Genomic DNA, 44449 nt, shown 5'->3' on the forward strand with positions numbered 1-44449 from the left:
CCCCAGGGCCTGTCCCGCGGGTCTCGTCCGCGATAGTCGCGACCGAGGGCCCCGGAGACGGCACCGCCGCAACGCCTGAATGCGCCCGGTACGAGGGCGCCGCGGCGGCACCGCCTCCGGGACGCTCGACCGTGACTCTCCTCGAACGGACCCACGGGACACGCCCTAGGCGGACCGGCTCTGCGGGGCCAGCAGTTCGGTGATCGAGTCGAGCGAGATGCCGAGCGCTCCCGCCAGTGCGGCGATCGTGAAGAACGACGGTGTGGGCGCGCGTCCGGTCTCGATCTTGCGCACGGTCTCGGCGGACAACCCGGCGCGGGCCGCGATCTCGACCATGCTCTCCTCGCCGCGGGCGTCCCGGAGCAGCTGACCGAGCCGCCTGCCGCGCTCCCGTTCCAGCGACGTCAGTGGGATGCGCACCATGCCCGCGGATTCTACGCGAAAACCGCAAGCCGGACGGCGTGAGAAAAGTCCGTTGCGAGCACCGGCGAACGAGGCATAGGTTCGAAGTACACAAGAGAGGAGGTGGTCCGAAGTTGTATAGCTACAGGACTCGTGAGGTGGCTGTCCGCTAGGACCGCCTTTGGTGACGCCTAGTCGTAAACCAAGGCAGCCACCCGACCCCCGGACTTCGAGCGCTGGTCCCGCTCGGCCTGCGAGAGCAGGAGTCGTCCGGGGGTTGTCCCGTTTCAGCGCGTTTTCTTCAACGCCTTCAGGTCGGCCACGAACGCGTCGAAAGCTCCGGTGAAGTCCTCGGCCCGCACCACGGCCGACGGGTGCACCGTCACCCCGACCCGGAGCGCTCCGACCCGGGGCACGTCGTGCTCCAGCACCTCGCCGCGGTGCTCGGTCAGCTTGAACGACGGCCCCAGCACCGCCTTCGCCGCCACCGCTCCCAGGCAGACCACGAGCCGCGGCGCGACGACCCGGATCTCCTCCTCGAGCCACGGGAAGCACGCCACCACCTCGCTCCGCCGGGGCGTCTGGTGGATCCTGCGCTTGCCGCGCTCGGTGAACCGGAAGTGCTTCACGGCGTTGGTCAGGTAGGTCTTCGACCGGTCGATCCCCGCCGCCGCCAGCGCCTTGTCGAGCAGTCGCCCCGCCGGACCCACGAACACGTGGCCGTTGGTGTCCTCGCGGTCGCCGGGGCACTCGCCGACCATCATCAGGCGGGCCGGCACGGGGCCCTCGCCGAACACGGTCTGCGTGGCGTCGCGGTGCAGGTCGCAGCCTCGGCAGCCGGCGGCCGCGGAACGCAGAACCGCCCAGTCCTTCCCCGAGGGGACGAACTGGGCGGTGGAAGTGCTCTTACCTGTCCGAGCGGAAGGCATCCTTGACCTTCTCGCCGGCCTGCTTCAAGGCGCCCTTGGCGCGCTCGGCACGGCCCTCGGCCTGCCACTGCTGGTTGTCCGTGGCGTCACCGACAGCTTCCTTGGCGCGGCCCTTGAGCTCTTCTGCCTTGTTGGCGAACTTCTCGTCGGCACCCATGGATCAGGCTCCTTCACTGGCGATCGGCTACGAGGACCGGTTACCCGGCGAGCACGGTCTGAAACAGTTGATAAGGTGATCACTCGCGGTTGAGAACCCAGCCGCAAGCCGATGTGACGGCTTGCTCTGGGTGTGCCCGCCCTTCGCAATGCGCTCCAGAGCAGTCGTCGTCACACCGGCATGCCGCTGTGACCATGACGACCTGAAAGGAGCCGGCGGTGTCGTCCGCGAGAATCACCGCCCTCGAGGCCGAGGTAGCGGGGCTGCGCAAAGCTCTGGTGTCCCGGACTGTCATCGGGCAGGCCTCAGGCCTGATCGCCGCACGCAAACCCTGCACACCCCAGCAGGCTTTCCAGCTGCTGGTCCACATCTCCCAGCACCACAACATCAAGCTGCACGTCGCCGCCGACCGGCTGGTGACGGCGTTCGTGCACGCGCACCTGGGCCGGCCGGTGAATCTGGCCGACCAGGTGCTGTGGGATCACGTCGACGCGACGACCGCGAACGACTCCGGTGAGAGCGACGACGGATTCGCCGAGGAGGTAAGCAGCACGTCGCCCTGAGGCAGCGGGACGGGCGTCGTGCCGAGGTTCACCACCACGCGGGTAGCGCCGCGGTGCAGCACGAAGCACGCCCCGTCCTGCTCCACCACGAACCTGTCCAACCGCGGGTCGGCCAGCTCCGGGCGGGAGCGCCGCAACGCGATCAGGGCGCGGTACGTGTCCAGGACGACCGCGTGATCACCTTCACGGGCCTCCTCCCACCTCAGCCGCGAGTTCTCGACGGTCTGCGGTGACATGGGGTCCGGAACATCCGATTCGCCCCATCCGTGCCGGGAGAACTCCCGGCGCCGGCCGGTCCGGACGGCCTCGGCCAGTCCGGGGTCGGGGAACGAGGCGAAGAACTGCCACGGGGTGGAGGCGGCCCACTCCTCCCCCATGAAGATCATCGGCGTGTACGGGGAGCACAGCACGATCGCCGCCGCGCACACCAGCTTCCCCGTCGAGACCGACGCCGTCAGCCGGTCGCCGGTGGCGCGGTTGCCGATCTGGTCGTGGTTCTGCGTGTAGGCCAGGAAGCGGTGGCCGGGGACCACGGCGGTGTCGACGGGCTTGCCGTGGTGCCTGCCCCGGAACGACGACCAGGTGCCGTCGTGGAAGAACGTCCTCTCCAGCGTCTTGCGCACCGCGTCCGGCGCCGCGAAGTCCTCGTAGTAGCCGGAGGTCTCGCCCGTGAGCGCGACGTGCAGGGCGTGGTGCAGGTCGTCGGACCACTGCGCCTGCAGCCCGTAGCCCCCGCCCTCCCGCGCCGTCACGAGCCTGGCGTCGTTGAGGTCGGACTCGGCGATCAGGCTGAGCGGGCGGCCCAGCCCCGCCGAGAGCGCGTCCACCTCGACGGACATCTGCTCGAGGACGTGCACCGCGCGGTGGTCGGACAGGGCGTGCACGGCGTCGAGCCGCAGCCCGTCCACGTGGAAGTCGCGCAGCCACTGCAGCGCGTTGTCGACGACGTACCGGCGCACCTCGTCCGACCCGGCCCCGTCGAGGTTCAGGCCGGGTCCCCAGTCGTTGCGACCGGCGAAGTACGGCCCGAACTTGTCCAGGTACGCGCCGGACGGCCCGAGGTGGTTGTAGACCACGTCGAGCAGCACGGCGAGCCCTCGGGCGTGGCAGGCGTCGACGAACCGCTTGAACCCGTCCGGCCCGCCGTAGGGCTCGTGCACGGCGCCCCAGAGGACGCCGTCGTAGCCCCAGCCCTCGACGCCGTCGAAGCTGTTGACCGGCATGACCTCGACGAACGTGATGCCGAGGTCGACGAGGTGGTCGAGCTTGCCGATGGCGGCGTCGAACGTGCCCTCGCGGGTGAACGTGCCGATGTGCAGCTCGTAGATCACACCGCCCGGCAGGGCCCGGCCCGTCCAGCCCGCGTCGGACCACTCGAAGTCGTGCCGGTAGACCCGGGAGGCCTCGTGCACGCCGTTCGGCTGCCACAGCGACCGCGGGTCCGGGTACGCCTGGCCGTCGACGACGAACGCGTAGTCCGTCCCCTCGGCGTCGGAGCGCCACCACTCGCCGTCGCGCTTCATCTCGTGGTCGACGCCGTCCACGCGGACCTGCACCGACTCGAGAGCCGGTGCCCAGACCGAGAAACTCACTGATCCCCCCGCACGAGCAGTGCCACCGGATAGCGGTCGAGCAGCGACGCCAGGTCCTGCGCGGCCGGGCGGCCGGTCAGCACGTCCGTCCACCCCCCGCCCCGCCTGCTCGAACCGGGCAGCGGCAGAACCGTGTCCTGCCAGCCCTTCTGCGCCAGCGCCACGGGCAGCCTGGTCGCCACGGTGATCACGTCACCGCGCTCGAACGCCAGCACGTGCTCCGCGGCCGGCCCCTCGGCGTGCAGCGCCCGGTAGCCGCGCAGGCCCCGCTTGCGCACCTGCAACGCCTTGTGCACCACCAGGAGCTTCGCCGCGCCCGACTCGTCGACCTCGGGCAGCCAGCCCGACTCGATGCGCTCGAGCAGCGCGCGCCGCTCGGCGTAGTCGACGGCGCGGCGGTTGTCCGGGTCCACGAGCGAGAAGTCCCAGAGCTCGGTGCCCTGGTAGATGTCCGGCACCCCCGGAGCGGTGAGCTGGACCAGCTTCTGCCCCAGCGAGTTCGACCAGCCGGGCGCCTTGATCCGCTCGGCGAACGTGGCGACCTCGGGCTCGTCGAGCACCTTGGCGGGCCACGCGGCGACCTCGGCGTCGAACTCGGCGTCCCGGTCGACCCAGGAGGTCTTGATCTTCGCTTCCCGCGACGCCTTCTCGAGGTACTGGCCGAGCCGGTCCTCGGTGAGCGGCCACGCGCCGACCACCGACTGCCAGGCGAGCCGGTTGAGCGTCGGCTCGGACAGGCCGTGCCGCTCGCTCATCGCCGACTCGAACGCCAGGTACTCGTCCGGGATCTCCGCGAGGACGGCGAGCCGGGCCCGCACGTCCTCCGACCGCTTGGTGTCGTGCGTCGACAACGCCGTCATGGCCTGCGGTTCACCGGACTCGCGCGTCGCCGCGCGCCGGTGGAACTCCTCCACCGGCAGGCCGAACCTGTCCGGCGAGCCGCCGACCTCGTTGAGCGCCACGAAGTTCGTGTACCGGTAGAACGCGGTGTCCTCGGTGCCCTTCGCGACGACCATGCCGGACGTCTGCTGGATCCGCGTGGCCAGTTCGCCGTGCGGGTCCGCGCGGACCTGCTCGTCCAGCGCGCGCACGGCGGACGACTTGCTCAGCTTCACCGCCGTCTCCCAGTGCGCCGCGCCCTCGGGGAGGTACGAGCGGTACACCGGGAAGTTGACCATCACCTCGGCGACGGCCTGGCAGGCGTCCTCGAACGGCACGCCCTGCACCAGCCGGGCGATCCGGCGGACCTCGGCGACCAGGATCGAGTCGGCCACCTGCTGCCGCGACGAGTGCTCGACGGAGTGGAAGTCGCCGGCGAACGCGTCCGTCGGCGCGATGAACACGCCGCAGATCTCGCGCAACGCGTCGTAGCCGGTCGTGCCGTCGACCGGCCAGCTCTGCGGCAGCGCCTCGTCCGGCCCGAGGATCTTCTCGACCACGAGCCAGCCGTCGAAGTGCTCGCGCAGCCGCCGGAAGTACCCGCCGGGGTCGGCGAGCCCGTCCGGGTGGTCGATGCGCAGTCCCTGCACGCCCCACGACAGCACCTCGCGGTGGGTCGCCTCGAAGACCTCGGGGTCCTCGACGCGGATCGCCGCGAGCTCGGTGATGTCGAAGAACCGGCGGTAGTTGAGCTCGGTGTTGCCGCGCCGCCAGTTCGCCTTGAGGTAGTGCTCGTGCACCTCGTCCTCGGCGTCCTCGCCGAGGACGGGCAGCAGGACCTTGCCCGACGACCAGTCGATGTCGAAGTACCGCGCGTAAGGCGACGCCTGTCCGTTCTCGAGGACGTCCTCCCACCACGGGTTCGGCACGACCATGTGGTTGGGCACGATGTCGACGACCAGGCCGAGACCCAGCTCCGCCAGGCGTTCCTGCAACGCGACCCGCCCGGCGTCGCCACCGAGCTCCGGCCGCGCGCGGGTCGGGTCGACGACGTCGTAGCCGTGCGTCGACCCCTCGCGCGCGTCGAGCATCGGCGAGCCGTACAGCGCGCCGACGCCCAGGCGCGCCAGGTAGTCCGCGACGGCCGTGGCGTCGGCGAAGGTGAACGACGGGGTGAACTGGACGCGGTAGGTGGAGGACGGCGCGCCCATCAGCCCACCCTGCGCAGCACGACGAGCGACCGCGCGGTGAGGTTCAGCGTCTCGCCGGCCGCGACCGGCTTCTCCGAGTCGCCGACCTGACCGGTCGTCGTGTCGACCACGACCGTCCACTCCGGACCGTACTCGGCGTCGGGCAGCGTCACCTCGATGTCCTCGAAGTGGGCGTTGAAGGCCATCAGGAACGAGTCGTCGACGACCCGCATGCCGCGCGAGTCGAGGTCCGGGATGCCCTCACCGTTGAGGAAGATGACGATGCACTTGCCGAAGTCGTCCTCCCAGTTCTGCTCGGTCATCTCCTCACCCGCCGGGGTGAACCACGCGATGTCGCGCAGCTCCTCGCCCTTGCGGATCGGCCGGCCCGCGAAGAAGCGCTTGCGCCGGAACACCGGGTGCGCCTTGCGGAACGCCGTCACCGCGGCGGTGAAGTCGACCAGCTCGGCGTTGGCCTCCACGAGCGACCAGTCGACCCACGAGACCTCGTTGTCCTGGCAGTAGGCGTTGTTGTTGCCGTTCTGCGTGCGGCCGAACTCGTCGCCGTGCAGGATCATCGGCACGCCCTGCGACAGCAGCATGGTCGCCATCAGGTTGCGCCGCTGCCGGGCCCGCAGCGCGAGGACCTCCTCGTTCTCGGTCGGGCCCTCCTCACCGCAGTTCCACGAGCGGTTGTGGCTCTCGCCGTCGCGGTTGTCCTCGCCGTTGGCCTCGTTGTGCTTGTCGTTGTAGGACACGAGGTCGTTCAGCGTGAAGCCGTCGTGCGCCGTCACGAAGTTGATCGACGCGTACGGGCGGCGGCCGTCGTCCTGGTAGAGGTCGGACGAGCCGGTGATGCGCGAGGCGAACTCGCCCATCGTCGCGGGCTCGCCGCGCCAGAAGTCGCGGACGGTGTCGCGGTACTTGCCGTTCCACTCCGTCCACTGAGGCGGGAAGTTGCCGACCTGGTAGCCACCGGGACCGACGTCCCACGGCTCGGCGATCAGCTTCACCTGCGAGACCACCGGGTCCTGCTGCACGACCTCGAAGAAGGTCGCCAGCCGGTCGACGTCGTAGAACTCGCGGGCCAGCGCCGCGGCGAGGTCGAACCGGAAGCCGTCGACGTGCATCTCCGTCACCCAGTAGCGCAGCGAGTCCATGATCAGCTGCAGGGTGTGCGGGCTGCGCACGTTCAGCGAGTTCCCGGTGCCCGTGTAGTCCATGTAGAACTTCGGGTCGTCCTCGACCAGCCGGTAGTACGACTCGTTGTCGATGCCGCGCATCGACAACGTCGGGCCGAGGTGGTTGCCCTCCGCCGTGTGGTTGTAGACGACGTCGAGGATGACCTCGATGCCCGCCTGGTGCAGGGCGCGGACCATGCCCTTGAACTCCTGCACCTGGTTCAGCGGCATGGCCGCGTAGGCGTCGTGCGGGGCGAAGAACCCGATCGTGTTGTAGCCCCAGTAGTTCGACAGGCGCCGCTCCGCGAGCGTGTGGTCGCTGACGAACTGGTGCACCGGCATCAGCTCGACGGCGGTCACGCCGAGCTTGAGCAGGTGGTCGATCATCACCGGGTGCGCGAGGCCCGCGTAGGTGCCGCGCAGCTTCGGCGGGATCTCCGGGTGGTCGATGGTGAGACCGCGGACGTGCGCCTCGTAGATCACGCTTTCGTGGTACGGCGTGCGCGGCGAGCGGTCGTTCGTCCAGTCGAAGAACGGGTTCACCACCACGGACTTCGGCACGAACTCTGCGGAGTCCGCGTCGTTGCGCTCGTCCGGGGAGCCGAACTTGTACCCGTAGAGCGCTTCGTCCCACGCCAGGCCGTTGGAGATGGCCTTGGCGTACGGGTCGATCAGGAGCTTGTTGGGGTTGCAGCGAAGCCCGCGCTCGGGGTCGTGCGGGCCGTGGACGCGGTACCCGTACCGCTGACCGGGTCCGACTCCCAGCAGGTAGCCGTGGTGGACGAAACCGTCCACCTCCGGCAGCCTCACGCGCGTCTCGGTGCCGTCCTCGTCGAAGAGGCAGAGCTCGACGTACTCCGCGACTTCGGAGAACAAAGCGAAATTGGTGCCAACGCCGTCATATCCAGCGCCTAGCGGATAGGGCGTACCAGGCCAGGGTCGCACAATGCTCCTCACACGCAGGTAGCTACCCGCCGACCCTATCCGGCTAACCCGTACCCGGCATCACACCCGTTCGTGCGCCAGGACCAGCTGCCCACGTGCGGCCGTGAGCAAAGTGCGCGCTTCCTGGATCTCGCCGTACTGCAGGTGTTCCCTCGCGGCCTCCGCGCACGCCAGGGCGTACCGCAGGGCCATGTTCCCGTCGTCCACGGGACCCGTGTCCCGCAGCGCGTCACGCAGTGCTTCCTCCGCGTGCCGTGCCCCGTCCACCGGGTCGCCGAGCGCGGCCGGTCTCACCGAGGCGAGGGCCTGCTCGACGGCCAGTTCCAGCACGTCGGTCGATGTCCGCGTGCCCACGGCTGAGCTCATCTCCTACGCCACCTCCAAAACGTTCGTCGTCCGCCGTCGGGTGACGGCCCAACAGTACTCCGCAGGCGTGTGACCTGCCGTTAAGCGGAAGTTTCATCTTCCACGGCCGCGCAGCGGCCTGGTGATCTCGCGGACGCGCGGGAAGAAGTCCTCCAGCACGACCGGCAGCGGGATCCGCCAGTTCGGGTGCTCGTCGATCGTGCCCGGCACGTTGGGCTGCCGGGTTTCCCGCAGAGCGTCCTGAGGGGAGGTCAGGACCAGCGCGCAGGGTGCCTGCGCGAGCAGTTCGTGGGCGCCCTCGACCCGGTCGGCGGCCTGCACGCCCTCCTGGCGCATCAGCTCGTCGAAGTCGGGACCGTCCTGCCCCGCGAAGAACGTCGCGGCGGTCGGCAGGTCGTGGGTCGAGATGCTGGCCATCTGGTTCGGGTTCCACTGCGCGGGAGGGATCAGCGGGTGGCCCTCGGCGTAGTAGTCGCGCTGGAAGTAGAGGACGGCGCTCGTGAGCATGCCGTTCTCCTGCAACGTCTTCGTGACCACCGGCTCGACCGTGCCGAGGTCCTCGCCGACCACGACGGCGCCCGCGCGGTAGGCCTCGAGCGCCAGCACGCCGAGCATCGCGTCGGCGTCGTAGTAGACGTAGGTGCCGCGCGCCGGCGGCTCGCCCGGCGGGATCCACCACAGCCGCCAGAGTCCGGCGACGTGGTCGATCCGGATGCCGTCGGCGTGCTGCAGGACGCTGCGCAGCACCTGCCGGAACGGGCGGTAGCCGGTCTCGGCGAGCCGGTCGGGGCGCCACGGCGGCAGGCCCCAGCCCTGGCCGTCCGCGCTGAACGCGTCGGGCGGGGCGCCGACCGTGACGTCGATGGCGAACGCGTCGGGGTCGGCGAAGGTGTCCGCGCCACCGGGGGCGACGCCGACCGGGAGGTCGTGGATGACGCCGACGGCCATGCCGGCCTCGTGCGCGGCGAGCCGGACGTCCTGCAGCTGGCGGGTGCACAGGTGCTGGACCCAGGCGTGGAACGCGACCCGATCGGGGGACGCCGGCGCGCGGTCCGCGGGCCAGGTCCGCCAGTCGGGGCCGTGCACCTCGGCGAGCGCGCAGTAGGTGGCGAACTTCGCCAGCTCGGCGTCCATCTCGACGTCGCCGCCGGGGAAGAGCAGTTCGAGCGCCTGCCGCTTCGCGTCCCAGATCGCGTCGTAGTCGATCAGGTCCTGGTTCTCCGGCCGCAGGTCGCGGATGAGCTGGCGGGTGCGCGGGCAGGCCTGCAGGAACTCCGCGGTGTCGGTGATGCGCAGGTAGAGGGGGTTCGCGTAGCGGCGGCTGGTCGGCGAGTACGGCGACCGCTCGACGGGGTGCGTGAGGCTCGGCGCCTGCACCGGGTTGACCAGCACGACCCCGGCGTCGAGCTCCAGGCTGCTGCGCCGGGCGATCGTGGCGAGGTCGGCGAAGTCGCCCATCCCCCACGAGTCCTTCGAGCGCGCCGCGTAGAGCTGCAGCATCCAGCCCCACGTCCGCGGCACCTCGGGCAGCGCCTTGGGCGCGACGGCGAGCGTGACGGTCTGGTCCGCCGTGACGATCCGGTGCCAGCCCAGCGGCAGGCTGTCCGGCAGGTGCCGGTCGACCGCGAGCGAGGTGCCGTCCTCCAGCTCGACCGTCGCCGGCCCGTGCAGGTCGTAGGTCTCGTACTCGCGGATCACGATGGTGGGGGGCAGCTTAGCGGCCGCCCTGCGCGCCTGCGCCTCGGCGAGCGCGCGAGCGGCGGCGTCCTCAGTGGACGCGTCCACGCCGAACTGGGCGAGGATCTTCACCACGACGTCGGAATCGACGACCACCTGTTGCTGATCCGCGTTTTCGTACCTCGTGGCCACGCCCCAGGCGTCCGCCAACCGCGCCAGCAAGTCCTCCACAGGTACAAGCTATGTCACAGCTCGGGCAGCATTACCAGAGCAAATGGTCCCTGGTCACCCGATGGGTGCAGGCCGGTCGAGAGCTGAGTTCCGCGTCAATTCGCTCAGACATCCGATGCCTGTTCGGGAATCGCCACGACGGCTTCGACCTCGACGAGATATTCCGGCCCGAACAACGCCGCGACCTGAACCAAGGTGCTCGCGGGGTTGTGGACTTCCCCGAGGGCGGGCCTCAGGATTTCGTCGCGCACGTCGCGAATGGTCTGCACGTCGGACACGTCGAGTACGAACCACGTGAACTTCACGACATCCGACCAGTCCGCGCCAAACCTGGAAATGACGTGATGAAGATTGCTCAACGCCTGCCTGGTCTGCGCGGCGAGGTCGTCCACTCCGACCACGCACCCGCCGGCGTCGACGGCGACCTGTCCGGAGACGAACGCGAGCCTGCCGCTGACCGCCACCGCGTGGGCGTAGCCGGGGGTGTCCGGCAGCGCGGGCAGCTCGGTCAGGCGCTCTTCGGCGGGCATGCGGTCACCCTACGGCCACCGGCCCGCTGGAGTTGCGCACGACCAGTCGCAGCGGGTGCTCGGCCGGTTCGATCAGACCGCCCCTGATCAGCGTGAACAGGTCGGCAACGGCCCGTTCGCCCTGCTCCTTGGCCGCGCCCTCGACCGCGGTCAGCCCGACCACGCGGGTGAGCTCCCGGCCGTCGAGCGAGACGATGGACACCTCGTCGGGCACGGCCCGGCCGTCGCGCTGCATGCGCAGGAAGATCCCCAGCGCCGCCGCGCCGTTGGAACTGATCACCGCCGTCGGCAGCCGTTCGCCGTCGAGCAGCACGTCGACCACCTGCTCGCCGCCGTCGACCGTGGGCGAGCACCAGACGGTCCACTCGGGACGGACTTCCAGGCCGGCCGCCGCGAGGATGCCGTCGTAGGACTCGTCGACCCCGTCGGACAGCACCAGCGCCACGTCCCGGTGGCCGAGGCCGCGCAGGTGCTCGACGGCGGCCTGCAGCGCGTGCCGGAGGTCGGTGTCGTCGACGGTGATGTGCGGGACCTCGAGCGACTCGAGCGCCGTCCGCTCGGTGCCGGTGAGCGACATCGAGAGCAGCAGCACGCCGTCGACCCTGCGCCCCAGCGGCAGCTCGTCGAAGAACTTCGCCCGCGACGCCTCGTCGGCGAGGACGTAGAGCAGGACGTCGTACCCCGCCTGCCGCAGCGCGCCCTCCGCGCCCGCCAGCACGGGGCTGACCTCGGACGTGAGCACCGCGATCGCGTACCGGCGCCCGCCGGCCAACGAGGACGCATCGCGCGCGATGGCGTACTTCATCCGCCGCGCGACCTCGCTGACGTGCTGCCTCGTGGCCTCGGACACGCCCGGCTCGCCCCGCAGGGCGCGCGATACGGTCGCAGCGGACACCCCTGCGGCCTTGGCCACGTCGGACATGCTGGTCACGGCCCGAGCGTATTGGAGATCCATGGAGCCCGGCGACCTCGCCCCCGACTTCACGCTGCCCGACCAGGACGGCACCGACCGCAAGCTCTCCGAACTGCTCGAGAACGGCCCCGTCGTGCTGTTCTTCTACCCCGGCGCGATGAGCCGCGGCTGCACGGCCGAGAGCTGCCACTTCCGCGACCTGGCCGCCGAGTTCGCCGCGGCCGGGGCGCAGCGCGTCGGCATCTCGCTGGACGACGTGGCGACGCAGAAGCAGTTCGCCGAGCAGCACTCCTTCGACTACCCGCTGCTCTCCGACGCCGACGGCGAGGTGGCGGAGCAGTTCGGCGTGCGCCGCCGGTTCGGGCCGATCCCGCTGAAGCGGCACACGTTCGTCATCGGCGAGGACCGCACGGTGCTCAAGGTGATCCGCAGCGAGTTCTCGATGAACGCGCACGCGGACAAGGCGCTGGCGGTCCTCAGGAGCCGGTGATCGCCGACCCGCCGCAGGGCCCGGAGGCGCTGCCGCGACCACGAGTTCCACCGTGGTCGGCCTGTCGAGCGGCGCGTCGGCGGAGCAGGTCCGCGGCGGTGGCGGCCCGTGGTGGCGACCGGCCCCGATGCTCTCGCGCAACGCCCTGATCGCCGGCACGCCGCAGGGCCCGGAGGCGCTGCCACGACCACGAGCTTCACCGTGGCGGCCTGCCGAGCGGCACGCCCCAGGCCGCACCGCCGGCCACCAGCAGCGCGACGGCCAGGACGACCCACGGCCCCTTCCGCCTCCCGCGCACCTCGTGCAACGGAGGCGCGAGGCCGTGGCGCGGCGAACTCCGCGGCGTGGAAGGCCCCACCGCCGGCCTCCGGCCGTGCCCGAACTAGCGCAGCCCGGCCAGGACGAAGTCCGCGATCTCCGCCGCCAGCCGCGCCGGCGACTTCTCCCCGTCCGTCCGGAACCACGTGGGCAGCTGGTTCACCACGCCCATCGCGATCCGCACCACGGTGTCGGCGGGCACGGCCGAGCTGAACTCGCCGTCCGCCTGCCCCTTCTCGACCACCGCGAGGAACGTCTCGTGGTAGCGCCTGCGCTCGGCGCGGAAGTCGGCCATCCGCTCCTGCCCGAGCCGGTGCAGCTCGCGGACGAACACCGCCGCCTCGTCGACCCGTTCCGCGGTCGAGACGACCAGCGACACCAGGATCTCCCGCACGGTGTCCGCCGCGGGCAGGCCCAGCGCGATGATCCGGTCCATGTCGGCGGACTGGGCCGTGATCAGCAGCCGGTAGATCTCGAAGAGCAGGTCGTCCTTCGAGCGGAAGTAGTGGTACAGCGCGCCCTTGGTCACCTCCGCGGCCCTGACGATCTCCTGCACCGAGGTCGCGTCGTAGCCCTGCGACGCGAACAGGCGCACGGCCGCGTCGATGATCTTCTGCTCGGTCGCGCTGGGCACGGTCAGGCCCGCGGTGCCAGTGCGCGGACCTGCTCGACCTGGTCGCCGCCGGTCGGGAGCAGGGCGATGATCGGCGTGTCGACACCGGCGACCTGGTACTCGGCGACGCGCGCCCGGCAGTGCTCCAGCGAGCCGTGCACGACGAGCGCGTCCACGACCTCGTCCGGGATCGCCTTCGACGCGGCCTTGCGGTCGCCCGCCGCCCACGCCTCGTGCATCGGGCGCAGCGCCTCGCCGCGGCCCAGCCAGTCGTGGAACGCCGCGTACGCCGGCACGGTCAGGTAGGTGCTGATGAGCATGCGGCCGAGGGCCCGTGCGGCGTCGGCGTCCTCGGTCGGGCAGACGAAGATGCGCGCCGCGAGCTCCGCCGCGCCCAGCTCGGCCCGCACCTGCGCCACGTCGGTGGCAGCCAGCCAGTTCGTGATGGCGCCGTCGGCCTCGCGGCCGGCCAGGCGCAGCATGCCCGGCCGCAGCGCCGCGAGCATGATCGGGACTTTCGCGGCGGGCGGGCGTTCCAGCTTGAAGCCCTTGATCGAGAACGTGTCGTAGTCGGCGGTGACCTTCTCCCCCGCCAGCGCGGCCTTCAGGAAGCGCAGCGTGTCGCGCGTGCGCTTGAACGGCTCCTCGAACGGGATCGCGTTCCAGCGCTGCACGATCGCGGGCGAGGACGAGCCGATGCCCAGCACGAACCGCCCGCCGGTCACCTCGGCGAGCGTCGCGGCGGTCATCGCCAGGGTGGCGGGCCCGCGCGTGTAGACGGGCGCGATCGCCGGGCCGAAGCGCAGCTCGGACGACCACTGCGCGGCGAGCGCCAGCGGCGTGAACGCGTCCGTCCCGGTCGTCTCGGCCGACCACACGTCCGTGTAGCCGAGCCCGGCGAGCTCGGACACCAGCGCGCGGTGCTCGAGCACCGGCACACTGATCAGCGGCAGCGTGATTCCCCAACGAGCCATGAACGCCTCCAGGTCGCGACTGGAGGCCACCCTACCGACCGGTCGGTATGTCCTACAACCCTCCTACTTCTTCCTCGCGAAGGTCAGCCCGTCCGCGATCGGCACCAGCACCGACTCCACGCGGTCGTCCTGGCGGACGAACCTGTTGAACGCGTCGATCGCGGCGGCGTTGCCCTCCGGCTGGTCGCCGGCCGCCTCGCCGTAGTAGAGCGTGTTGTCCGCGAGCAGCAGCCCGCCCTGGCGGACCCGCGGCACCAGCAGGTCCCAGTAGTGGGCGTACCCGACCTTGTCCGCGTCGATGAACACCAGGTCGACCACCGGTTCCTCCGGCATCGCCGCCAGGGTCTCGGCGGCGCTGCCGATGCGCAGGTCGATCCGGTCGCGCACCCCCGCCGCCTGCCAGGCCTCCTCGGCGATCGCCGTCCACTCCGCGGAGACGTCGCAGGTGATGACCTTGCCGTGCGGCGGGAGCGCCTGCGCGAACGCCAGCGTGGAGTACCCGGTGTAGGTGCCGACCTCGACCACGGTCTGCGCGCCCGTGAGCTTGACCAGCAGGGACAGCAGCACCGCCTGTTCATGCGGGATCTGCATCTCCGCCGAGTCGCCCAGCTCGGCGGTGCGGGCGATCAGCTTCTCCTGGACGGGGGTGGGGTGGCCGGCCTGTTCGCGCACGTAGCGGTAGATCTGCGGCGTCATGACCACGGCCTTGAAGTCGTTCACGCGCGGCCTTCTCTCATAGGTGGGTGAGCAGTCTTCCGAGTGTGTCGCGGTACTCGGGCCGGAGTGGGTGTTTCGCGAGGTCCTGGTCGACAGCGGACAAGACGGCGGTGCGGTGTGCGGCGTAGCGGCTCGCGCACACGTTCTCCCGGCTGACGAGGAAGAACTCGTCGAACCGCGCTCGTTCGGCGTCGGTGATGGGCACGCGCGCCTTCCCCGACTCCCGCAGCAGCGACTGGCCGTCGGGAACGAGTGCGCGCATGACCTCCATGTGCGCCAGCAGATTCGCCTTGCTCGCGGCGGACAGCGGCTCGGCCGCCGCGGACCCCAGCGCGGCGCGGGCCCGGCGCAGCAGAGCGGGCAGTGGTTCGTAGTCACGAGCCCACCGCCCGCTGAACGCCGGGTCGAACGCCGCCATCTTCGGTCTGATGACGTCGTCGTACACCTCCCGGGAACAACTGCCCGAATAGGCGAGCATCACCGAGTACGCGTCATATCCAAGCGCAGCGGCGCGCACCAGCTGCGAATCGGGCTCGCGCGTCAACCGATCGAGTGAAGCACCGAGGAACCGCCACACCAGGAATGCGCCGTGGTGGCCCAGGAACCACCGGTGCACGGCGCGGTCGACCGGGTCCTCCGGCGCGCTGATGTCGATCGGGATCTGGTAGCAGCCGTTGTCGCACGGGATCAGTTCCACGCCGGGCAGCGGCAGCCGCAGCACGGGCAGGTCGACCCAGGTGTGACCCCAGGAGGGCAGGCAGGTGGGAGCGCTCATCGCCGACCCTCCACTTCGGACGCGACGGTGTCGAGCAGGTCGGCGACGCGGCCGATCGTGCCGTCGAGCGGCCGGTCCTCCACGATCGGCGGCACCTCCTCCGCGAGCCGGTCGAAGACCGCCGCGAGGCGGGGTGCCCGCGGCCGGCGCGCGCCGACGTGCACGGCCTGCCGCACCGCGACCGCGAGCCCCGCGTGCAGGTAGCGCAGCAGCCGGGCCTGGTCGAGCGCGGTGAGGGCGGCCTGCGTGCCGAACGGGACGACGTCCTGGTTGTGCAGGTTGGTCGGCAGGCTCTGCACCGACGCCGGTGCGGCCGCCCTGCGCATCGCGGCGACGGTGGCGGTCGCGCCGATCTGCACGCCCTGCAGCGCGTGGTGCTTGCCGGGCAACGGGCTGAGCATCGGCGGCAACCCGCCGGTGCGGCGGGGGTCCACCAGCAGGTCGAGCTGCCGTTCGGCCAGGTTGCCCAGCTGCACGAGCGCGACGTTGAGCTGGTCGGCCGCGAAGGCGCTGGGCTGGCCGAAGAAGTTGCCGCCGTGCACGACCTCGCCGGTCTCCGGGAAGAACAGCGGGTTGTCGCTCACGCCGTTGAGGTCGCGCCGCACGACCTCGTCCGCCTGCCGCACGCTGGTGGCGGCCGCGCCGATCAGCTGCGGCGTGCACCGGATGCTGTAGGCCTCCTGCAACGGCCGCTCGCCCGACGGGGTGCTGCCCGCGAGCCACGTCCGCAGCGCGGCACCGGTGTCCGCCACGTCCGGGTGCCCGAAGGCGGCCAGCAGTCCCACCGACGTGTGCTCGGTGCCGCAGCCCAGGACGTCGACCAGCAAGGCGGACAACAGTTCCGCCGTGCACCGCGCGCGCACCGCCTGCGCCACGGCGAGTCCGAGCGCCGCGGCGGTGACCGAGATGCCGTTGACCAGCGCGAGCGCGTCCCGCCCGTCCAGCGCGATCCTCTCGAGCCCCGCCCGGGTGAGCGCTTCCCCGGCGGGCATGAGCCGCCCCTCGAAGAACGCGTTCCCGTTGCCGCGCAACGCGTGGGCGACGTAGGCGAGCGGCTGCAGGTCGCCGCTCGCGCCGACGGACCCGAGCCGGGGCACCGCCGGGGCGAACCCGGTGTCCAGCATGCGGATCAGCGACGCCACGACCTGCTCGGACACCCCGGATCGCCCCTGCGCCAACGAGAACAGCCGGGCGAGCACGGCGGCGCGGGCGACGGCGGGCGGCAGCAGCTCACCGTGGCCGACGATGTGGTGGATGATCGTGTTGTCGCTCTGGCCCGCGCTGTCCGCGCGGCCCTCGAACTCGACGAGCGGGCCGAAACCCGTTGTGACGCCGTAGATCGCCCGTCCGGATCCGCTCACTTCGAGCACGAATTCACGGCACCGCGCGATCCGTTCCCGCACATCCTCCGAAAGGGTGATGTGCACAGGATTTTCCGCGAGTTCGAGGTGTGCCGGTTCGAGGGCGACCGCCAAGTTCAAGGCAGCAGGGGAAGTTCCGACAGTCATGACGCCTCCTGACGACTGGGGGCCACTCGCGACGATCCCCGTTGACCGACCTGCGAGGAAGGGTCCAATGACGCATTCCCAAGACAAATATCTTGTTTTCGTGCATGCGTGTGGGCCAATTCGTTGCGCGTTGACAGGGAGTTCGCCCACCCGACTGCTCCACCGGCGTGAACTTGCCGGAAAAACCTTGCGTCAGGCGGTTTTCTCCTTCAGGAGCCGACGCAGAACCTTGCCGGACACCGATTTCGGTATCTCGGCCACGAACTCGACCCGGCGCACCTTCTTGTGGGTCGCCACCTCCGCCGCCACGAAATCCACGAGCTCCTCCGCCGTGACATCCGTTCGGATGACGACGAAAGCATGGGGAATTTCACCGCAGAGACGATCGGGAACCCCCACGACCGCCGCGTCCACGACCGCGGGGTGCTTGCGCAGCACGTCTTCCAGTTCCGCGGGGGCGACCTGGTAGCCCTTGTACTTGATGATCTCCTTGATCCGGTCGACGACGTGGAACCGCCCGTCGCGGACCCGCACGAGGTCGCCGGTGCGCAACCAGCCGTCCACGAACGCCTCGCGCGTCGCCTCCTCGTCGCCGAGGTAGCCGTCCATCACCTGGGGGCCGCGGATGAGCAGCTCGCCCTCGTCGGCGTCGGAGTTCGTGCCGGGTTCGACGATCCGCGCCTCGGTACCGGGCGCGAGGACGCCGACGCTCGTGGGATCGCTCTCCAGGTCGTCGTCGAAGGTCTGGTGCGTCCCGCCCGCCTCGGTGAGCCCGTAGCCCTGCCGGACGGGCGCCCCGAGCTTGCGCTCGGCCTCCCGGCGGATCGCGTCGTCGAGCGGAGCGGCACCGCAGAGCACGAGCTTCAGACGTGGTTGCGGCGGCGGGTCCTCGTGGTCGGCGATGGCGGCGGCGAGCGGGGGCACGAGGAACGCCCGCGTGACGCGGTGCTCGGCCAGGCGGTCCAGGTACGTGCCGGCGTCGCTGCGGGGCATGGTCACGAGCGTCGCGCCGCCGAGCAGGCCGGAGTTGAGGACGATCGTGAAGCCGTAGACGTGGAAGAACGGCAGGTTCGCGGCCAGCACGTCGGTGCCGTCGATGCGCCACCCCGGCCGGTGCTGCTCGAGGTTCGCGACGACGGCGCGGTGGCTGAGCCGCACGGCCTTGGTGAGACCGGTGGTGCCGCTGGAGAACAGGATCGCCGCCGTGCTGCGCGGGTCCACGAGCGGGAGCGTCTCGGCGTCGCCCTCGGGGAGGTCGTCGAGGTCGAGCGTCGCGGTGACGTTCGCGAGCGCCTTGAGCTTCCCGGCCTCGTGCGGCGGGAGGAGGGGGTTGAGGAGCGCCACCGTGGCGCCCGCCGCCATCACGGCGTGCAGCCCGACGGCGAACCGCGGCCGGTTCGCGCTCGCGACCGCGACGGTGTCACCGGGCCCGATCCCCTGGCGGACAAGGCCTCTCGCCGTCCGGCCGGCCTGCTCCGCGAGTTCCGCGTAGGTGATCGCCTCGCCCGTGACGGCGTCCACGAGCGCGACCTTGTCGTTGTGCGGCGCGTGTTCCAGCACGTGCTCGGGGACCGTGACCTCGGGAACGGTCACCGCCGGCAGTGGGCTGCGGTAGATCACAGGGGCGGCTCCCGCGTCCACGCCGCCGGGCGGGGCTACCAGGCGGCGTGGCCGGAGGATAACGGCACCGTTCGTGGCCGTTCGACCACTTGCACCCGCTCGGCCTACCGGCTAAAGGCTGACGCCGCGCTCCGCGAGCCACCCGACGGGGTTGATCTTCTGCGAGCCGCCGACCCACACCTCGAAGTGCAGGTGCGGCCCGGTCGACTGACCGCGGTTGCCGATCGTCGCGATCTGCTGCCCGGCCTTCACCTGGGCGCCCTGCGCGATGTCGATGGTGTTCATGTGCCCGTACACGGTGATCGTGCCGTCGGCGTGCTGGATCCGCACCCACAGCCCGAACCCGGAGGCGGGCCCGGCCTCGACGACCGTCCCGTCCATGGCCGCCACGATCGGCGTGCCGATGGCGTTGGCGATGTCGACGCCGTTGTGGCTGGTGCCCCAGCGAGCACCGAACCCGGACGTGAACGTCCCCCGGGCCGGCCGCACGCACCGGGGCTTGCGCGCCTCCTCCTCGGCGGCGATGCGCGCCGCCTCGGCCTGAGCAGCCTCCTGACGCTGCGCGTAGGCGCCCTCCGCGGACCGCAACGCCTCGCGGACGTGGAACTGGGCCTGGATCTGCTCGGCCTGCAACAGCTTGCGCGTCTCCGCGCCGGTGTCGAGCGAGTGGATCGTCTGCGGACCCGGGTCGGGCTGCGCCGTCATGGCAGCCGCGAGGTTCTTCGTGGACGCGACGGGAACGATGCCGTCGATCGGGGTGACCGCGGCCATCGCCTGGGTGACGCCGGCGCCGATCAGTGCGCCCGCGGCGATGACTGCCGTGACGGCCTTCTTGCGGTCCAGGTCCACTCTGTCGATCACGTCGACCAGCGAGCCCTTCGCTCGATGCCGTGCCAAATCCTGCCTCCATGCACTCGGGGAGGGTTCGACCGCGCGCCGCCCGGCTTCGGGGGCCGGGACTCGTGCTCGCTGCCGGGCGTTCGGGCGCCTGGCGGACTGGACCGCTTCGGGGGCTGGTCCGTGTCCTCGCGGTTATCGAACCGTGACATGCGGCAGGGAACGTAACCTCGCGTCATCGGCGGAGGCAAGCGAAGTGGGGGTTCACGTGATGAGCCCCACTATTTGCTACTCAGCGTAGTCAGCCTGTTTCGGCGTTGATAACGACTTCTGGACCAATGCCTGTCTTCGGTGTTTGTACTGGTCAGTCGCTTTATCGTGAAAGCCCGCGGAGCGGGGCTCGGTCGGTCCCGCTGCGCGCCGATCCGCGCGTTCCCCATCGCGCTCTCCGCGCCCTTCGCCGCCCTCGACTGGCCCCCTCCACACAGCAAAGGGCCGCCGGACGCACCTGGCGTCCGACGGCCCTCGTGTCGAGCAGGTCCCCCCGCGCGGCCGGCCCTACTTGTACTTCGCGGCCGCCGGCGGGAGCGGGGCCACCGGCAGGCCCTCGTGGATCACCTTCATCGCGTTGAACCAGGTCGGGGCCGCCACCTGACCACCGAAGACGCCCTGCGAGCTGCCAGGGCAGAAGCGGATCGGGTTCGCGCAGATCACCTCGGGCCGGTTGCCGTCGGCGTAGGTCATCACGGCGCCCGCGTACTGCGGGGTCGCGGCGAGGAAGGCCACCGACTTGTGCTCTTCGGTGGTGCCCGTCTTGCCGATGGTCGGGCGGTTCCAGCCGGAGGCGGAAGCCGCGGCCGCCGCCGTGCCCGAGCCGTTCGTGTCGTGGGACATGCCCTGGGCGAGGGAGTCGGCCAGGTCGCTGTTCACGGCCTGCTCGCAGGGCTTCTCCTTGAGCGGCATCTCCTTGCCGTAGCGGTCGAGGACCTTCTCCACCGGGGTGGGCGGGCACCAGGTGCCGCCGGAGACGATGGTGGCGGCCACGTTCGACAGCTCCAGGACGCTCGTCGCGCCGGGGCCGAGGGTGTAGGAGCCCGCGTTGTTCTGCTTCGTCCAGTCGCCCTGGGTGGGGCCGTTCGACTTGTCCGACTTGATCGGCTCACCGGCGCGGTTGACGCCCTGCAGGGTCTCGCGCATGCCCAGGCGGTAGGCCATGTCCACGACGCTGTCGAGGCCGGCCTTCTCCTGCAGCATCACGAAGCCGGTGTTGGGCGAGGTGGCGAGGGCCTGGGTCAGCGACATCTTGTCGTTGTAGTTGCCCGCGTTCTCGACCTTCCACGGCGCGCCGCCGTTCGGGTAGACCTTCGAGAAGTAGACCTTCGGGACGTCCATCTGCCTGTCGATGCCGATGACGCCCTTCTCCAGGGCCGCGGCGGCGGTGAAGACCTTGTTCACCGAGCCGGGGCCGAACGGGAGGACCTCGGCGGGCACCGGGCGGGCGACCTGGCCGAGCTCGGCGTTGTTGCCGTAGTCGCGGGAGGCGACGAGGGCGCGGACCTTGTGCTTGTTCTTGCCCGGCTCGACGACCGACATCACGTTCGCGATGCCGTTCATCGTCTTCGCGACCTGCTGCTCGGCGGACTGCTTCGCGGCCCTGGTGGCCTTCGGGTCGAGCGTGGTCTTGATCGTGAGGCCACCGCGCTGCAGCTGCTTGTCGGTGACGCCGGCCTCGCGCAGGTAGTCGAGCAGGTAGGAGCAGAAGAAGCCGTAGATCGGGCCGTCACCGGCGCCGACGCAGCCCTTCGGCAGGATCTGCAGGTCCTCGACGACGCCCAGCGGCGCGGCCTTGTACTCCTCGGCCTTCGCCTTGGCCTCGGTCTCGTCCGCGCCGAACGCGCCGTTCTCGCGCATCTTGTCGATGACCGTGTTGCGGCGTTCCAGCGCCTTCTCGGGCGCGGCGCCGGGGTTCAGCGACGACGGGCGGTTCGCGATCGCGGCGAGCAGGGCGGCCTGCGGGACCGTCAGCTTGTCGGCGGTCGTCTTGAAGTACGCCTTCGCGGCGGCGCCGACACCGTAGGTCTGGTTGCCCAGCGGCACGATGTTCAGGTAGCCGGTGAGGATCTCGTCCTTGGTCATCTGCTGCTCGAGCTGCAGCGCGACGCGCGCCTCGCGCATCTTGCGGCCGATCGTGGCCTCGGTGGCCTTCTCCCAGGCCTCCTGCTCGTTGTCGGCGCCGAGCACGAACGCCATGTAGTTCTTCACGTACTGCTGGGTGAGCGTCGACGCGCCCTGCGTCGCGCCACCGTCGACACCGGCCTTGGCGGCGGCACGGGCGATGCCCTGCCAGTCGACGCCCTGGTGCTCGTAGAAGCGCTTGTCCTCGATCGCGAGGATCGCGGCCTTCATCGTGTCCGAGATCTGGTTGGCGTCGAGCGGTACCCGGTACTGGTCGTACAGGTAGGCGATCGGCTCGCCGTTCATGTCCTGGATCGTGGTGACGAGAGGCAGCTCACCCTTCGCGAGGTCTCCCGACGTCTGGTCGACGGTGTCGGCGGCGCGGTTGGACGCGAGACCGAGACCTCCGACGAACGGGAACACCATCGCGGCGAGGAGCACGCCCGCAGTCAGGCACAACCCCAGCAACTTGACCAAGCCTGACGCGCGTGCGGCGAACAACCCGCAACTCCTTCCGAACTTCAACCCCGGAGATTTCCCCTACGTATTAAGTCGCGCGGGAGGCCCGTGAGGTTGCGTCCGCTGATCGACTGTTTTCAACCTACCGGAGCAACCGGAGACCGATCGTCGGGCTGGCCCTCCTCACCTCGACGCCCGTGTGGTCGGGCAGCACCTCGTCGAGGAACCCGTAGCGCGACAGCTCCTCGTCGGGCCGCCTGCTCACCGTCCGCCACCACACCGCGATGTCGCCCCAGCCGGGTGCCGACAGCGATCCGCCGAAGTGCTGCACGGACAGCGCGGCGCACAGGTTCGCGAAGCGCACCCGGTGCTCGAGCGGCCACCCGGCCAGAGTGCCCATGACGAACCCGGCTCCAAACACGTCGCCGGCACCGGTCGCGTCGAGCTGCGCGACGTTGAGGCCCGGCACGTCCACGCACTCGCCGGTGGCGCTGTCGACCGCGACCGCTCCCCCGCCGCCGCGTGTGACGACCACCACGGGCACGTGCTCGGCGAGCTTGCGCGCGGCGGCCTCCGGCGTGTCGGTGCGCGTGTACCCCTGCGCCTCGACGTGGTTCGGGAGGAACACGTCATACCCGTCGAGCCGGCGCAGCAGCTCCGGCGACCACGCCCCGGTCCGGTCCCAGCCGATGTCGGCGAAGAGCTTCGCGCCGTTCCGCTTCGCCGTGCGCACCCACTCCTCGTCCTCGGCCTGGATGTGCACGAAGCACGCCTTCGCGGGCGGCGGCGGGTTGAAGAGGTCGTCGGCGATGACGGGCGACTTGTGCCCGTGCGTGACCATCGACCGGTCGCGCTCCATCGCCATCGACACGGTCACCGGCGAGTGCCACCCGTAGAACCGCCGGCAGTAGGTGAGGTCGACGCCCTCCTGGTCGGCCAGCACGTCCCAGCAGAAGTCGCCGTAGGCGTCCTCGCCGAACGCCGCCGCCAGCGCCGTCCTGAGCTCGAGCCGCCGCAGCGCCACGGCGAGGTTCGCGATCCCGCCGGGACACGACCCGAGCCCGTCCGCCCACACCTCGGTGCCCGCGGCCGGAGGACGGGGCAGCCCGGTGAAGATGATGTCGAGGAAGACGGTGCCCGTGAGCAGCACGTCGTACTCCTGATCAGCCATGCGTGAACCTTGCCATCCGCGACCGGTGTTCATGCGCTAGAAACGACCGTCGTGGGGGTTCCGCTCAGGAAGAACGTTCAGTTCCAGCTGCTGTGGGCGGGTGGCGCCGTGTCGCAGCTCGGCACCACGACCACGGCGCTGGCGACACCGCTGCTGGTCCTCGCGCTCACCGGGTCGCCGCTGCTGGCGGGTGCGGTCGGCGGTGTGCGGGCCGCCGCGCTGATCCTCGTGCTCGCCCCGGCGGGGGTGTGGGTGGACCGCTGGGACCGGCGGGCGGTGCTCGTGGGGAGCCAGACGGCCCAGGCGGGCGCCGCCGCCGTGCTGGCTCTGGCGGTCTTCACCGGCCGCGCCGAGATGGTGGCCTTTTTCGTCGTGGCGGTCGTCGACGGCGTGTGCAGCGCGTTCTCCGGTCCCGCACGCACGACCGCCATCCAGGCCGTGGTGCCGAAAGACCAGCTGAAGTCCGCGTACGCACAAGAGGAGGCACGCGGTCACGCCGCACGGGTCGCCGGCCCCCCGTTGGGCGCGCTCCTGATGGCGGCGGGCCGCTCGGTGCCGTTCGTCGTCGACGCGATCACGTTCGCGGTGGCCGCCGTCTGCGCCTGGTTCGCCAAGATCCCCGCACGGGCCGGGCAACGCCCACGCCAGAAGATGCGGCACGACCTCCGCGAAGCGGCCGCCTGGCTCTGGCACGCGCGAGGCCTGCGCAACCTCACGGCCGTCTTCCTCGTGCTCAACCTGCTGGGCGGCGCCACGCTGCTGCCGGTGATCGTGCTGGTGGGCGACCGCGGCGGCTCCGCGCTCGACACCGGCGTGGTGTTCGCGGGCATCGGCATCGGCGGCGTCCTCGGCTCACTGCTCGCACCCCGCGTCTCGCTCGACCCCGGCAGGCTCGTGGTCGTGGTGCTCGTCGTGTTCGGGCTCTGCACCCTCGCGATGGCGCTGCCGTTCGGCGTCTTCTGGCCGTTCGTGCCGTTCGCGGTCACCGCGGTGGTCACGCCGCTGATCAACGTGGCGGTGTCCGCGCTGTTCACCGCGCTGGTGCCCGAGGACATGATGGGCCGCCTGGACGGCATCACCACGTTCGCCGGGCGGGTGCTGACCCCGCTGGCGCCCGTGCTCGGCGGGGCGCTGGCGGCGACGGTCGGCGGCGGCCCGGCGTTGCTCGTGCTCGGCGCGCTGGTCCTGGTGACGGCCCTGGTGGCGGCGTTCTCGGACCTGGCTATCCCTCTTCCGCGATCATCTCCCGCATCCGGGTGAGCGCCCGGTGCTGGGCCACCCGCACCGCGCCCGGCGTCGACGCGACGGCGAGCGCCACCTCCTCCGCCGACAGGCCCACCGCGACCCGCAGCACGAGGATCTCGCGCTGGCGGGGCGGCAGCTTGTGCAGCAGACGCGTGACCTGGGCCATCATCTCGCCGTTGACGGCGTGCTGCTCGGGGCCGTCGTCCAGCGACGGGCAGTCCGGCAGCTCCGGGACGACCTCCGCGCGGTTGCGCACGGCCTTGCGGCGGGCGTCGGCGACCTTGTGCGCGGCGATGCCGTAGACGAAGGCCAGGAACGAGCCCGGCTCGTAGCGGTACTTGGACAGCGCGCCCAGCACCGCCACGCAGACCTCCTGCGCGATGTCCTCGGCCGAGACCAGGGTGCGCTCGCGGCCGCCGACGCGGGCGCGGCAGTAGCGCACGATCAGCGGCTGGATGCGGCCGAGCAGGTGCTCGACCGCCCGTCTGTCCCCGTCGAGGGCGGCGTCGACGAGATCCGCGAACTCCGCCTCGGCGAGCCACTGGCTGGTGACCGGCGCCTGGGACACCCGGCGGCGCACTGGCACCGCTGGCCGGTTCCAGACCTCCGCGCCTCCACCGGGCGCAAGGACCGCGACACCACCACCGGTACGCACGGCTGCGGGCTGAACCATCCCGGCGACCTCCTCCACTACAGCGACACTCGGGGCTTCACTGGAGTAGAGAACGCAGCGAGCCGTTTGATACCGCCTGCTTCCAAGAGGACCACGAAGTCCAGCCGGGTGGGACGAGCGGCACCCTTTTGAGGTAGAACGTGGTCCTAATGGCCCAGTCTTTCGGCCATGCCGAACTGCTGGACCCCCAGGTAGCCGACGCGGAATCCGGCCTCCGAATAGGCCAGGTAGAACTCCCACATGCGGCGGAACGTGTCGTCGAAGCCCAGCTCACGGACCTCGTCCCACCGGGTGAGGAACGTTTCCCGCCAGCGCCGCAGCGTCTCCGCGTAGTCCTGGCCGAACGACCGGGTCTCGGCGATCCGCAGCCGGGTGTGGTCGCGGACCGACTCCTCGATCGAGCGCACCGACGGGATGAGCCCGCCGGGGAAGATGTACTTGTGGATCCAGGTGTAGCTGGCCTTGCTCGCGATCATGCGGTCGTGCGGCATGGTGATCGCCTGCAGCCCCACCCGGCCGCCCGGCGCGAGCACGCGGTCGAGCATCGAGAAGTACGCGGGCCAGTACTCGGCGCCGACGGCCTCGATCATCTCGACGGAGACGACGGCGTCGTACCGGCCGTGTTCCTCGCGGTAGTCGCGCAGGTGCACCGTCACTCGATCGTGGAGGCCCGCGTCCCTCACCCGGTCCAGCGCCAGCTTCCGCTGTTCCGCGGAGATGGTCAGCGACGTGACGGTGGCGCCGCGCTGCGCCGCCCTGATCGCGAGCGCGCCCCAGCCCGTGCCGATCTCGAGCACGCGGGAGCCCGAGCGCACGCCCGCGTAGTCGAGCACGCCGTCGATCTTGCGCAGCTGGGCGGTGCGCAGGTCGTCGGAGGGGCTCTCGAACAACGCCGACGAGTACGTCATCGTCTCGTCCAGGAAGGTCGAGAACAGCTCGTTCGACAGGTCGTAGTGCCGGTGGATGTTCTGGCGGGAGCCGGCCACGTCGTTGATCTCGGTCTGCTGCCGCTCCGCGATCCGCCGCAGCCGCTGCAGACCGGGCGGGATCAGGGTGGAGAGCTTCGCCGCGAACACCGAGAGCACGTCCGCGAGCTCGTCGGCGTCCCAGTCGCCCACCATGTAGGCCTCGCCGAAGCCGATCTTGGCGTCGGCGCCGAGGCGGTGGAAGAACTCCGCGGGCCGCACCAGCCGCATGACGGGACCGCCACCGCCCCAGGTCTTGCCGTCGGGCAGACGCACGGTCACCGGCAGCGTGCGCACGGCGTTGCGGAAGAGCGACTCCGCGATCCGCGCGCGCAACGGCGACCGCGGCGCCGTGAAGAGCCCTGGCCAGACGCCCTGGCTGGGAAGGGGCAACGACAACGTGCTCATCCATCACTCCTGGGGATGATCGGGATGCGCCTGAGGTAGAGCGCGATTCCGTGACGGCGGATCAACGCGGAGACGCGCTGGGGCATGAGCGGACGACGCAGGAGCATGCGCAGACCCGAACTGCGCTCGCCCTTCATCGTGGCGCTGAAGGTGGTCTTGCCGTTCTGCCGCAACGCGATGGTCACCGAGAGCCGGTCCCCCGGCTTCGGCATCTTCATCACGTAGTGGCCGTCCACCTCGAGGAACGGGGAGACGTAGAACTCCTTGCCGACCGACGCCCTGCCCTGGTCGTCGGTGCGCAGCAGGTAGCAGTGGCGCCCGCCGTAGGTGTTGTGGACCTCCGCGACCACGCACACGAGCTCGCCGGAGGCGTCGTGGCACCAGTACACGGACAGCGGGTTGAAGACGTAGCCGAGCACGCGGGCGTTGGCGAGCATCAGGACCTGCCCGCCGCCCAGTGCGATCCCGTGACCGGCCAGCCACTCCTCCAGGTTCTCCCGGATCGTGCGGTCCGGCGAGCCGAGGTGGTCGCGCGCCTCGAACTTCGCGAACGGTTTCACCCACCAGGGCAGCCGCGGCAACTCGTCCAGGTCCACCAGCCACATGTAGGCGCGGTGGTGGAACGAGCGGTCGATCAGCTCGCGGCGGCTGTGGGTGATGAGGACGTCGTAGATCACCAGTCCGCCCCGAAGTGCGCGGCCGCGCGCACGCCGGAGGCGCAGCCGTCCTCGTGGAAGCCCCAGCCGTGGTACGCGCCGGCGTAGGCGGTGGCGGACGTGTTGATGCCGGGCAGCCGGCGTTGCGCCGCAACGGACTCCGGCGTGTAGATCGGGTGCTCGTAGGTCATCCGCGCGATCACGCGCGACTCGTCGACGGCGTGCGGGTTGAGCGTGACGACGAACTCGCGGGGCGTGTCCAGGCGCATCAGCCGGTTCATGTGGTAGCTGACGAGCACCTGGTCGCTGGACTCGCGGCACGCGCGCTTGTAGAGGTTCCAGGACGCCTTGGCGCCGTTCGCGCGCGGCAGGATCGACGCGTCGGAGTGCAGCCAGGTCTCGTTGCGCGAGTACTGGAACGCTCCTAGCACCTCCTTCTCCTCGCGCGTCGGGTCGGCGAGCAGCCCCAGCGCCTGGTCCGGATGCGTGGCGACGACGACGTGGTCCGCGGTGTGCAGCACGTTGTTCTCGTCGCGGATCTCGACGCCGCCGCCGGTGCGGGTGATCGCCCGGACCGGCGTGCCGACGTGCACGGCCTTCAGGCCCTTGACGGCGCGGTCGACGTAGGTGCGCGAGCCGCCGACGACGGTCTTCCACTGCGGGGTGCCGCCGATGGAGAGCATGCCGTGGTTGCCGAGGAACTCGAACAGGTACCAGGCCGGGTACTTCATGCTCAGCGCCGCGCCGGACGACCACACCGCGCTGACCAGCGGGATGATGAAGTGGTCGACGAAGTAGCGGGAGTAGCCGCCGATCGCGAGGAACGCGCCGAGCGTGACGTCGTGGGCCTCCTCGTGGTCGAGGACGCGCTGGGCGTGCCGGTAGAAGCGGGTGATCTCGGCGAGCATCCGCAGGTACCGGCCGTTGGTGGCGTTCTTCGACTGCGCGAAGAGCCCCGGCAGCTTCCGGGCGCCCGCGTACTCCAGGCCGCAGCCGTCGCACCGGACGCTCATCGACATCTCGGAGTCCTGAGTGGACACGCCGAGCTCGCGGAAGAGCCGGATCAGGTTCGGGTACGTGCGTTCGTTGTGGACGATGAACCCGGAGTCGACCGCCACGCCGTCCACGTCGTGCGTGTGGGCGTGACCGCCGAGCCGGTCGTCGGCCTCGAACAGGGTGACGTCGTGCTTGCGCTGCAGCACGTAGGCAGCCGTGAGCCCGGCGACGCCTGCTCCGATGACGGCGACCTCAGCCACGCGAACCTCCCAGGGGAACGTCGAGACCGCGCGGTGAGGCCTCGTGCATCGCATTCGCGATGTCCGGTGCCATCGGTTCGAGCCCGAGCTCGCCGTGCACGAAGTCGACGACGAGCCGGGTCCAGTCGCGCGCCCGCTTGAGCATCGCGTGACCGTCGCCGACGACGCTGAACCGCGCGACGCGGTCCGTGACGGTCTTGGCCTGGCGGGCGAACTGCAACGACCTGGCCGGGTCGGTCATCCGCTCTTGGTCGCCGTGCGCGATCAGCAGCGACCGGCCCTCCAGCTGCTCGAACGGCTCACCGGGCACGAGCCAGGGCGCGAGGGCGCAGACGGCCACCACGTTCGGGTGCCCGGCGACCCGCAACGCCGTGCGGCCGCCCATGGAGTGGCCGACGAGCACGACGGGGACGCCGGGGTGCTGCTCGGTGATCCGGTCGAGCGCCCACCGCGCGTCCTTGACCGGGTCGAGGCTCGGCGCGTTCCACCCGCGGACCCGGTAGCGCAGGGTCCAGACCTCGACGCCGGGTGCCCTCAGCGCGCGGGCCAGCGGAACCATCCGCAGGTACGCGAGGTTGTGGCGCCGGACGGGTTGGGTGCCGTGTTCCCGGCCGCCGTGCAGCACGAGCACGACTGCCTTCGTACCGCCTTGCGGTTTCGCCACGTCTACATGCGGATGCACGTGGGAATGTTCGTGGGGCCGAGCCCCCTGGCTCGCTCGTTGAGAGCCAGCTCACACCCGGGGCACGAACTGCTCCAGCGCCGTGTCCACGAGCCCGTCGACCAGGTCCGCGTCCCCGACCGGGCTGGTGCCGATCAGGGCGATCCCGTGCAGCGTCGCGAGCAGCACGAGCCCGAGCCGGTCGGGGTCGTCCCCGCGGAGCACGCCCTCCGCCTGCCCCCGCACGACCAGGTCCTTCATCAGCCCGAACGCCCCGTCGGCCGCCTGGTCGATGCGGGTCGCGCCGGGCTGGTGCTTGCTGCCGTACATCAGCTCGACCAGTGCCGCGTTGTCGCAGGCGAACCGGATGTAGGCGGTCATGACGGCGCGCAGCCGCGTCACGGTGTCGTCGCTGCCCGCGGCCTCGCGCAAGGCGGTGTGCAGCCGGGTGAACCCGTCTTCCGCGAGCGCGTCGAGCAGCGCCTGCCTGGTCGGGAAGTGCCGGCGCGGCGCGGCGTGGCTGACGCCGATCTCCCTGGCCAGGTCGCGCAACGCGAGCTGGTCGGCGCCGCGCTCGCGCAACCCCCGTTCGGCCGCCTCGAGCAGCGCGGCGCGGAGGTTGCCGTGGTGGTAGGGGCGGTCGTCGATCACCGCCCGATCATAGCGAGTGTTTTCGTTGACTACATTGTTGTCGATGGCTACTTTGTAGCTCATGACAACATTCAGCGCCTCCGACGTTCCCCCGCAGACCGGCCGCACCTTCGTCGTCACCGGGGCGAACAGCGGCATCGGCCGTGCCGCCGCCCGCGTGCTCGCCGGCAAGGGAGCGCGCGTCGTGCTCGCCGTGCGCGACCTCGGCAAGGGCGAGGAGGCGGCCGCGACGATGACCGGTGACGTCGAGGTCCGCCGCCTCGACCTGGCCGACCTCGCGTCCGTCCGGGCGTTCGCCGACGACCTCGACGGGCCGGTCGACGTGCTGGTCAACAACGCGGGCGTGATGATCCCGCCGCTGACGCGGACCGCGGACGGCTTCGAACTGCAGTTCGGCACCAACCACCTCGGCCACTTCGCGCTCACGGCACTGCTCCTGCCGCGCGTGCGGGAGCGGGTCGTGACGGTCTCCTCGACCGGCCACCGCGCGGGCGAGATCGACTTCGACGACCTCAACTGGGAGCGCAAGCCCTACCGGCCGATGGGCGCCTACGCCCAGTCCAAGCTCGCCAACCTGCTCTTCACCGCGGAGCTGCAGCGCAGGCTCACCCGCTCCGGCTCACCGGTGATCGCGACGGCGGCGCACCCCGGCCTCGCGGCCACGAACCTGATCCGCTCGCAGAGCAGGGGTGCCCGGCTGGTGGAGAGGGTTGCCGGACTGGTGGCGCAGAGCGACGAGGCGGGCGCCCTCCCGACCCTGTTCGCGGCGGTGCGCGAGCTCCCCGGCGACAGCTACGCGGGCCCCGGCGGCCTGTTCGGGGGACGCGGCGCGCCGAAGCTGGTCGGCCGCTCGGCGAAGGCCCGCGACACCGCCGTGGCGCGGCGGCTGTGGGACGTCTCCGAGGAGCTCACCCGACCGGCCACGCAGTAGGGTTCGAACTCGTGATCGAGCACATCAGCATCGAAACCGGAGCAGGCACGTTCGACGCCATCGCGTCCGGTCCGCAGGACGGCCGCCCGGTGCTGCTGCTGCACGGTTTCCCCGAGGCCGCCCTCGAGTGGGAGCACCAGGTGGCGGTGCTCGGCGTCAACGGCTTCCGCGCCGTGGCCCCCGACCAGCGCGGCTACTCCCCCGGCGTGCGCCCGGAGCAGGTGTCGGAGTACACGGTCACGCACCTCGTCGGCGACGTGGTCGCGATGGCCGACGCCCTCGGCTGGACGACGTTCGACCTGGTCGGCCACGACTGGGGCGGCGCCGTGGCGTGGTGGACGGCGATCGAGCACCCCGGCCGCCTGCGCACGTTGTCGGTCTTCTCCACACCGCACCCCGGCGCCCTGAAGACCGCTCTCCAGTCCGACGAGGAGCAGCGGATGCGGTCGCAGTACATGCTCGACTGGCGCGAGCGCAGCACCGAGAAGCGCATGCTGGACAACAACGCCCACGCGCTGAAGCAGATGTTCGAGTGGCGGGTGCGGCCCTCGCACGTCGAGGAGTACGTCCAGCGCCTGTCCGAGCCGGGTGCGCTGACGGCGGCGCTCAACTGGTACCGCGCGGGCAAGCCGCACGGCGCCGCGGACAAGATCGGCGTCAAGACGATGTACGTGTGGAGCACCGGGGACGTGGCGTTCGGGTCGGTGGCCGCGTTCGAGACCGAGAAGTGGTGCACGGGCGCCTACCGGTTCGAGATGGTGGAGGACGTCAGCCACTGGATCCCCGAGGAGATCCCGGAGGCCACGTCCTCGCTGCTGCTGGAGCACTTGAACTAGGTTCGGACGCATGCGCGTCGCCGGTCTGCTGCTGGCCGCGGGAGCAGGCCGCCGGTTCGGCCTCCCCAAGGCCCTCGTCGGAGTGCACGGCAGGCTCTTCGTCGACTCGGCGGCAGGCCTGCTCAAGGCCGCCGGGTGCGACCCGGTCGTCGTCGTGCTCGGCGCGCGGGCGGCGGAGGTCAGGGCGAAGGCCGCTCTGGACGGCGTGGCGGTCGTCGACAACCCGCACTGGGACACCGGCATGGGCTCGTCGTTGCGCACCGGCCTGCACGCGATCGGCACCGCGGACGCCGTCGTGGTGCTCCCCGTGGACACCCCCGGGGTCACCGTCGAGGCGCTGCACCGGTTGACGGCGCTCGCCGCGCCCGGCGTGCTGGCGCGCGCCACCTACGCCGGTGCGATCGGCCACCCCGTGCTGATCGGCTCGGACCACTTCGCCGGCGTCGCCGCGTCGGCGGCGGGCGACCAGGGGGCGCGGGACTACCTGTCGGCGAACACCGTGCGCCACGTCGAGTGCGGTGACGTGGCGGACGGCGCCGACGTGGACCGGCCGGAGGACCTGCCCCGCTGAGCAGGGCTCACGGCCGCGCGTGCACCGCCGCCCGCGCACAGCCGCCCGCCACGACGAGCAGCGCCAGCGCCGCCCACACCGGCCACAGCTCGGAGTAGGTCACCGCCAGCGCGATGTTGGTGGCGCCCGCGGCCGTGAACACCGCCGCCAGCACCACCCAGAAGAAGAAGTGCCGCCTGCTCAAAACCACCGCCTGTCCGCCGCGCGCAGTTGTCCCTGTATCGCGCCTATCGAGGTTCGTGGTGCGCGGGTTACTGGTGGGGTCTGCACCGATCCGGTACTACTGACCCGCATGACGACCGAAACAGTGACCGGGTCCGACTACGGCACCCTCGTGCGCACGCACCTGACGCGCGTCGAACAGCACAACGCGGCCGCGCTCGACGACGTGGCCGAGCTCGTGCTCGCCGCTGTTCAGGCCGACGGAACCCTGCTCACCGCCGGTGCCGGGCACTCGCTGGCGGCGGTCGCCGAGACGTTCTACCGCGCGGGCGGCCTAGCCTGCGTCCGCCCGGTCTACCACCCCGAACTGCTCCCGATGCACGGCGCGATCAGCAGCACCGCCGCCGAACGCCGCTCCGGGCTCGCCGGCGAGGTCCTGGGCGAGGCCGGGCTCGCCCCGCACGACGTGCTGTTCGTCTTCTCGACCTCGGGCGTGAACCACTACCCCGTGGAGCTGGCCCGGCAGGCCGCCGACGCCGGCTGCCCGGTCGTGGCGGTGACGTCGGTGGCGTCGAGCTCGCAGGCCCCGCGCCGGGCCGGGGTGACGCTGGCCGAGGTGGCGACCGTCGTGCTGGACAACCTCGTGCCGCCCGGCGACTCGACCTACCCGGTGGAGGCGCCCGTCACCGCGGCCATCTCCACCATCGCGACGACGTTCCTGTGGAACCTGCTCATGGTCCGGCTGATCGACAAGGCCACCGAGACCGGCGTGCAGCTGCCGCTGTGGCGCAGCGCGAACGTCGAGGGCGGTGACGCGGCCAACGCCGACCTGCTGCGGCACTACCAGACCCGCATCCCGCAGCTCGGGTAGGCGGAGACCCGGCACGCCCGCCTCACTCGGTGTGGCGGGCCTGTGCCGGCGGCACAAGGGCGTCGAGCGGCACCGGCCCGTTCGCCGGCCGCCAGCCCCGGCTCGACGACGAAGGTCGTCAGCGGTGCGGCGGCGTTCCTCAGGGGTTGACCCGCGGCACGAGCAGCCCGCGGTGGAACGCCTCCGTGACGGCGGCGGCCCGGTCGCCGACGTCGAGCTTGCCGTAGATGTTGAGCAGGTGGGACTTCACGGTGGCCTCGGTGATGAAGAGTCCCGCGGCCACCTCGCGGTTGGTCGCGCCACCGGCGACGAGCCGCAGCACCTCGAGCTCGCGCTGGCTGAGCACCGGCGCCGCCGCCGACCGCACCCGCTTCATCAGCATCGCCGCCGCGGCCGGGGCGAGCACGGCCTCGCCCCGCGCGGTGGCCCTGACCGCGCGCAGCAGCTCGTCGCGCGGCGCGTCCTTGAGCAGGTAGCCGGTGGCGCCCGCCTCGACCGCCGCCACCACGTCGCCGTCGTTGTCGTAGGTGGTCAGCACCAGCACGTTCGCGCCGCTGCCGATCAGCTCGCGGGTGGCGGTGATGCCGTCCACGCCGGGCATGCGCAGGTCCATGAGCACGACGTCGGGCCTGAGCGCTCCCGCGAGCCGCACGGCCTCGGCTCCGTCGCCCGCCTCGCCGACCACCTCGAAGTCCGGGTCGCGGGCGAACATGCTCGTCAGCCCGTCCCTGACCACCGGGTGGTCGTCGACGACCAGCAACCTGATCACGCCGTCACCGGCACCCGTGCCGACACGCCCGTGCCGCCGCCCGGTTCCGACTCGATCTGCACCGTCCCCGCCACTCCCTCGATCCGCTGCCTCATCGCCACCAGTCCGAACCCCTCGGCACCGGCCTGGTCGAACCCGCGTCCGTCGTCGCGCACGTCGAGCGCCACCTCGTTCTCCAGGTAGGACAACGTGACCCCGACCCGGCCGGCCCGCGCGTGCCGCGCCACGTTCGCCAACGCCTCCTGCGCCGCCCTGAGCAACGCGAACTCCGCCTCCGGCCCGATCAGCCGCACGTCGCCGGTGGTGACGACCTGCACGGGGATGTCGTGCAGCTCCGACCACCTGCTCGCGACACCCGCCAGCGCCTCACCGAGCCGTGCCGTCCGCAGCGGTTCCGGGCGCAGCGCGGCGACCGAACGCCTTGCCTCGTCGAGACTTTCCCTCGCGAGCCCGGTCGCCGCGGCGACATGCCGCGGCCAGCTCGTGCCGTCGGCCGCGCGGAGCTGGCTGATGATGCCGGTGAGCCCCTGCGCCAGCGTGTCGTGGATCTCGCGCGCCATCCGCTGCCGTTCCTCGCGCACACCGGCTTCCTTCGCCTGCACCAGCAGTTGCTCGTGCAGGGCGGCGTTCTCCGCCAGCGACTCCGCGAGCCGGCGGTTCGCCTCGCGCGCCTCGGCGAGAGCGCGTTCCCGTTCCGCCTCCTGCTGTTCCGCCCGCCGCGCGACGAAGGCGTAGGCGCACAGGGGGATCGCGTTGCCGGCCATGACCGCGACCCAGACGGCGACGCCCGCGGGCGTGGACTTGTCGACGCCGTAGGCCTGGGCCGTGCCCGCCACCGCGGCCACCGCGGCGACGCCGGCCGGTTGCCACGGGAAGCTCAGCGTCCGGAAGGCGTAGTAGTACGGCACCGGGGTGAGGAACCCGAACAACGGGTTGAGCGCCACCAACGCCGCCGTGAGCACGGTCAGCCCGACGCCGTACACCCACGGCGCGGGCCGGCGGACCGTCATGCCGGCGGCGAGCCAGGCCGCCATCACCGCGCACAGCACCAGTTCGGCCGCCTCCGGCCGCCGGTCCAGCGTGGTGGCCGCCGCGAGCAGCACCAGCAGGACGTACGGCCACCGCGCTCCCGGAATGCTCATCGCCGTTCCTCCCCCGGCGGTCAATCTACTGGCCGGGCTCGACCGAGAGGGCGTGCCGGAACACGTTCCGCGGATCCCACCGCGCCTTGATCCGCTGCAGCCGCGGGTAGTTGTCCTTGTGGTAGAGCCGTTGCGCGGACACGCCCGAGGTGTTCCAGGCCGGATCGGCGAGGTCGGTGTCCGGGTAGTTGATGTAGGAGCCGTCGTTGACCTCGCCCGGCACCGGCACGCCCCCGGTCTCGGCGTAGACGTCCCGGTAGAACGCGCGCACCCACGCGAGGTTGGCGGCGTCGTCCTGCTCCTCGCTCCAGACCGACTGGTACACCGCCTTCATCACCACGTCCCGCTGCGCGATCGCGGTGTCCCGCGGCGCCGTGGCGTTGGCCTGCCCGCCGTACCCGATGAGCAGCATGCTCCCGCCCGCCGCTCCCGCGGGGTCGCCGAGGTGGCGCCAGAGGGCGGCCGACTGGGTGCGGGTGAACGACCTGCGCAGGTACGCCGCCTTGATCTTGTACCGCCGCGTGAGCACGTCACCGGGCTCCCCGGTGCCGGGCCACGTCATCTTGTGCAGCCAGGGAACGGTCTTGCGCAGTTCGAACACCGGTGTGAGGCCCGCCCCGACCGCCGACACGAGCTCGTCGATCATCGCGCCGACGTTCGGCAGCCCGGCCTCGGCCTGCACGGACAGCATCACGACGCCGGCGTTGCGGTGCTGCACCTCGAGAATCGCGTACAGCCCGGTCTGCGGAGCTCCCGGCGCGCTGTTGCGCTCGTGCCACGTGCCGAAGTTCCCCACCAGCGTCGAGAGCTTCTCCTCGGTGAGCTGCCCCCAGTCCCAGAACGTCACGTGCTGCACCATCTGCGCGGGCAGCGGGGGCAACGCCGGCGCACTGCCCGGCGACCGCAGCCAGTACTTCGTGACGATGCCGAAGTTGCCGCCGCCCCCACCCGTGTGCGCCCACCACAGCTCGCGGTCGGGGTCGTCCTCCTCCCGCGTGGCGACGACGGCCCGCGCTCTCCCGTCCTTGCCCACCACAACCACCTCGACGGCGTGCAGGTGGTCCACGACGGCCCCGTACCGCCGCGACAACGGCCCGTACCCGCCCCCGGCGATGTGCCCGCCGGCCCCGACCTCCGGGCACCCGCCGCCGGGGATCGTGACGCCCCAGCCGGCGCCCAGCGCCCGGTACACCTGCCCGAGCGTCGCCCCGGGCTCGACCACGAACGCCTTCCTCGCCGAGTCGTACCCGACCGCGTCGAGCTGCGAGAGGTCCACCAGCGTCCGGAACTCCGGCGCGGCCGTCAGGTTCTCGAAGCAGTGCCCGCCGCTGCGCACGGCGATCCGCCGCCCGGCCCGCACGGCGTCGTCGACCGCCTTGACGACCTGGTCCGCCGATGTCGCCACCCGGATCTCGTCGGGCCGCGCGACGAACCGGAAGTTGTTGCCCCGCACGAGGTTCTCGTACCGCACGTCGCCGGGCGCGATCCGCGCGGCACCGCTGCCCGCCGCACCGCCCGAGGTGGGCGCCGCGGCCGCGTGCCCCTGCCCGACCAGCCCGCCCGCCGCCACCGCCCCGGCACCCGCGAACAGCATCCGCCGGCTCATGCCCCCAGAGTTGGTCATCCCGATCCCCTTCGCCTGTGGTGTCTCCACCGTGGCAGGGGTGGGTGCGCCGGGACATCAGCCGATCACCCGGCGGGGAGGTGGAGCCGCGACCCGGCCGAACGGCTGAGAGACCGCCAGCCGGGTGAGACCGCGAGGAGGGTGCCGGTCTCGCGGCGCAGGCCGATCCGGGCCGTCACCGGGGAAGGACGCCGACGCCCCGGACTTCTCCCACCTGCGCCAACCCGAGCCGGTCTGATGAACCTCGCACCGCGCCGCGCTCGCCCACGCCGGTCAGCCCACCGACTCCGGACCCCCGCGCGGGTCCCACCTGCGCCAGCCCGACGATCCTCGCACCACGCCGCGCTCGCCCACGCCGGTCAGCCCACCGACTCCAGACCCCCGCGCAGGTCCCACCTGCGCCGACCCGATGAACCCTGCACCGTGCTGTGCTCGCCCACGCCGGTCAACCCACCGGCTCCGGACCCCCGCGCAGGTCCCACCTGCACCAGCCCGACGATCCGCGCCCCACGCCGCGCTCGCCCACGCCGGTCAGCCCATCGGCTCCGGACCCCCGCGCAGGTCCCACCTGCACCAGCCCGATGAACCCCGCACCGCGCCGCGCTCGCCCACGCCGGTCAACCCACCGGCCCCGGACCCCCGCGCGGCTCAGTCCTGCGCCAGCCCGATGAACCCCGCACCACGCCGCGCTCACCCACGCCAGTCAACCCACCGGCCCCAGACCCCCGCGCAGGTCCCACCTGCGCCAGCCCGACGATCCGCGCACCACGCCGTGCTCACCCGCGCCGGTCAGCCCACCGGCCCCGGACCCCGGCGCGGCTCAGTTCGTCTGCGCCACCTCGGGGCGCTCGCTGAACTTCGGCGTCGGGAACACGCCCACCACCGGCGGCTGGGCGAACTGGGTGTTGTAGAGGTCCGCGTACCGGCCCTCGGCCGACATCAGCTCGGTGTGCGTGCCGCGTTCGACGATCTCGCCGTGCTCGAGCACCAGGATCTGGTCGGCGTTGCGGATCGTCGACAGCCGGTGCGCGATCACCAGGGCGGTCCGCCCGTGCAGGGCCTCGGTCAGGGCCTCCTGGACCGCGGCCTCCGACTCCGAGTCGAGGTGGGCGGTGGCCTCGTCGAGGATCACCACGCGGGGCTTGGCCAGCAGCAGGCGGGCGATGGTCAGGCGCTGGCGCTCGCCGCCGGAGAGGCGGTAGCCGCGTTCGCCGACGACGGTGTCCAGCTGGTCGGGCAGGGACGTCACCAGGTCGAGCAGGCGGGCTCGGCGCAGGGCGTCCCACAGGTCGTCGTCGGAGGCGCCGGGCCAGGCGTACTCCAGGTTCGCGCGGATCGTGTCGTGGAACAGGTGGCCGTCCTGCGTCACCACGCCGACGGTGGAGCGCAGCGACTCGAACGACAGGTCGCGCACGTCCACGCCGGACAGGCGGACGGCGCCCGAGTCGACGTCGTAGAGCCGCGGCACCAGGGAGGCGAGCGTCGACTTGCCGGCGCCGGACGAGCCGACGACGGCGACGAGCTGGCCCGCCGAGGCCTCGAAGCTGATGCCGTGCAACACCTCCTCGCCACCGCGGGTGTCGAGGGCGGCGACCGACTCGAGCGAGGCGAGCGACACCTTGTCCGCCGACGGGTAGCCGAACCGGACGTCGGAGAACTCCACCGACACCGCGCCGGACGGCACCGTGCGGGGGTCAGGGCTCTCCTTGATCATCGGGTCGAGGTCGAGCACCTCGAAGACGCGCTCGAACGACACCAGCGCCGTCATCAGGTCGACGCGCGCGTTGGCGAGGGCGGTCAGCGGCGCGTACAGGCGGGTCAGCAGCAGCGCCAGCGACACGACGGCGCCGGCGGCCAGGTGGCCGGTCAGCGCGAGGTAGCCGCCCAGGCCGTAGACCAGCGCCTGCGCCAGCGCCGAGACCAGGGTCAGGCCCGTCATGAACCACCGGGTGGCCATCGCGGTCCGGATGCCGATGTCGCGGACCTTCGCCGCCTTCTCGCCGAACTCCTCGTCCTCGCGGTCGGGCCGGCCGAACAGCTTGACGAGCGTCGCGCCCGGCGCCGAGAACCGTTCCGTCGACTGGGTGACCATCGACGCGTTCAGCGCGGAGGCCTCGCGCTGCATGTCGGCCATCCGGCGGCCCATCCGCTTGGCGGGCAGCACGAACACCGGCAGCAGCACCAGCGCCAGCGCGGTGACCTGCCACGACAGCGTGAACATGACGCCCAGCGACAGCGCCAGCTGGATGATGTTGGTGACGAAACCGGACAGCGTCGAGGTGAACGCGCGCTGGGCGCCGATCACGTCGTTGTTCAGGCGCGAGACCAGCGCACCGGTGCGGGTGCGGGTGAAGAACGCGACGGGCATCTTCTGCACGTGCCCGAACACGGCACGGCGCAGGTCGTAGATCAGGCCCTCACCGATGCGGGTGGACTGCCAGCGCTCGACGACGCCCAGCCCGGCGTCGACCACGGCGACCAGCGCGATGACCACCGCGAGCCACACGACGACCGACGGGGCCGAGCCGCCCACGATCGCGTCGACCACGCGGCCCGCGAGCAGCGGGGTGGTGACCGCGAGGACCGCCGACACCACCGTCAGCAGCAGGAACACCACGAGCTTCGCCCGGTGCGGCCGCGCGAAGGCCAGCACCCGCCGGAAGGTCCCCCGGCGCACCTTCGACGGTGCGTCCGAGGTGGCCCCCATCATGAATCGCCAAGAGCTGTAGCCGTCCACGCTGTCTAGAACAGCACAGCGGTCCGACAATTCCTTCGCGGGCGGCTGGAAGAGCGGAAAAGTTCAGCTTTGAGCGGACAGGGCCGCGAACGACCGCAGCCGGCGCAGCTGCGCGGCGCGCTCCAGCGCCAGCTGGTCCGCGAACGCCACTCCCGACGCCGCCGACGCGATCAGCCCCAGCGTCTCGGTCACCGCGCCCGCGGCGGGCTTCAGCACGGCGGCCACCAGCTCGTCGACGGCCGCGTCCAGCCCTTCGGAAGGCACGACGGAGTTCGCGAGACCGATCCGCAGCGACTCCTCCGCGGAGATCCGGCGGGAAGTCACGCACAGCTCGGCCGCGCGCGAGTACCCCACGAGTCGCACGAGGGGCAGGGTCCCGCCCAGGTCCGGCACCAGGCCCAGCCCGGTCTCGGCCATGCAGAACCGCGCGTCCTCGGCGAGCACGCGGAAGTCGCACGCCAGCGCCAACTGGAAACCCGCGCCGATGGCGTGCCCCTGCACCGCGGCGATCGTCACGCGTGCCGGGTCGCTCAGCCAGGTGAACCCCGCCTGGTACGACGCGATCTTGGCGTCCGCCTCCTCGGGGGACACCGACAGCAGCGCGCCGAGACCACCGGGTTCGCCGTCGACCGGCTCACCGGTGAACATCCGCCGGTCCAGTCCCGCCGAGAAAGCGCGACCAGAACCCCGGACGACCACGACACGGACGTCCGGGTCCAGCTGTTCGCCGATGTGCCGCAACGCCTGCCAGGTCGCAGGCGTCTGCGCGTTCAGCACGTCGGGACGATCGAGCGTGATGGTCGCGAGCGGCCCGGAGATCGCGAGCCGAACGCCACCGCGCTCGAGCACGCCAGCGTCGATGGTGGGCACTGGCATGGGTCCTACCTCCGGCGAACTAGAAGCTAGTTACCGGAGAGTAGCAGTCTGAGTCGGGACTACTTCTTCTTCGTCCGGGTGGCGCCACCGCGACCGCGCAGCGTGACTCCGGATTCCGACAGAACCCGGTGCACGAAGCCGTAGGAACGCCCGGTGCTCTCCGCCAAAGCCCGGATGCTCGCGCCCTTTTCGTACTTCTTCTTCAGGTCAGCGGCCAGCTTGTCCCGCGTGGCGCCGGTGATCCGGGCACCCTTCTTCAGGTCAGCCACCTTGTCCCGCCTTCCGTACGAGCAGGTGGGCCGTTCTACGGCCCCTGTCGTCGCAATGATCGAACAGGATGCGGCAGAACGCCAGGTGATCAAGCAAAGAGATCGCCGAACGGTCGAATCGATCACACTCAGTTGATCACAGAACGCGCTCGGTAGTCCTTTGACGGGTGGAGATCACGCCAGCTGCACGAGCTCCAGGTAGTCCTCGGACCAGTGGTCCTCGGTGCCGTCGGGCAGCAGGATCACCCGCTCGGGCTCCAGCGCCTCGACCGCGCCGGGGTCGTGCGTCACGAGCACGACGGCGCCCTCGTAGCGGCGCAGCGCGTCGAGCACCTGCTCGCGCGAGGCCGGGTCGAGGTTGTTGGTCGGCTCGTCGAGCAGCAGCACGTTCGCGGCCGACGACACCAGGCCGGCCAGCGCGAGCCGCGTCTTCTCGCCACCGGACAACGTGCCCGCGGGCTGGTCGAGCTGCTCGCCGCTGAAGAGGAACGTGCCGAGCAGCGACCGCAGCCGCTGCTCCTGCTCGTCCGGCGCCATGTGCCGGATGTTCTCCCACACCGACGCGTCGTGGTCGAGCGTCTCGTGCTCCTGCGCGAAGTAGCCGATCTTCAGGCCGTGACCGGGCACGACCTTGCCCGCGTCCATCTTCTCGCTGCCGCCCAGCAGGCGCAGCAGCGTCGTCTTGCCGGCGCCGTTGAAGCCGAGCACGACGACGCGGGAACCCTTGTCGATCGCGAGGTCCACACCGGTGAAGATCTCCAGCGAGCCGTAGGACTTGCTCAGACCCTCTGCCATCAAAGGGGTCTTGCCGCACGGGGCGGGCGCCGGGAAGCTGATCCTCGCGACCTTGTCGCTCTGGCGCACGTCGTCGAGACCGTCGAGCAGCTTCTGGGCGCGCTTGGCCATGTTCTGCGCGGCGACGGCCTTGGTGGCCTTCGCGCCCATCTTGGCGGCCTGCACCATCAGCGCGCCGGCCTTCTTCTCGGCGTTGGCGCGCTCACGGCGGCGGCGCTTCTCGTCCGTCGCCCTGGCTTCGAGGTACTTCTTCCAGCCGAGGTTGTAGATGTCGACCTCGCCGCGGATCGCGTCGAGGAACCACACCTTGTTCACGACGTCGTCGAGCAGCTCGACGTCGTGCGAGATCACGACGAGACCGCCGTCGTGCGACTTGAGGAAGCCGCGCAGCCACGTGATCGAGTCGGCGTCGAGGTGGTTGGTCGGCTCGTCGATCAGCAGGATCGTGCTCGACTTCGCGCCGACACCGGCCTCGGAGGCGGCGAACAGGATGCGCGCCAGCTCGACGCGGCGGCGCTGGCCACCGGAGAGCGTGCTCAGCGGCTGGGCGAGCACCCGGTCGGGCAGGCCGAGGTTGGAGCAGATGCGGGCGGCCTCGGACTCGGCCGCGTACCCGCCGAGCGAGGAGAAGCGCTCCTCGAGCCTGCCGTACCTGGTGACGGCCTTGTCGAGCTCGTCGGGGTCGACCAGCTCGGACATCTTCGACTGGGCCTTCTCCATGTCGCGGAGCAGCTGGTCGAGGCCGCGCGCGGACAGCACCCTGTCCTTGGCGATGACGGACAGGTCGCCCTCGCGGGGGTCCTGCGGCAGGTAGCCGAGCGCGCCCTTGCGCAGGATGGCACCGGCGTACGGCTCGCCCTCACCGGCGAGGACGCGCAGCGAGGTGGTCTTGCCGGCACCGTTGCGGCCCACGAGGCCGATCCGGTCGCCGGGCTGGACGCGCAGGTTGGCGCCGCTCACCAGAATGCGTGAGCCCGCGCGCAACTCCATGTCGGTCGCGGTGATCAAGAGAAACTCCGAGCAGTTGCGAAAAGCCGGGCATGACAAGGGATGGCACGTCCGGGTCGGCCTACTCCAGGAGGATCACGCGAACGATTCTACGGGATCGCGCGCACCGAATTTCCCCCCTGTGTCCGGACGCATAGATTCACCGGCCATGAGCGAAGACTTCTCCGGCAAGGCGGCCCTGGTCACCGGTGCCTCCCGCGGCATCGGCCTCGGCATCGCGCGCGAGTTCCTCACCCGCGGCGCGTCGGTCACGATCACCGGCCGCAAGGCCGACCAGCTGGCCGAGGCGGCGGAGCAGCTGCGGGCCGACACCGGTGGCCGTGTCCTGGCGCTGCAGGGCAATGCGGGCGACGGCGCGTCGCGCGAGGAGGTCGTGGCGCGCACGGTCGAGGAGTTCGGCAGCGTCGACGTGCTCGTGAACAACACGGGCATCAACCCGCAGTTCGGGTTCCTGATGGACGCCGACCTCGACGCCGTCCGGAAGATCTTCGACGTGAACGTGGTGGCGGCGCTCGGTTTCACGCAGCTCGCGTGGAAGGCGTGGATGGGCGAGCACGGCGGCGCGGTCGTGAACGTGGCGTCGGCGGGCGGCATCCGGTCGACGGGCGTGATCGGCGCGTACGGCGCGTCGAAGGCGGCGCTGATCCGCCTGACCGAGGAACTGGCGTGGCAGCTGGGGCCGAAGGTGCGCGTGAACGCGGTCGCGCCCGCCGTGGTGAAGACGAAGTTCGCCGAGGCGTTGTGGAGCGGCCGCGAGGAGACGGGCACGCAGGCCTACCCGATGAAGCGCTTCGGCACGCCGCAGGACGTCGCCTCGCTGGTGGCGTTCCTGTGCTCGGACGCGGCCTCGTGGATCACGGGCGAGACGGTGCGGGTGGACGGCGGCCTGCTGGCGACCGGGACCGCGGGCTGAGGCGCCGTCACGGCCGGGCGGCGAGGTCCAGCCTCAGCACGGTCTCGCCGTCCTCGTCCACCTCGCCGGTCGGCACGAACCCGAACGCGCGGTAGAACGGCTCCGGCGTCCCCTCCCCCGGCACGCAGCTGGTGAGCAGCTCGGTCGCGCCCTCCGCGCGCAGCAGCGCCACGACCTCGCCGAGGATCGCGGTGCCGTGGCCGCGGCCCTGGTGCCCGGCGCCGACCAGCAGGCGCCACAGGAAGTACGGGCCGAGGACGCCGGGTCCCGGCGTGACGTTCCAGCTGAGCATCACGAACCCCACAGGCTCGTCGCCGGCGTAGGCCGCGCGGAACCACGGGTTGGCCTCGGGGTGCTGCGCCGCGTGCTCGAACGACTTCTCGACGGACGCGACGAACCGCTCCTGAGCGGGGAGCACGCGCACGGCGGTCACCGCGTCGCGGTTGGCGGAGGTGATCTCGACCAGGCGGATGCGGGCTGTCATGCCACGGATTGTGCCCGTTCAGGGTGTCGGCACGGGCGTGGTCGAGGCAGGCGGCCCGGGCCTGCTCATCGAGGTGTTCCGCACGGTGGTGGGCACCGAGGACGTGGCAGGCGGCAAGCCCGCGGTCGGTGGCGACGGCCGGCTCGTGCCGGGGGTGGTGGACTGCGGCGGCGCGTTCGGCGGCACCCCCACCGTCGAGGGCGTCGTCTCGACCGGGGTCGTCGACGGCGGCGGGGTGGTCGACGGGACCTGCGAGGTCGTGGTGGCCGAAGGCGCCGGGTCCAGTGGCTGCGGGGGCACCGAGGGCGGCAGCACCGCCAGCGCCACGCCCACGACGGCGACGGTGGCGAGCCCGGTGCCGACCACGGCGACGGTGCGGCGCCGGGTCCGCACGGCCCGGCCGCGCCGGATCACCTCGGCTGCCGTGACGGCGCGCGGCGGGCCGTGCTCCGCGTGCAGAGCGGAGAAAGTCGCCCGCAGGTCGTCTTCGCGAACCATCACACCTCCAGCCTCAAGTGGTCGAACTCGGGGCCCAGCCTGCGCCGCAACGTCTCCAGGCCCTTGCTGCTCTGCGACTTCACCGTGCCCGTCGAGCAGTTCAGCGCCGCCGCCGTGTCCTCGACGCTGAGATCGTGCCAAAAGCGCAGCACGAGGACGGCGCGCTGCCGTGCGGGCACGGCGGTGAGCGCCTGCCAGAGAACGAGCCTGTCCTCCGCCCCTGCGGCGGAGGACAG

General features: G+C 71.3%; 44 protein-coding genes. 8 read left to right on the forward strand and 36 right to left on the reverse strand.

Going from position 1 to position 44449, the window contains the following annotated elements; translation table 11 throughout:
• Positions 1-165 precede the first annotated feature (165 nt).
• The 3 genes from ACFWGZ_RS12015 to ACFWGZ_RS12025 form a co-directional block, all read right to left on the reverse strand.
• On the reverse strand, positions 166-423 hold the full coding sequence (locus ACFWGZ_RS12015) for a helix-turn-helix transcriptional regulator (protein WP_325521476.1): 258 nt from the start codon (positions 421-423) through the stop codon (positions 166-168).
• Positions 424-689: 266 nt separating this feature from the next.
• Positions 690-1331, reverse strand: a complete 642-nt coding sequence (locus ACFWGZ_RS12020) for a UdgX family uracil-DNA binding protein (protein WP_382451487.1) — start codon at positions 1329-1331, stop codon at positions 690-692.
• A complete protein-coding gene (locus ACFWGZ_RS12025) occupies positions 1309-1488 on the reverse strand; it encodes a CsbD family protein (protein ID WP_382451488.1) in 180 nt (59 codons plus the stop codon). Before ACFWGZ_RS12025 ends, ACFWGZ_RS12020 begins: the two co-directional genes overlap by 23 nt.
• 218 nt (positions 1489-1706) lie before the next feature.
• Here ACFWGZ_RS12025 and ACFWGZ_RS12030 point away from each other — a divergent pair, with 218 nt between their 5' ends.
• Entirely contained in the window at positions 1707-2051 is a 345-nt protein-coding gene (locus ACFWGZ_RS12030; protein WP_382451489.1) for an ANTAR domain-containing protein, read from the forward strand.
• On the opposite strand, the gene treZ is transcribed toward ACFWGZ_RS12030, so the two are convergent.
• From treZ to ACFWGZ_RS12065, 7 genes are all read right to left on the reverse strand, one after another.
• Positions 1970-3643 carry a malto-oligosyltrehalose trehalohydrolase gene (gene treZ / locus ACFWGZ_RS12035; protein WP_382451490.1) on the reverse strand — a complete coding sequence of 558 codons (1674 nt, stop codon included), beginning with the start codon at positions 3641-3643 and terminating at the stop codon, positions 1970-1972. The genes ACFWGZ_RS12030 and treZ overlap by 82 nt on opposite strands.
• Complete coding sequence (gene treY / locus ACFWGZ_RS12040; protein ID WP_382451491.1) at positions 3640-5733, reverse strand: malto-oligosyltrehalose synthase; 2094 nt, start codon at positions 5731-5733, stop codon at positions 3640-3642. Before treY ends, treZ begins: the two co-directional genes overlap by 4 nt.
• Positions 5733-7838 carry a glycogen debranching protein GlgX gene (gene glgX / locus ACFWGZ_RS12045; protein WP_382451492.1) on the reverse strand — a complete coding sequence of 702 codons (2106 nt, stop codon included), beginning with the start codon at positions 7836-7838 and terminating at the stop codon, positions 5733-5735. The genes treY and glgX overlap by 1 nt, the downstream gene beginning before the upstream one ends.
• 60 nt (positions 7839-7898) lie before the next feature.
• Positions 7899-8204, reverse strand: coding sequence for a hypothetical protein (locus ACFWGZ_RS12050; RefSeq protein ID WP_382451493.1), 306 nt, complete (start codon positions 8202-8204; stop codon positions 7899-7901).
• Positions 8205-8297: 93 nt separating this feature from the next.
• Complete coding sequence (locus ACFWGZ_RS12055) at positions 8298-10112, reverse strand: 4-alpha-glucanotransferase (RefSeq protein ID WP_382451494.1); 1815 nt, start codon at positions 10110-10112, stop codon at positions 8298-8300.
• A gap of 104 nt (positions 10113-10216) precedes the next feature.
• Positions 10217-10642 (reverse strand): RidA family protein, encoded by a 426-nt coding sequence (locus ACFWGZ_RS12060; RefSeq protein ID WP_382451495.1) that lies wholly within the window; start codon positions 10640-10642, stop codon positions 10217-10219.
• Positions 10643-10646: 4 nt separating this feature from the next.
• Complete coding sequence (locus ACFWGZ_RS12065; protein ID WP_382451528.1) at positions 10647-11564, reverse strand: LacI family DNA-binding transcriptional regulator; 918 nt, start codon at positions 11562-11564, stop codon at positions 10647-10649.
• A gap of 31 nt (positions 11565-11595) precedes the next feature.
• Here ACFWGZ_RS12065 and ACFWGZ_RS12070 point away from each other — a divergent pair, with 31 nt between their 5' ends.
• Positions 11596-12045 (forward strand): peroxiredoxin, encoded by a 450-nt coding sequence (locus ACFWGZ_RS12070; RefSeq protein WP_382451496.1) that lies wholly within the window; start codon positions 11596-11598, stop codon positions 12043-12045.
• A gap of 382 nt (positions 12046-12427) precedes the next feature.
• Here the strand turns inward: ACFWGZ_RS12070 and ACFWGZ_RS12075 are convergent, their stop codons facing one another.
• The 9 genes from ACFWGZ_RS12075 to ACFWGZ_RS12115 form a co-directional block, all read right to left on the reverse strand.
• The gene (locus tag ACFWGZ_RS12075; RefSeq protein WP_382451497.1) at positions 12428-12997 is read right to left on the reverse strand and encodes a TetR/AcrR family transcriptional regulator; all 570 of its coding nucleotides are present in this window, start codon (positions 12995-12997) and stop codon (positions 12428-12430) included.
• A 2-nt stretch (positions 12998-12999) separates the two neighbouring features.
• A complete protein-coding gene (locus ACFWGZ_RS12080; RefSeq protein ID WP_382451498.1) occupies positions 13000-13950 on the reverse strand; it encodes an LLM class F420-dependent oxidoreductase in 951 nt (316 codons plus the stop codon).
• Positions 13951-14013: 63 nt separating this feature from the next.
• Positions 14014-14670: an O-methyltransferase gene (locus ACFWGZ_RS12085; RefSeq protein ID WP_382451499.1), complete on the reverse strand. Its 657-nt coding sequence runs from the start codon at positions 14668-14670 to the stop codon at positions 14014-14016.
• Between the two features lie 13 nt (positions 14671-14683).
• A complete protein-coding gene (locus ACFWGZ_RS12090) occupies positions 14684-15442 on the reverse strand; it encodes an L-tyrosine 3-hydroxylase (protein WP_382451500.1) in 759 nt (252 codons plus the stop codon).
• On the reverse strand, positions 15439-16950 hold the full coding sequence (gene hutH, locus ACFWGZ_RS12095; protein ID WP_382451501.1) for a histidine ammonia-lyase: 1512 nt from the start codon (positions 16948-16950) through the stop codon (positions 15439-15441). The genes ACFWGZ_RS12090 and hutH overlap by 4 nt, the downstream gene beginning before the upstream one ends.
• Before the next feature lie 192 nt (positions 16951-17142).
• Positions 17143-18570, reverse strand: a complete 1428-nt coding sequence (locus ACFWGZ_RS12100; protein WP_382451502.1) for an AMP-binding protein — start codon at positions 18568-18570, stop codon at positions 17143-17145.
• Positions 18571-18681: 111 nt separating this feature from the next.
• The gene (locus ACFWGZ_RS12105) at positions 18682-19431 is read right to left on the reverse strand and encodes a M23 family metallopeptidase (RefSeq protein ID WP_382451503.1); all 750 of its coding nucleotides are present in this window, start codon (positions 19429-19431) and stop codon (positions 18682-18684) included.
• Positions 19432-19965: 534 nt separating this feature from the next.
• Positions 19966-22059, reverse strand: a complete 2094-nt coding sequence (locus ACFWGZ_RS12110) for a transglycosylase domain-containing protein (protein ID WP_382451504.1) — start codon at positions 22057-22059, stop codon at positions 19966-19968.
• A 124-nt stretch (positions 22060-22183) separates the two neighbouring features.
• Complete coding sequence (locus tag ACFWGZ_RS12115; protein WP_382451505.1) at positions 22184-23212, reverse strand: carbohydrate kinase family protein; 1029 nt, start codon at positions 23210-23212, stop codon at positions 22184-22186.
• 51 nt (positions 23213-23263) lie between these two features.
• Here ACFWGZ_RS12115 and ACFWGZ_RS12120 point away from each other — a divergent pair, with 51 nt between their 5' ends.
• Positions 23264-24472 carry an MFS transporter gene (locus ACFWGZ_RS12120; RefSeq protein ID WP_382451506.1) on the forward strand — a complete coding sequence of 403 codons (1209 nt, stop codon included), beginning with the start codon at positions 23264-23266 and terminating at the stop codon, positions 24470-24472.
• Here the strand turns inward: ACFWGZ_RS12120 and shbA are convergent.
• From shbA to ACFWGZ_RS12150, 6 genes are all read right to left on the reverse strand, one after another.
• Positions 24435-25043, reverse strand: a complete 609-nt coding sequence (shbA, locus tag ACFWGZ_RS12125) for an RNA polymerase sigma factor ShbA (RefSeq protein ID WP_382451507.1) — start codon at positions 25041-25043, stop codon at positions 24435-24437. The genes ACFWGZ_RS12120 and shbA overlap by 38 nt on opposite strands.
• A gap of 233 nt (positions 25044-25276) precedes the next feature.
• Positions 25277-26503, reverse strand: coding sequence for a class I SAM-dependent methyltransferase (locus tag ACFWGZ_RS12130; protein WP_382451508.1), 1227 nt, complete (start codon positions 26501-26503; stop codon positions 25277-25279).
• Positions 26500-27180 (reverse strand): DUF1365 domain-containing protein, encoded by a 681-nt coding sequence (locus ACFWGZ_RS12135; protein WP_382451509.1) that lies wholly within the window; start codon positions 27178-27180, stop codon positions 26500-26502. The genes ACFWGZ_RS12130 and ACFWGZ_RS12135 overlap by 4 nt, the downstream gene beginning before the upstream one ends.
• Positions 27177-28469 (reverse strand): NAD(P)/FAD-dependent oxidoreductase, encoded by a 1293-nt coding sequence (locus tag ACFWGZ_RS12140; protein WP_382451510.1) that lies wholly within the window; start codon positions 28467-28469, stop codon positions 27177-27179. The genes ACFWGZ_RS12135 and ACFWGZ_RS12140 overlap by 4 nt, the downstream gene beginning before the upstream one ends.
• Complete coding sequence (locus ACFWGZ_RS12145; RefSeq protein WP_382451511.1) at positions 28408-29046, reverse strand: alpha/beta hydrolase; 639 nt, start codon at positions 29044-29046, stop codon at positions 28408-28410. The genes ACFWGZ_RS12140 and ACFWGZ_RS12145 overlap by 62 nt, the downstream gene beginning before the upstream one ends.
• A gap of 102 nt (positions 29047-29148) precedes the next feature.
• The gene (locus ACFWGZ_RS12150) at positions 29149-29727 is read right to left on the reverse strand and encodes a TetR/AcrR family transcriptional regulator (protein ID WP_382451512.1); all 579 of its coding nucleotides are present in this window, start codon (positions 29725-29727) and stop codon (positions 29149-29151) included.
• A 61-nt stretch (positions 29728-29788) separates the two neighbouring features.
• Between ACFWGZ_RS12150 and ACFWGZ_RS12155 the strand changes: the two genes are divergently transcribed.
• The 3 genes from ACFWGZ_RS12155 to ACFWGZ_RS12165 are packed head-to-tail and all read left to right on the forward strand — an operon-like array spanning position 29789 to position 32065.
• A complete protein-coding gene (locus ACFWGZ_RS12155) occupies positions 29789-30658 on the forward strand; it encodes an oxidoreductase (protein ID WP_382451513.1) in 870 nt (289 codons plus the stop codon).
• 11 nt (positions 30659-30669) lie between these two features.
• Positions 30670-31494, forward strand: a complete 825-nt coding sequence (locus tag ACFWGZ_RS12160; protein ID WP_382451514.1) for an alpha/beta fold hydrolase — start codon at positions 30670-30672, stop codon at positions 31492-31494.
• A 10-nt stretch (positions 31495-31504) separates the two neighbouring features.
• Positions 31505-32065, forward strand: a complete 561-nt coding sequence (locus ACFWGZ_RS12165; protein WP_382451515.1) for an NTP transferase domain-containing protein — start codon at positions 31505-31507, stop codon at positions 32063-32065.
• Positions 32066-32072: 7 nt separating this feature from the next.
• Here the strand turns inward: ACFWGZ_RS12165 and ACFWGZ_RS12170 are convergent, their stop codons facing one another.
• Entirely contained in the window at positions 32073-32255 is a 183-nt protein-coding gene (locus ACFWGZ_RS12170; protein WP_382451516.1) for a hypothetical protein, read from the reverse strand.
• A 102-nt stretch (positions 32256-32357) separates the two neighbouring features.
• On the opposite strand from ACFWGZ_RS12170, the gene ACFWGZ_RS12175 reads away from it, so the two are divergent.
• Entirely contained in the window at positions 32358-33098 is a 741-nt protein-coding gene (locus ACFWGZ_RS12175; protein ID WP_382451517.1) for an SIS domain-containing protein, read from the forward strand.
• Between the two features lie 139 nt (positions 33099-33237).
• Here the strand turns inward: ACFWGZ_RS12175 and ACFWGZ_RS12180 are convergent, their stop codons facing one another.
• The 7 genes from ACFWGZ_RS12180 to ACFWGZ_RS12210 all read right to left on the reverse strand — a co-directional run bounded on the left by ACFWGZ_RS12180 (position 33238) and on the right by ACFWGZ_RS12210 (position 42318).
• The gene (locus tag ACFWGZ_RS12180) at positions 33238-33867 is read right to left on the reverse strand and encodes a response regulator (protein ID WP_382451518.1); all 630 of its coding nucleotides are present in this window, start codon (positions 33865-33867) and stop codon (positions 33238-33240) included.
• Positions 33864-35009, reverse strand: coding sequence for a sensor histidine kinase (locus ACFWGZ_RS12185; RefSeq protein WP_382451519.1), 1146 nt, complete (start codon positions 35007-35009; stop codon positions 33864-33866). Before ACFWGZ_RS12185 ends, ACFWGZ_RS12180 begins: the two co-directional genes overlap by 4 nt.
• 25 nt (positions 35010-35034) lie before the next feature.
• Positions 35035-36633, reverse strand: a complete 1599-nt coding sequence (locus ACFWGZ_RS12190) for an FAD-binding oxidoreductase (protein WP_382451520.1) — start codon at positions 36631-36633, stop codon at positions 35035-35037.
• Positions 36634-37453: 820 nt separating this feature from the next.
• Positions 37454-39343 (reverse strand): ABC transporter ATP-binding protein, encoded by a 1890-nt coding sequence (locus ACFWGZ_RS12195; RefSeq protein WP_382451521.1) that lies wholly within the window; start codon positions 39341-39343, stop codon positions 37454-37456.
• A gap of 90 nt (positions 39344-39433) precedes the next feature.
• The gene (locus ACFWGZ_RS12200; protein ID WP_382451522.1) at positions 39434-40246 is read right to left on the reverse strand and encodes an enoyl-CoA hydratase/isomerase family protein; all 813 of its coding nucleotides are present in this window, start codon (positions 40244-40246) and stop codon (positions 39434-39436) included.
• 59 nt (positions 40247-40305) lie between these two features.
• Entirely contained in the window at positions 40306-40515 is a 210-nt protein-coding gene (locus ACFWGZ_RS12205) for a helix-turn-helix domain-containing protein (protein ID WP_030473247.1), read from the reverse strand.
• Positions 40516-40689: 174 nt separating this feature from the next.
• Positions 40690-42318, reverse strand: coding sequence for an ABC-F family ATP-binding cassette domain-containing protein (locus ACFWGZ_RS12210; protein ID WP_382451523.1), 1629 nt, complete (start codon positions 42316-42318; stop codon positions 40690-40692).
• 148 nt (positions 42319-42466) lie between these two features.
• Between ACFWGZ_RS12210 and ACFWGZ_RS12215 the strand changes: the two genes are divergently transcribed.
• Complete coding sequence (locus ACFWGZ_RS12215) at positions 42467-43231, forward strand: SDR family oxidoreductase (protein WP_382451524.1); 765 nt, start codon at positions 42467-42469, stop codon at positions 43229-43231.
• A 7-nt stretch (positions 43232-43238) separates the two neighbouring features.
• Here the strand turns inward: ACFWGZ_RS12215 and ACFWGZ_RS12220 are convergent, their stop codons facing one another.
• The 3 genes from ACFWGZ_RS12220 to ACFWGZ_RS12230 form a co-directional block, all read right to left on the reverse strand.
• Positions 43239-43715 carry a GNAT family N-acetyltransferase gene (locus ACFWGZ_RS12220; RefSeq protein WP_382451525.1) on the reverse strand — a complete coding sequence of 159 codons (477 nt, stop codon included), beginning with the start codon at positions 43713-43715 and terminating at the stop codon, positions 43239-43241.
• Positions 43716-43733: 18 nt separating this feature from the next.
• Positions 43734-44213 (reverse strand): hypothetical protein, encoded by a 480-nt coding sequence (locus ACFWGZ_RS12225; protein WP_382451526.1) that lies wholly within the window; start codon positions 44211-44213, stop codon positions 43734-43736.
• Positions 44213-44449: sigma-70 family RNA polymerase sigma factor (locus ACFWGZ_RS12230; RefSeq protein WP_382451527.1), on the reverse strand; the 237-nt coding region annotated here is incomplete at its 5' end. The genes ACFWGZ_RS12225 and ACFWGZ_RS12230, both read right to left, overlap by 1 nt.

The sequence above is a fragment of the Lentzea sp. NPDC060358 genome (genome assembly GCF_042725365.1).
Taxonomy (GTDB): Bacteria; Actinomycetota; Actinomycetes; order Mycobacteriales; family Pseudonocardiaceae; genus Lentzea.

Coding starts and splice junctions, on each gene's coding strand:
- ACFWGZ_RS12015 (WP_325521476.1), bottom strand. CDS start 423: ATGGTGCGCATCCCACTGACGTCGCTGGAACGGGAGCGCGGCAGGCGG.
- ACFWGZ_RS12020 (WP_382451487.1), bottom strand. CDS start 1,331: ATGCCTTCCGCTCGGACAGGTAAGAGCACTTCCACCGCCCAGTTCGTC.
- ACFWGZ_RS12025 (WP_382451488.1), bottom strand. CDS start 1,488: ATGGGTGCCGACGAGAAGTTCGCCAACAAGGCAGAAGAGCTCAAGGGC.
- treY (WP_382451491.1), bottom strand. CDS start 5,733: ATGGGCGCGCCGTCCTCCACCTACCGCGTCCAGTTCACCCCGTCGTTC.
- ACFWGZ_RS12050 (WP_382451493.1), bottom strand. CDS start 8,204: ATGAGCTCAGCCGTGGGCACGCGGACATCGACCGACGTGCTGGAACTG.
- ACFWGZ_RS12060 (WP_382451495.1), bottom strand. CDS start 10,642: ATGCCCGCCGAAGAGCGCCTGACCGAGCTGCCCGCGCTGCCGGACACC.
- ACFWGZ_RS12065 (WP_382451528.1), bottom strand. CDS start 11,564: ATGTCCGACGTGGCCAAGGCCGCAGGGGTGTCCGCTGCGACCGTATCG.
- ACFWGZ_RS12070 (WP_382451496.1), top strand. CDS start 11,596: ATGGAGCCCGGCGACCTCGCCCCCGACTTCACGCTGCCCGACCAGGAC.
- ACFWGZ_RS12080 (WP_382451498.1), bottom strand. CDS start 13,950: ATGGCTCGTTGGGGAATCACGCTGCCGCTGATCAGTGTGCCGGTGCTC.
- ACFWGZ_RS12090 (WP_382451500.1), bottom strand. CDS start 15,442: ATGAGCGCTCCCACCTGCCTGCCCTCCTGGGGTCACACCTGGGTCGAC.
- hutH (WP_382451501.1), bottom strand. CDS start 16,950: ATGACTGTCGGAACTTCCCCTGCTGCCTTGAACTTGGCGGTCGCCCTC.
- ACFWGZ_RS12115 (WP_382451505.1), bottom strand. CDS start 23,212: ATGGCTGATCAGGAGTACGACGTGCTGCTCACGGGCACCGTCTTCCTC.
- ACFWGZ_RS12130 (WP_382451508.1), bottom strand. CDS start 26,503: ATGAGCACGTTGTCGTTGCCCCTTCCCAGCCAGGGCGTCTGGCCAGGG.
- ACFWGZ_RS12140 (WP_382451510.1), bottom strand. CDS start 28,469: ATGCGATGCACGAGGCCTCACCGCGCGGTCTCGACGTTCCCCTGGGAG.
- ACFWGZ_RS12155 (WP_382451513.1), top strand. CDS start 29,789: ATGACAACATTCAGCGCCTCCGACGTTCCCCCGCAGACCGGCCGCACC.
- ACFWGZ_RS12165 (WP_382451515.1), top strand. CDS start 31,505: ATGCGCGTCGCCGGTCTGCTGCTGGCCGCGGGAGCAGGCCGCCGGTTC.
- ACFWGZ_RS12175 (WP_382451517.1), top strand. CDS start 32,358: ATGACGACCGAAACAGTGACCGGGTCCGACTACGGCACCCTCGTGCGC.
- ACFWGZ_RS12185 (WP_382451519.1), bottom strand. CDS start 35,009: ATGAGCATTCCGGGAGCGCGGTGGCCGTACGTCCTGCTGGTGCTGCTC.
- ACFWGZ_RS12190 (WP_382451520.1), bottom strand. CDS start 36,633: ATGACCAACTCTGGGGGCATGAGCCGGCGGATGCTGTTCGCGGGTGCC.
- ACFWGZ_RS12195 (WP_382451521.1), bottom strand. CDS start 39,343: ATGATGGGGGCCACCTCGGACGCACCGTCGAAGGTGCGCCGGGGGACC.
- ACFWGZ_RS12200 (WP_382451522.1), bottom strand. CDS start 40,246: ATGCCAGTGCCCACCATCGACGCTGGCGTGCTCGAGCGCGGTGGCGTT.
- ACFWGZ_RS12215 (WP_382451524.1), top strand. CDS start 42,467: ATGAGCGAAGACTTCTCCGGCAAGGCGGCCCTGGTCACCGGTGCCTCC.
- ACFWGZ_RS12220 (WP_382451525.1), bottom strand. CDS start 43,715: ATGACAGCCCGCATCCGCCTGGTCGAGATCACCTCCGCCAACCGCGAC.
- ACFWGZ_RS12225 (WP_382451526.1), bottom strand. CDS start 44,213: ATGGTTCGCGAAGACGACCTGCGGGCGACTTTCTCCGCTCTGCACGCG.